Source organism: Mycoplasma sp. 246B (assembly GCF_054353935.1).
On record NZ_JBTHHM010000006.1, the window covers coordinates 1 to 43022 of the forward strand.

Annotated in this window: 37 protein-coding genes; 23 read left to right on the forward strand and 14 right to left on the reverse strand. The window is 26.6% G+C overall.

Annotated elements, in window-relative coordinates; genetic code table 4:
* Positions 1 to 106: 106 nt before the first annotated feature.
* Entirely contained in the window at positions 107 to 595 is a 489-nt protein-coding gene (locus ACXYRR_RS02870; protein WP_458597758.1) for a hypothetical protein, read from the forward strand.
* Between the two features lie 247 nt (positions 596 to 842).
* On the opposite strand, the gene ACXYRR_RS02875 is transcribed toward ACXYRR_RS02870, so the two are convergent.
* Positions 843 to 1277, reverse strand: a complete 435-nt coding sequence (locus ACXYRR_RS02875) for a hypothetical protein (RefSeq protein WP_458597760.1) — start codon at positions 1275 to 1277, stop codon at positions 843 to 845.
* On the reverse strand, positions 1253 to 1930 hold the full coding sequence (locus ACXYRR_RS02880) for a Fic family protein (RefSeq protein WP_458597762.1): 678 nt from the start codon (positions 1928 to 1930) through the stop codon (positions 1253 to 1255). Before ACXYRR_RS02880 ends, ACXYRR_RS02875 begins: the two co-directional genes overlap by 25 nt.
* 143 nt (positions 1931 to 2073) lie before the next feature.
* Between ACXYRR_RS02880 and ACXYRR_RS02885 the strand changes: the two genes are divergently transcribed.
* Positions 2074 to 2436, forward strand: coding sequence for a hypothetical protein (locus ACXYRR_RS02885; protein WP_458597764.1), 363 nt, complete (start codon positions 2074 to 2076; stop codon positions 2434 to 2436).
* Between the two features lie 151 nt (positions 2437 to 2587).
* On the opposite strand, the gene ACXYRR_RS02890 is transcribed toward ACXYRR_RS02885, so the two are convergent.
* Positions 2588 to 3322, reverse strand: a complete 735-nt coding sequence (locus tag ACXYRR_RS02890) for an MAG0110 family membrane protein (RefSeq protein WP_458597766.1) — start codon at positions 3320 to 3322, stop codon at positions 2588 to 2590.
* 7 nt (positions 3323 to 3329) lie between these two features.
* Positions 3330 to 3863 (reverse strand): hypothetical protein, encoded by a 534-nt coding sequence (locus ACXYRR_RS02895; protein WP_458597768.1) that lies wholly within the window; start codon positions 3861 to 3863, stop codon positions 3330 to 3332.
* Positions 3864 to 3907: 44 nt separating this feature from the next.
* Between ACXYRR_RS02895 and ACXYRR_RS02900 the strand changes: the two genes are divergently transcribed.
* Positions 3908 to 4513 carry a ribonuclease HII gene (locus ACXYRR_RS02900; protein WP_458597769.1) on the forward strand — a complete coding sequence of 202 codons (606 nt, stop codon included), beginning with the start codon at positions 3908 to 3910 and terminating at the stop codon, positions 4511 to 4513.
* Here the strand turns inward: ACXYRR_RS02900 and ftsH are convergent.
* From ftsH to ACXYRR_RS02920, 4 genes are read right to left on the reverse strand one after another with little or no spacing between them, the layout of a single operon-like run.
* Positions 4510 to 6498 carry an ATP-dependent zinc metalloprotease FtsH gene (gene ftsH / locus ACXYRR_RS02905; RefSeq protein ID WP_458597771.1) on the reverse strand — a complete coding sequence of 663 codons (1989 nt, stop codon included), beginning with the start codon at positions 6496 to 6498 and terminating at the stop codon, positions 4510 to 4512. The two genes, ACXYRR_RS02900 and ftsH, sit on opposite strands and share 4 nt — an antisense overlap.
* Positions 6499 to 6534: 36 nt before the next feature.
* The gene (gene tilS, locus ACXYRR_RS02910; RefSeq protein ID WP_458597773.1) at positions 6535 to 7389 is read right to left on the reverse strand and encodes a tRNA lysidine(34) synthetase TilS; all 855 of its coding nucleotides are present in this window, start codon (positions 7387 to 7389) and stop codon (positions 6535 to 6537) included.
* Between the two features lie 7 nt (positions 7390 to 7396).
* On the reverse strand, positions 7397 to 7957 hold the full coding sequence (gene pth / locus ACXYRR_RS02915) for an aminoacyl-tRNA hydrolase (protein ID WP_458597775.1): 561 nt from the start codon (positions 7955 to 7957) through the stop codon (positions 7397 to 7399).
* 1 nt (position 7958) lies between these two features.
* Positions 7959 to 10355 carry an ATP-dependent DNA helicase gene (locus ACXYRR_RS02920; protein ID WP_458597777.1) on the reverse strand — a complete coding sequence of 799 codons (2397 nt, stop codon included), beginning with the start codon at positions 10353 to 10355 and terminating at the stop codon, positions 7959 to 7961.
* Positions 10356 to 10606: 251 nt separating this feature from the next.
* Here ACXYRR_RS02920 and ACXYRR_RS02925 point away from each other — a divergent pair, with 251 nt between their 5' ends.
* The 12 genes from ACXYRR_RS02925 (at position 10607) to ACXYRR_RS02980 (ending at position 21192) form a co-directional block, all read left to right on the forward strand.
* Positions 10607 to 12022, forward strand: coding sequence for a helix-turn-helix domain-containing protein (locus ACXYRR_RS02925; RefSeq protein ID WP_458597779.1), 1416 nt, complete (start codon positions 10607 to 10609; stop codon positions 12020 to 12022).
* Positions 12023 to 12157: 135 nt separating this feature from the next.
* Entirely contained in the window at positions 12158 to 13276 is a 1119-nt protein-coding gene (locus ACXYRR_RS02930) for a DNA polymerase III subunit beta (RefSeq protein WP_458597781.1), read from the forward strand.
* A 1-nt stretch (position 13277) separates the two neighbouring features.
* Positions 13278 to 13499, forward strand: coding sequence for an RNA-binding S4 domain-containing protein (locus tag ACXYRR_RS02935; protein ID WP_458597783.1), 222 nt, complete (start codon positions 13278 to 13280; stop codon positions 13497 to 13499).
* A 154-nt stretch (positions 13500 to 13653) separates the two neighbouring features.
* Positions 13654 to 14802, forward strand: coding sequence for a type 2 glycerol-3-phosphate oxidase (gene glpO / locus ACXYRR_RS02940; RefSeq protein ID WP_458597785.1), 1149 nt, complete (start codon positions 13654 to 13656; stop codon positions 14800 to 14802).
* A gap of 9 nt (positions 14803 to 14811) precedes the next feature.
* A complete protein-coding gene (locus ACXYRR_RS02945; RefSeq protein WP_458597787.1) occupies positions 14812 to 15063 on the forward strand; it encodes a hypothetical protein in 252 nt (83 codons plus the stop codon).
* Positions 15054 to 16202: an MFS transporter gene (locus ACXYRR_RS02950; protein WP_458597789.1), complete on the forward strand. Its 1149-nt coding sequence runs from the start codon at positions 15054 to 15056 to the stop codon at positions 16200 to 16202. Before ACXYRR_RS02945 ends, ACXYRR_RS02950 begins: the two co-directional genes overlap by 10 nt.
* Positions 16195 to 16923, forward strand: a complete 729-nt coding sequence (locus tag ACXYRR_RS02955) for a glycerophosphodiester phosphodiesterase family protein (RefSeq protein ID WP_458597791.1) — start codon at positions 16195 to 16197, stop codon at positions 16921 to 16923. Before ACXYRR_RS02950 ends, ACXYRR_RS02955 begins: the two co-directional genes overlap by 8 nt.
* A gap of 10 nt (positions 16924 to 16933) precedes the next feature.
* A complete protein-coding gene (gene glpK / locus ACXYRR_RS02960; protein WP_458597793.1) occupies positions 16934 to 18451 on the forward strand; it encodes a glycerol kinase GlpK in 1518 nt (505 codons plus the stop codon).
* 7 nt (positions 18452 to 18458) lie between these two features.
* On the forward strand, positions 18459 to 19217 hold the full coding sequence (locus ACXYRR_RS02965; protein ID WP_458597795.1) for an MIP/aquaporin family protein: 759 nt from the start codon (positions 18459 to 18461) through the stop codon (positions 19215 to 19217).
* Positions 19218 to 19226: 9 nt separating this feature from the next.
* A complete protein-coding gene (dhaK, locus tag ACXYRR_RS02970; protein ID WP_458597797.1) occupies positions 19227 to 20210 on the forward strand; it encodes a dihydroxyacetone kinase subunit DhaK in 984 nt (327 codons plus the stop codon).
* Positions 20201 to 20812 carry a dihydroxyacetone kinase subunit DhaL gene (dhaL, locus tag ACXYRR_RS02975; RefSeq protein ID WP_458597799.1) on the forward strand — a complete coding sequence of 204 codons (612 nt, stop codon included), beginning with the start codon at positions 20201 to 20203 and terminating at the stop codon, positions 20810 to 20812. The genes dhaK and dhaL overlap by 10 nt, the downstream gene beginning before the upstream one ends.
* Positions 20812 to 21192 (forward strand): PTS-dependent dihydroxyacetone kinase phosphotransferase subunit DhaM, encoded by a 381-nt coding sequence (locus tag ACXYRR_RS02980; RefSeq protein ID WP_458597801.1) that lies wholly within the window; start codon positions 20812 to 20814, stop codon positions 21190 to 21192. The genes dhaL and ACXYRR_RS02980 overlap by 1 nt, the downstream gene beginning before the upstream one ends.
* A gap of 26 nt (positions 21193 to 21218) precedes the next feature.
* Here ACXYRR_RS02980 and ACXYRR_RS02985 read toward each other — a convergent pair whose 3' ends face one another.
* A complete protein-coding gene (locus tag ACXYRR_RS02985; RefSeq protein WP_458597802.1) occupies positions 21219 to 26987 on the reverse strand; it encodes an MGA_1079 family surface serine endopeptidase in 5769 nt (1922 codons plus the stop codon).
* 203 nt (positions 26988 to 27190) lie between these two features.
* Here ACXYRR_RS02985 and upp point away from each other — a divergent pair, with 203 nt between their 5' ends.
* The 8 genes from upp to der all read left to right on the forward strand — a co-directional run bounded on the left by upp (position 27191) and on the right by der (position 37184).
* Complete coding sequence (gene upp, locus ACXYRR_RS02990; protein ID WP_458597804.1) at positions 27191 to 27817, forward strand: uracil phosphoribosyltransferase; 627 nt, start codon at positions 27191 to 27193, stop codon at positions 27815 to 27817.
* Positions 27818 to 27824: 7 nt separating this feature from the next.
* Positions 27825 to 30140 (forward strand): class I tRNA ligase family protein, encoded by a 2316-nt coding sequence (locus ACXYRR_RS02995; protein ID WP_458597806.1) that lies wholly within the window; start codon positions 27825 to 27827, stop codon positions 30138 to 30140.
* Positions 30141 to 30148: 8 nt separating this feature from the next.
* The gene (gene lon / locus ACXYRR_RS03000) at positions 30149 to 32839 is read left to right on the forward strand and encodes an endopeptidase La (RefSeq protein WP_458597808.1); all 2691 of its coding nucleotides are present in this window, start codon (positions 30149 to 30151) and stop codon (positions 32837 to 32839) included.
* On the forward strand, positions 32839 to 34329 hold the full coding sequence (locus ACXYRR_RS03005; RefSeq protein ID WP_458597810.1) for an APC family permease: 1491 nt from the start codon (positions 32839 to 32841) through the stop codon (positions 34327 to 34329). Before lon ends, ACXYRR_RS03005 begins: the two co-directional genes overlap by 1 nt.
* On the forward strand, positions 34299 to 34739 hold the full coding sequence (msrB, locus tag ACXYRR_RS03010; protein ID WP_458597812.1) for a peptide-methionine (R)-S-oxide reductase MsrB: 441 nt from the start codon (positions 34299 to 34301) through the stop codon (positions 34737 to 34739). Before ACXYRR_RS03005 ends, msrB begins: the two co-directional genes overlap by 31 nt.
* Before the next feature lie 64 nt (positions 34740 to 34803).
* The gene (locus tag ACXYRR_RS03015) at positions 34804 to 35226 is read left to right on the forward strand and encodes a hypothetical protein (RefSeq protein ID WP_435129568.1); all 423 of its coding nucleotides are present in this window, start codon (positions 34804 to 34806) and stop codon (positions 35224 to 35226) included.
* Positions 35216 to 35884 carry a (d)CMP kinase gene (cmk, locus tag ACXYRR_RS03020; protein WP_458597815.1) on the forward strand — a complete coding sequence of 223 codons (669 nt, stop codon included), beginning with the start codon at positions 35216 to 35218 and terminating at the stop codon, positions 35882 to 35884. The genes ACXYRR_RS03015 and cmk overlap by 11 nt, the downstream gene beginning before the upstream one ends.
* Entirely contained in the window at positions 35877 to 37184 is a 1308-nt protein-coding gene (gene der, locus ACXYRR_RS03025; protein WP_458597817.1) for a ribosome biogenesis GTPase Der, read from the forward strand. Before cmk ends, der begins: the two co-directional genes overlap by 8 nt.
* Positions 37185 to 37430: 246 nt before the next feature.
* Here der and ACXYRR_RS03030 read toward each other — a convergent pair whose 3' ends face one another.
* The 5 genes from ACXYRR_RS03030 to ACXYRR_RS03050 all read right to left on the reverse strand — a co-directional run bounded on the left by ACXYRR_RS03030 (position 37431) and on the right by ACXYRR_RS03050 (position 42591).
* Complete coding sequence (locus ACXYRR_RS03030) at positions 37431 to 39296, reverse strand: GmrSD restriction endonuclease domain-containing protein (protein ID WP_458597819.1); 1866 nt, start codon at positions 39294 to 39296, stop codon at positions 37431 to 37433.
* Positions 39297 to 39384: 88 nt separating this feature from the next.
* A complete protein-coding gene (gene frr, locus ACXYRR_RS03035; protein ID WP_458597820.1) occupies positions 39385 to 39936 on the reverse strand; it encodes a ribosome recycling factor in 552 nt (183 codons plus the stop codon).
* Complete coding sequence (gene pyrH, locus ACXYRR_RS03040) at positions 39936 to 40655, reverse strand: UMP kinase (RefSeq protein WP_458597822.1); 720 nt, start codon at positions 40653 to 40655, stop codon at positions 39936 to 39938. The genes frr and pyrH overlap by 1 nt, the downstream gene beginning before the upstream one ends.
* A gap of 211 nt (positions 40656 to 40866) precedes the next feature.
* Positions 40867 to 41622: a hypothetical protein gene (locus tag ACXYRR_RS03045; protein WP_458597824.1), complete on the reverse strand. Its 756-nt coding sequence runs from the start codon at positions 41620 to 41622 to the stop codon at positions 40867 to 40869.
* Between the two features lie 177 nt (positions 41623 to 41799).
* A complete protein-coding gene (locus ACXYRR_RS03050; RefSeq protein WP_458597826.1) occupies positions 41800 to 42591 on the reverse strand; it encodes a hypothetical protein in 792 nt (263 codons plus the stop codon).
* Between the last annotated feature and the right edge of the window lie 431 nt (positions 42592 to 43022).

Sequence of the window (43022 nt, forward strand, 5' to 3'; positions counted from 1 at the left end):
TAATAAAACAAAAAGATTAACAGAATTAATTGTTAATCTTTTTGTCCTACTTTAAATTTCTTTGTTTTTTTTTTTTTTTTGTATTCTAAATAAAGAAAGGATTATAATGCTTAAAGCTTTGCAAAAACTCAATTTATCTGCTGCTATTTTGTCAGTTATTACTATAACTTTATGAATATTAACAACTATTTTATATCCTATCAAACAAGTTATTGATAGTAGAACATACAATGCATTATTCATAAATATGTTTAATGTTATTCCCACTTATGCTTCTATAACTGTAATAAATGTAGTTATTTATTTAGTAATATTCATCTTAATTATAATAATTTTTATATTATCATTTAGTCAGGAAGCTTCTGAAATCGGAAATATAAAAGTTATGATATTTGTTAACCTTGGATTAATAATTTTTTCACAATTTTTTGCTTGAATCCCAATGATTTCTTTATCAGCTATGTTTATTCATATTGCTATTACAGTAATGTTATTTATATCATCAATAGAATTAGAAGATATAATTAAGCAACAGACATTCAAAAAGACAACAACAAAGATGCATTTCAAAAAGTTTTGGCATAGTAGAAATTAATTTTGCTCAATTTTAGTATTTATGCATTTTTGCTTTAATATAATCAAAACAAAGTATTTCTTGATAAATTGCTTTGTTTTGATTATATTTAATATTTATACACAAGATATTAGATATTTGGTTTAGTTATAATATAAATGACTATCCTAGAATAATATTAAGTTTGAAAAAATACATATAATACAAACAATTAAAGTCTATATAGAATAGTAAAAGACCAAATAAAACAACACAAAATTGTGTTGTTTTATTTGGTTAAAAAATTAAAGTCATAATACTCATACTTATAAAAAGAATCAAATTCTTTTTTGTTAGAGAAATTCTTATTAAAATTAAGTTGGTATAATGGTGATTTATAGTTATTTAAACATATTTGATTATATAAAATAAAACTCTTATAATTACTCAATTTATAATTTTGGACTTTTTTATATAAATCAAAATGATTTTTATAAATTATTCTAATGTTATTTATATTTAAAAGTTTTACTGATTCTTTATACATCTTCACCCATTTTAAAATTAAATTAACATTCATTTTAAAGTCGGGTTTAGTATATATCATTTCTTCCTTTAAAAGTTCAGAAACAAACCGATAATTATAATTATTTTTATCTTTTACTTCATAAAAATATATATATTTAACTACTAAATCTTCTATAATATCTTGTCTTTTAAACATATATTACCTTTAGTTTTTAAAACAAGTCGTTTTAGCGGTTTAATATCACCTCTAATATCATACTCACTTAATGCTTGATAATATTCTTGTTTATAATCTGGATCTATATATAAAATATCCAAATTATGTTGAAGTTGCATCAAGAATAATATTGCTCTTCCTGTCCTTCCGTTTCCATCACTAAAAGGATGTATTTTTTCAAAATTACAATGATATTCTAAAATATTTTCTAATTTTTCGGTTGTTGTTTTTATTATATTTTCAAATTTAGCATTTAAGTTTTGTAATTTATATTCTACAACCGAATAATCACAAAGTCTAACATACGAACCACTAATTGCAACATTATGTCTTCTAAATAATCCTTTATTTTCTATAATATTATTCATTATAATACTATGAATTAGTTTTATTGTTTCATTATCTATTTTTAAATTATTATAATTATCCAAAATATATAAAATTACTTCTTTAAAATTTAGTAACTCATACACTTCTCTTAGTTTTTTAGTACTGTATTCATTAAAATTTATTTGTTTTTGTGATAATAATTCCTTTGTTTGTTGATATGTAAATGTATTATTCTCTATCACGCAAGAACTATGAGTTAATTTTAAAGCGAGTATTTCAATTTCTTTTTTGTTTTTTTTCATCTTTATTTAATTATATATAAAAATATTTAATAATAAAGCAGTAAAGTAGGACGTCGGGGTGGTGCTCCCGAGCGTCATTCTTTAATATTTTGCTTCAGTTTTTTTTTTTTTTTTTGTATTATTAAGTTATAAAGAAAGGAAAAATGAAAAAAATATCTAAAACTTATAATTTATCATTAACATCTACGATATTAAGTTATGTTATCATCTTATTTATAACACTTGTTTTTGTCTTTTACTTAGCAATGATATTTGGCGGTTTTCCATATGTATATATTGTGTTTTTGGTTTTTGTTATTCTATCTATATTAACTTATATACCAGTGCTTGTTTTAAATACAATAATATTTGGTTACCAAATTAATAACAAAGAAAAACAAGATATAACTTATTATTCTATATCTATATTTGTTCTTACTTTACTTGTTCCGGTTTTATTTGGTTTATTTATTATCCCTGTAGCAATATTAAATACTATGTTATCTACTAAGATTAATAAAAACTAACAATTTAAGTGAGAAATCAAAACCATTTGAACAAAAAGCAATATAAAACATCACAATGTGATGAACCAAAATGCAATCTAAAAAGCTACACTATAAAAATTAAGTTATTGTGTAGCTTTTTAGATTGCATTTTGGAAATAAGTATAACCACTTATTTTTTACTTGCTCCCATTATTAACATTAATAATTGTAATAATATCGATGCTGCATTAACAAATAATCTTATACCAACACTTAATGCATATTTAAATTGAAAATTAGAATCTGTATAGACCACATAATTTAATTCTTTACGTACTTGATATATATCAGCTGCTGTCATCGCTGCAATCAATACAATAGCAACTGCTGAATAATATCAAGTAATACCAAAAACAAATATTGATATAAAAAACATTACAATTAAAGCAATTGATAATACACCTATGAAAGCATATAAGAATTTTATTTTAATTACTTCAAAATAACCTATTAATCCAAAAACTCCAATAATTAAAATTGGTAATAAACTTATTCCTAGAAATCTAACTGTATCTAATTTATAAACTTGTAAAAAGAAAAATAAAATTCCCGTAAATATTAGTATCCAAGTCCCTAACTGAAACAAATAATAAAAATAAATAAATTTACTTTTAATTTTATATAAAAAACCTGATACAAGCGATAAAACAAACAATGCTGCTAAACCTACTCATAACATTATAAGTGCTATTTGGGGGTTATTATTTCTTCTTAAAAAATATTGAATCACTAACGAAATTGTTATAACAAAAGCAAAAGAAAAACCTAATACTGCTAATGAAATTCCTCATAATTTTGCCTTCTTTTTTCTTTCAATATTTATATCTATTTCGATTCCTGATGCATTTAAATTTATATCGTTCATATTACCTTTACCTTTCCTCTTCATTAATATTTTCAGCTGTTAATTTTAATTCATATGGACATGTTAATAATTTTTGATCTTCGCTAAATTGCACATATTGTGATTGTTGTGAGTTGTATCTACGATTATATTCACTTCCGTCTAAAAATTTCACTTTTAACAGCGGAACATTTAGAATATCACGTTCTTCAGCAGGTTTGGATAGAATAACCACAGGATATAGTTCTAACTCATAACCTGTTAATATATTTTTCTTTATCATCTTTATTTCTTCTTCTCAAAAGAAATTAAGAATATTTTGATAATTATGTTTTAATATATCATTCTTTTCTTGATCAGTTAATTTTTGATATTCTACAATATCTTTATTAAATAAATCATTAAAGTATTTATAAAACTCTTCTTCTTTAAACAAGTCCTTTTGTACTTTTTTATACTCACTTAAAAATAAATCGAATAATCTTAAGTCTTCAGAAAAACCAAAAATATAATGAGATGTTCGACCACATTTGTTACATTTTGCAGTTACATATGATGCCATTTTTTCTCCTTTTGTAATTATATAATAAATTATAAAATATTGTTATGTTAAACTTTGAAATAGAACATCTTGGTGAATATGATTATATTGCTGGTTGCGATGAAGTCGGTCGAGGTTGTATCGCCGGACCTTTAGTTGTTGCTTGTGTGATGCTTCCAAAAAATTATCTTAATAAAGATATAAAAGATTCTAAACAAATTGCACCAAACAAAAGAATTCAACTATCTAATCTTATTAAAGATATTGCTATAGAATATAAAATAAAATTTTATGATGTTTTTGATATAAATAACTCAAATCCAAAAGCAATATCAAAACTCGGAATGAAACAATGTATTGAATCATTTAAAAAAACACCCCAGATAACGATTACAGATTATGAAAAAATTGATCTTGATATTAGACAAATAAACTTGGTTAAAGGTGATAATAAAGCTCTCTGTGTCGCTGCTGCATCCATACTAGCAAAAGTTGCAAGAGATGAATATATGATGAATTTACATAAAATACATCCTGAGTATTATTTTGATAAAAACAAAGGATATCCTACTAAAGAACATTTGCAAGCCTTGAAATTATTTGGTATATTAAAAGATTATCACCGAATTAAATATAAACCTGTTTTAAATTTAATACAAAAAAAGAACTAATCTTGTTCTTTTTCTTGCTCTGTTGAGAAGATTAAATCATCAACACTTTGATCACTTGAATCACTTTCTGATGAATTATTATGTTCAGGTGGTAATTCAAGATGTTCAGCTATATAAGATATTTCTTCAGCAATAATTGTTTCCTTTTGAAGCAATAATGTTTTGATTAATTCTAATAATTTTGTATTTTCTGAAATTGTTTGATATGCACGACGTTGTGCTTCTAAAATAATCTTTCTTATTTCTAAATCAATTTCATGACTTACTTGGTTAGATAAAGATGAATTTGTAGCAAGGGTTTTTCCTAAAAACGGACTTCCTTTTTCTTCATGATATTTTATCGGACCTAAATCACTCATTCCAAATTCTGTTACCATACGACGAGCAATGTTTGTCGCTTTATCTATATCATCAGAAGCACCTGTTGAAATATTATTTTTTCCATAAATAAATTCTTCTGCTGCTCTACCACCCATAAATGAAGCAATAGATGCTAAAAGTTCTTCTTTAGTATAATTATATTTTTCATTTTCAGGCATCATTAAATTATAACCACCTGCTTGCCCACGTGGGATAATGGTAATTTTTTGAACTTTATTACCTCCTGGAATTCTTATCCCTACAACAGCATGCCCTGCTTCGTGATAAGCAACTGCTGTAAGTTCTTCTTTAGTAATTGTTCTTGATTTTTTAGCAGGTCCAGCCATAACACGATCAATTGCTTCATCTATAATTTCTAAAGTTATTAAATCTGATTTTTCTCTTATAGATAATAAGACTGCCTCATTAACAACATTTTCCAATTGAGCACCCGAAAATCCCGGAGTTCTTCTTGCGATGTTTGAAAACAATACATTTGATGCAAATCTCTTTCCTTTTGCATGAAGTTTTAGAATTTCTTCTCTTTCTTTTATATCAGGTAATCCAACTGTTATAACACGGTCAAAACGACCAGGTCTAGTTAAAGCAGGATCTAGAACATCAGTCCTATTTGTTGCAGCAACAAATAAAAGTCCTGAGTTTTCTTTTATCCCATCCATTTCAACAAGTAATTGGTTTAATGTTTGCTCTCTTTCATCGTGTCCACCACCTATACCTGATCCACGTGTTCTACCGATTGCATCTAATTCATCTATAAATATAATTGCTGGTGCGTTTTTTCTTGCTTCTGCTATAACTTGTCTTACCCTTTTTGCACCCATACCAACAAATAACTCAACAAAATTAGAAGCAGAAACAAAGAAGAACGGAACATTTGCCTCACCTGCCGTAGCTTTTGCTAATAAAGTTTTTCCGGTTCCGGGAGGTCCACCTAATAATATGCCATGTGGCATTCTCGCACCAGAATCTTGATATTTTTTGGGATTTTTTAGATAATCAACTATTTCAGAAATTTCTTCTATTGGTTCTTTGTTTCCTGCTATATCACTAAATTTTTTATCAGATTTGATTATTTGAGCCGGATTTTTTTCTCCAAATGCTCCACCTTGACCTGACATCATTTTTGCTTGAGCTCGATATACAAAATATATTATTCCAATCAATAACAATGTTGGAATCAAACTAATAAATAAATTTAAAGCAACATTTGGTTTTGGTGCCTGCACTCCCACTATCCCTTGTGATGTGTCACCAAAAAATGCATCTGATAATTTAATATTAGAGTTTATATCTTTTAAAATTGATTCAAATAAGTTATAACTTCCATAGATAACAAAATTACTTTGTATAATAGAACCATCAACCACTTTTTGATTAAAAGTTGCAGATATTGTATTAGAAAAACTATCAACTCTCATTTGTGTAAAATAAGTTGAGTGGTTTTTATCAGAAGCAGCTGCAACTACTTTTTGAGCTAATTGAGTTAAACTAATTGTTTTTTCTTTAGAACCTAAAAAACTTGTTATTAGAAAATAAAGAATGATTGCGATTATTATAATACTTATAATCGTTCAAAATACTGATTTTCTGTTTTTTGAAAACATTTTTCTCCTTTATATTAAATTATAAATTGTTTTTCTTTATTCTTTTGCAATTATTTTTCCTTTTTTCTTCCGTAGTTTGTTTTTATCATTTAATTTAAATTCACTTGTTCTATTTTTTGAGAGTATAAATTTTTCAATCGCTTGTATCTTTTTGGATGATAATTCAATATTATCAAAATTTGAATGTATAAATTTATATATTAATTCTTGTTTGTTTAAAAAAAAACGAAATATTTCCTGAGCAAAATTTGATTCTAATCATATTTTATATTCTTTTTCAGTTATTTGATTATTTTTGTGTATTTTTCTGTTTTTTAAATAAATATTAATTAATATTAGTATTTTTTGAAATTTGGACAATAATTTATTTTTATTTCTTTGAATATTTCTTAAATATTTATTCTGATTATTTGTATAATCAATATGAAAAGGTATATTATATTTTTTACATTTTTTTAGTATAGTTTCCTTAAAATAACGAAACAGAAATGGTCTATATATATTCATATTAAATAAATAACTTTTTTTTCTTATCCCTAATAAAGAAAATGTTCTGTTACTTGCTAATTGCATTTGTGCTGTTTCTAAATAATCATCTAAATTATGTGCAATATAAAGTATATTACGATTATATTTATAATAAATTTCTTTAAAAAAGAAATATCTTTTTTCTCTTGCTCAATCTTGAAAATTCCCTGAGATATAATCACTTTTATTTAAAACTAGTTTTTCTAATTTAATTTTGTTTTTATTACAAAAATCTGTAACTATTTGCTCATCTAAATAACTATCTTCCCTTTGATTATAATTAATATACGCAACAACAACATCTAAATGTTTATACTTATTTAACATATACATACTATCAGGTCCGCCACTAACGGCTAACAAAATTTTTTTATATTCCATTGTTCTTTTGGTTAAACTTATTCATTACTGTTTTTATATCATTAAACGCATATGAGATTGCTGCTTGTGCTGAAATATTTAAAATAGGTTTTAATATTTCAAATTCTTCTTTTGTAAATTTTCCTAGTACAAAATCCTTTAATTCTCCTTGAAAAGGGGTTTTTATTCCTATACGAAGTCTTTTAAATTCCTGAGTCCCTAATTGGTCAATTATATTTTTAACACCATTATGACTTCCGCCAGAACCACCTATTTTAATAGTTGCTCTTCCTAGTTCATAATCTTTTTCATCGTGAATTACCATTACGTCCTCTGGTGATATTTTAAAAAAACTACACATTGAAGAAACAAAGCTACCTGATAAATTCATAAAGGTTTTTGGTTTTGCAATAATTAAATCATCGATTTTTACAAAATCACCATTAAATTTTGTTTTATTTAATGATATATTCAATTTATTACAAATTTCATCTATTACTAAAAAACCTGCATTATGTCTTGTATATTTATATTCAATCCCTGGGTTTCCTAAACCTACTATTAATTTCATATTAATCCTTCAATAAAATCTGCATATTTGTATATATTTCTTTTTCTTTTGTAAATTGCGGAACTAAAAGTTGTGAATATAAAAATTCAGTTGGAGAAAATATTCATATTTCATTTATTGCACGTGAAACCGCTGTATAAACAAGTTTTCTGTTTAACATATGTTTAAAATTATTATTTATTATAAACATTACTGCTTTTGTTTCACTTCCTTGAAATTTATGAACTGTTATAGCATAAGCTAAATTAATTTCAGCATTAAATTCTTCTTTATTATAAATAATTTTTATATTTTTATTTCCTTGTTTAAAAGTCACTGTTATTTGACTCTTACCATCAATTATCTTTTCATCAGTTATATATCCTATATCACCATTTGAAATATTTTTATCATACTTATTAACTAATTGAATTACTTTATCACCTATTTTATAAATAACTTTATTATCATTAAAATTAGTTCAATGAATAATTCTTCCTTTTGGATTATAAAGTTTTTGTATCAAATTATTTATTTTGTTTATCCCATATAAGCCTTTATACATAGGACACAATATTATAGAATCATTAATACCATATTTATTTAGAATTCCTTTATATATATTAACTATATCTTTTTCGAAGTTTTTATAAATAACAAAATTAACTTTTTCTTTCTTTATCGAATATCCCATTCAATCATTTCAGTTATTTTCAAATGTTAGAATCTTATTAAATATATTTGTTTCAGAAGGTAAATAATCTGTTGATACAACCTTTTCATAGAGTTGTTCATTTATATAATTTCTTTTAAATAACTCTTTAATATATTCTTTTATATTTTTTATATACCTGATATCTTTATAATTACCAAGAAAATTTATAAAATCGACATATGATTTAATTTCTAACGAATCACTTCTATAAAATTTTTCTAATACTGTTGTTTTTATTTTTTTACTATTTATTAAATCATTTAATATATAACCAGGCCCTATTGCAGGAAGTTGATCCTTATCGCCTAACAATACTATTTTTTCCAAATTTGGACAATTATTAAGTAGTTTATAAAACAAATTTATATTAACCATACTAAACTCATCAATTATTATAACTTTTGCTTTTTCTGCATCTTCGTTTTCTAAAACTTCTTCTTTATCATCTTTTATTTTTAAAAAACTATGAATAGTTCTTGCATAAAAATGTCCTTTAGATGATAAATTTGAAGCCGCTCTACCTGTTGGTGCTAAAATAAAAAAATTAGATTCAATTTTATAATCGTTTTGTTTTAAGGTATTATAAAAATGTTTTATCAAACTACTTTTACCTGTTCCGGGGTTTCCCGAAATAATTGAAACATTATGATTTATAAAAGCAAAGTATGCGTCTCTTTGTTCGTTTGATAAATAATTTAATTTATCTTCAGATTCTTTTTTTAGTATCAAAGGTTCTTTTTTATCTATTTTAACTAATTTATCAACTATAAATTCTTCTTTTTTTTGCATTTCGACACGACAATACATAAAATGATCATTAATTAAATATTTTAATTTTGTAAGTTCTTTTAACCTGTTTTTTACCTTTTCTTGGTAATCTGGTAATTTTTCTAAGGACATCATAGTCAGTGTTTTATCAACAATTTCTTTTGAATTTATATAAGTCGAATTATTGTCTTCTAAATCTATAAATGCTGTATGAATAAAAGCATCTAATCTTTCTTCGCACAACTGATTTCAACCAAGCAAAATCGCAAAACGATCTATGTCATATAAATTGTACGAATCTTCAAGGTAAAGTTTATACGGATTAAGTAATTTATATTTTTTTATAAAATCCTCTAAATCTGTTTGATATTTAATTTTTAGAAAAGTATATAAATTTACTAAATCATTACCATAAAAAAATTCAATATTTTTTCTATATTCTTCTGAATCGACAGATGCGGCATTTAACACTTTTTTTACTGAATCACTATTATGTTTATAATATTTAACAGAATTTTCTATTTGAACATCTGAAAGAACACTTTTTAAAATTTTGCTATTCTTTTCTGGATCTTCTAAATAGTCAAAAAACTTCCTTCCAAATTGTTCAAATATTTTTTTTGCTGTTATTTTTCCTACTTTAGGTATCTTTTCTATATGTTGTTTTAATTCAACATCTATATCAACATACTCAATAACAGGTATATATGATGTAAGTTTTATTCCTTGTCTATTATCTTTGTAATTTGATATTTCATAAGTTATTTCATATTTTTTATATAACTCAGGAACATTTTTTCTTGCATAAATTGCTTTTTTTTGTTTTTTTTCTGTTGATTCAAAAATCATAAAAGCTCATCCTTGACTAAAACCACCAGAAATTATTTTTACAAACTTCCCTGTTTCTTTATAAATTGAATCATTTTTTTCTTTCATATATTATTAAATTATACTTTTTTATTTTATATTTAAATGGTTTTAAAGATTAATTATTAATAGACTTATCAACATAATATATTCGATTTTTTATTAAGTTATTAACAATTTAAAAAAATGTTGTTAATAAGTATTAATATATCTATATTTTAACAGTAAAAGTTGTGAATAACTTTTATATTTGCTTGGTATTTTATCATTATTTTTAATTATTCTTGTAAGTGTATATTATTTACTTTATAATTTAAATTATGAATGATGAAGTTGTTAAAAACATAAACAATTATGAAGATGTTAAACTCGATTCATTGACTGAACAACTTAAAAGTTATTTAAGGAACGAAATAACAGACAATGTTATTTGAAAGTCTTTCTTTTTTAAGATGAAAATCATTGATTTTAGTAGAAACATATTAGTTATATATATACCACTAGAACAAGAGCAATCACTTTTAGGATTAAATGGTTTTTATAAAGAAATTTTTGATAAAGCAATAAAGGAAATATTTGGAACACAAGTTTTTTATAAATTAACAATAAAAAACAAAACAGAATATCAAAAAGAAACAGAAGAAGAACAAAGAAAAATCAATTCTAAAGTTATCACAAAAGAAGAAAAGAAAAAATTATCAAACAACTTTGTTCGAAATCAAACATTTGATAATTATTTAAAAGATGGTTTTAATGAAGAAGTTGTTGAAATTTGTCAAAATTTAATTAACAATCCTTTTGGTTTGAATACTTTATATATTTTTGGTAGTTCTGGTATAGGAAAAACCCACCTTTTACATGCGATAGGAAACGAATTTGTTAAAGCAAGTAAAAAAGGTTATTATATTTCTCCAAACTCTTTCACAAGACAAATTTCTTCTTTATTAATGTCAAATGAATCTTTAAAGATTTCTAACTTAATTAAGTTTTTTACAGAATTAGATTTAGTTGTTTTTGATGATTTTCAACTTTTTGGTGATGGACAAAAAAAACAAACTAAAAATTTCATATACGAAATTATAGATGGAAGAATCCAAAGCAATAAACTTACAGTAGTTGCTGCTGAACTTAATATACATGACTTAGAAAATAAATTTGATGACAGACTTATAACAAGATTGGAATCTGGTTTAATTACTAAAATTAAAAATCCAAACGAAAAAGAAATGTATAACTTATTGGGTTTTGTTCTTAATTTAGAAGGTTTTGATTTTCATATATTAGATGAAAATTCAAAACAATTTATAGTTAAAAATCACTTTAGTTCAATTCGTGCTTTATTGGGTGCAGCTAAACGTGTTTCTTTTTCTCGAAACAAACTTATTAATACAAATTATGTTTATGATGTTATTCAAAAAATTTTCGCTGATGTTGTTAGACAACAAGTAGAAATTAATTCAGAAAGTATTATTAAGGCTGTTGCTAAATATTATCGAATATCTGAAAAAGATATATATGGTTCATCTAGAAAAAAAGAAATAGTTGTTGCAAGACATATAGCTATCATATTAGTGAATAGTTTTCTTTCTCTTTCATCCACAGAAATAGGAAAGATATTCAACAAAGATCACACAACCATATTAAATGCTATTAAAAAAATTAACAATGACGGATATGACAAATCAATTCAAAAAACTATCGAACAACTTTCTCGGGAAATCCGTGGTTTAAAATAAACATTTATACATAAATAAATAAGTTGTTAATAGTTCAAAAAGTTAAATTTTTAAGGTTTTTATAGCTTATTTTATGCTTTTTAGTTTTTAAAGCACTTATTCACAAGAAATTATATAAATAATAAGAGGGAATTTATGAAATTTACAATATCAAAAAATGTTATTGATAATAATATAGATTTTTTATGTTCTTATAACGATAATAATGATGCTTTTGTTCCGTATCGTGGTATTTATTTTAAAATAGATGCAGATAAACTTGTTTTGATTTCAGCAAAAAATAACTTAGCAGCTAGAATTATAATTAATGTAGATGAAAAAGATTTATCAGTAGATGAAGCAGGAATATTTTTAATTAGTTCAAACATATTAAGAACCATAATTAAAAAAATGGATAATAGAATAACATTTGAAAGTTATGGACAAAATATAAAAATTTATGACAAAACAACTAAATATACATTAACACAATTAAATTCTGATTCATATCCTTTTATCAATTTCGATTTAAAGAAAAATCAATTTACTATAAAATCAAAAATTTTAGAAGAAGCAATTAATAATGTTTCAATATCTACTTCACAAGGAACAAACGAAAGATTAACTGCTCTTTTATATAAATGTATAAATATAAAAAATACTGATATAAATAAACTACGTTTGACAGCTACAGATAGTTTTAGATTATCAAGTTTATTAATAAATATAAACAAAGAAATAAATATAAATGTTATTATTGAGGCAAAAAATTTAAAAAAACTTATTTTCAAAGATATGCCAGAGGAAATTGTAGTGTTTTTTGATGAAGAAAAAATTGGTATATCTGCTGATAACTTAGTTATTTTTACTAATTTAACAAAACTAAATTATCTTGATATAAATAATTTTATAACACCTGTTTTTTCTAAAACATTAAGTATAGAAAAAGAAGAATTTTTAAAATTAATAAATAAGGTTGTTTTTTATAACTCTGATAAAGTACGTAGATTATCATTTTTTATAAATCAAGAAGAATTAAAACTAAGTTTTGAAGTCCCTGAACTTGGTATATCTCAAGCATCAACAAAAAATATTACTTATAATGGAAAACCTTTAGAAATGGATATAGATTTTCAATTTATTAAAGATGCTGTTTCTGTATTACCAAACGGAAAAATATACTTAAAAATAAACGAGACAAATGATCGTATTTTTGTTCTTTCAGATGAAAACAAAAATCATATACAACTAATTACTCCTATAAGAAGGTATTAATATGAATATAAAAATAAAAGGTGAGTTTATCAAACTGGGACAATTTCTAAAAAAAATAGAAGAAATAGACTCGGGTGGACAAGCAAAATTATATTTACAAGAAAATAACATAAAAATAAACGGAAAAACCCCAGAAGGAAGAAGTTCAAAAATATATATAAATGATATTGTTTGAGTAAATAATGATGTATACAAAATAACAAGTATTGATTCAGAAATATAAAATCTAAGATAATTCTTAGATTTTATTTAAAAAGTCATATTTATGGCAAAAATACGGAAATAATTTCTTTTAAAAACAAAATAATTCAGTTTTTATTATTAATTAATAAAGATAATAAATAATTTTTCTATAATTAATATTATAGGAGGATATTATGAAATATGACGTTGTTATTATTGGTGGTGGTATTATCGGTGCTTCGATAGCATATGAACTATCACAATATAAATTAAAAATTTTGCTTTTAGAAAAAAATCCAGTTTTTGCTGATGAAACATCTAGAGGTAATTCAGGAGCAATCCACGGAGGTTTTGATCCAGAACCAGGTAAAGTAGAAGCAAAATTAAATGTTTTAGGTAATCAATTATGAAGAGAAAAAATATTTAAATATTTAGATTTTCCTAGAGCACAAGTTGATTCGTTAATTTTAGCCTTTAATGAAGAAGAAATGGAACATGTACATATGCTTTATGAACGTGGAATTATAAATAAAGTTCCAGCAGAATTCCTGAAAGTTCTTACAAAAGAAGAAGTTCTTAAAAAAGAACCTAATGTAAACCCAGAAGTTCGTGGAGCTCTTTTATGTACAAGTTCATGAGCAATAGATCCTGTTCGAGCAACATATGCGTTTTTAGGTGCAGCAGAAAACAACGGTGTTGAATTAAGAAATAATGCAGCAGTTAAGGACATCAAGTTTGATGAAACAGATTTTAAAATTCATATAAATAAAAAAGAAGTAATAACTGCTTCTGTTGTAATTAATGCTGCTGGACACTATGCAGACATTTTAGCCGAAAAAGCAGGTTATGGTGATTTTAAACAAACAACCAGACGTGGTGAGTATAGAATTCTTGCACGTTCTGAAGGTGGTGTGGTTAATTCTATATGCTTTAAAGTTCCTACAATTCACGGAAAAGGCGTTATCGTTGCACCTATGCTAGATGGGCATGTAATGGTTGGACCTACAGCAGAAGAGGGTGTTCCAAAAGATCAAACTCGGGTTGTGACAAAAGAAAAATTTGATTATATCGGTCAAATAGGAACACAAATTATTCCTTCACTTCGTTTAGATCGTACTATTATGACACTTGCCGGATCGCGTCCAATTGACATAGAAACAAATGATTTTGTTATAAGACCAGCAAAGAAAAATGCAAGATTTATAAATGCAGCAGGAATGCAATCACCAGCTATTGCTTCTGCTCCAGCTATTGCACAAGAAATAGCAAAATTAGTAGAAAAAGCAGGATTGGAATTAGAAAAAAAAGAACATTTCAATCCTAAATACAAAGTTAGATTTTAAAAGGAAGATATGATTAGTAAATTTAAAGGACTTACATACAAACAAATCATTGCTTTAGTTATTTTAGCAGCTTGTGATGTGTTTGTAATTGCAGCTCCATATTATATTAAAAATATAATACCTAATTTACACACATATTTGAATATACGTGAAGATCAAGTTGCTTCCCTTACATCGATAATAGGATGAGTTACCTTAGTTACTCAATTACCGGGGGGGTCCTTGCCAACAAATTTAGTTCAAGATGATTGTTGTTTATAGCAGTATTTTCAACAGGAATAATAACTTTTTGGTTTGGTGGGGTGATTTGAAACTCAAGTACATATTCAAAAGAAAGTGTGTTTATTCAATATTCAATTATATTTGGATTATGAGGTGTTTCATCAACATTAGTATTCTGAACACCCTTATGAAAACTTGTTTCCCAACAAACAACTAAGGAAAATCAAGGTTTAGCATACGGGATACAAGGAACAGCAAACGGTTTAATCGGATTATTATTTGTGTTCTTTATTGGAATTATGATTACTACATACTGAGCACCAAAGGATGTTAGTTCACATATACCATTTTCAACTTATGCATTCTTAATAGCATCATTTTTAGTGGTTACATCAGTGCTTGTATTAGTTTTAGTTCCTGAAAAACCAATGCAAAAGAATAATGATAAACTTTCTTGAGCAAAGGTTAAAAAGAACATTTTAGAGGTTTATAAAGCCTTAAAAAACTGAAAATTATGAGCTTTATCATTATTTGTAATGGGTATGTATACTTTCCAAAGTGTCTTTGCTTACTATTTGTTACAATTGATTCAAAATTCATATTCAGCACCCGTAATACTTGTAACTGTTTTGGGTGGATTAAGAACATATGGACTTAGAACGATTGTATCAACATTTATAGGTCGTTGAGCAGACAAATTCAGAAGTTATATATTATTCTTATTAATTACAACAGGAATAGGTATTATTGTTTTAGGAATTATTATTCTACTGGGATTTGCACCTAAATCAGCCTCTGTTGCTGTGATAGTGATAAGTAGTATTTTATACTTATTAGCAGGAATTTTATCTTGAGCTATGGTTACATTAAGATATACACAAGTTGGTGAAATACATATTGAAAAGAATTCTTATGCTTCATCGATTGGGATTTTATCATTCATTGGATTTTCAACAGATGCTTGATTATATAATGTAACAGCTGCAGTGGGTAAAAGATATACAGAAAATAATTCGACAAATACATCTCAAACAGGATATCAAATTATTCTTGTGATTACACTTGCAATAGCGATTATCGGACTAATTGCAGGTGTTATAGTTCATATCGCTAACAGTAAAGAACTAAAGAAACTCGGAAAAACAAATTATAGATGGAGAACATTAGAAAATGCTTAGTAAACAATTAATTTTAGGACACAGAGGTTATTCGGGTATTGCACCTGAAAACACAAAGTTGTCATTTGAAATGGCATATCAATTTAATTTTGATGGAGTTGAACTTGATGTTCATTTAACAAAAGATAAAGAACTTGTTATCATCCATGATGAAACAACAAATCGAACATCATTGACATCGAAAGAAATTGAATTTACAACATTAGCAGATCTTCGTAAAGATGATCATTCAAAATTCTTTAAATTTAAAACTCAACCACAAACAATTTTAACCTTAGAAGAATTTTTAGATGCATATATAGACAAATTTAAAGTAATTAATGTGGAAATTAAAACCGATCAAAAAGAGTATAAAGGGATTGAAGAAAAATTACATAAATTATCCGAAAAATATGGTGATAAATACTTTGAAAAAATAGTATTTTCATCATTTAATTTCCAAACCTTAAGAAATATGCACAAAATTTCTTCAAAATACCGTTTAGGATTTCTTTTTTGAACACAAACACAATTTAATTCTATTTCTGTTACAGAGATTAAAGAAATTTGCGAATTCTTAAATCCTTGATGGGTTTTATATGATAAAGATAAAGAAAAATATAAAAAAATCAACTTACCTTTGATGTTATGAACATTAAAAGACAAGAAGAAATTTGATGAATATGCTAATGATTCATTGGTTTATGTTCAAATAAGTAACTATAAATTCGAAAAGAAATAATAGAGGTTATATGACAGATAAATATATTATTACACTTGATTCGGGTACCACATCATGTCGCACATTAGTAGTCGACCATGATGGGAATATAAAAGCAAGTGCTCAAAGTGAATTTACTCAATATTTTCCTAAATCAGGTTGAGTAGAACACGATCCACTTGAAATATGAAATACACAACTTTCAACTATGCAAAGTGCTAAACATGCAGCAAAAATTAAATCTCATGATATTGCAGCATTAGGAATTACAAACCAACGTGAAACAGTGGTTTTATGAGATAAAGAAACAGGATTACCTGTATATAACGCGATTGTTTGACAAGATCGTAGAACAGCTGAATTTTGTGACACCTTAATAAAAGATGGTAAAGAAGAAATGTTTCGTTCTAAAACAGGATTAATTATTAATCCATATTTTTCAGGAACAAAAATTCGTTGAATCTTAAAAAATATTAAAGAAGCTCAAGAAAAACTTGCACAAGGAAAATTGCTTGCAGGAACAATTGATACATGACTAATATGAAAATTAACAAACGGAAAAGTACATGCAACTGATGTATCTAACGCTTCTAGAACATTGTTATTTAATATTCATACACTTGATTGAGATCAAGAAATTTTAGATTTATTAGAAATACCAAAATCAATTCTTCCTAAAGTGAAATCATCATCAGGACACTTTGGAGTGGTAAGTCCATACCATTGATCAAATAAAGCGTTAGGACAAGTTCCTATTACAGGTGTTGCTGGAGATCAACAATCAGCATTATTTGGACAATTATGTACTGAAGTTGGTATGGTTAAAAATACTTATGGTACAGGATGTTTTACACTTGTAAATACCGGTAATGAGGCAGTTGATTCAAAAAACAAACTTCTTACTACTATTGCTTGAAAACTAGGTGATCAAAAAGTTGTTTATGCCCTTGAAGGTTCGGTTTTTGTTGCCGGTGCAGCGATTCAATGGCTTCGTGATTCGGTTGGATTGTTATATAACGCAGCAGAATCAGACTTTTTTGCTTCATTAGTAAACGATGATCAAAGAGTTTATGTGGTTCCATCATTTACTGGTTTAGGAGCACCATATTGAGATTCATATTCTCGTGGAGCAATTTTTGGTTTAGAACGTGGAAGCAAACGTGAACATATTATTAAGGCAACCTTAGATTCTATTGCTTATCAATCAAATGATTTGATTTCGGCGATGCAAAAAGATTTAGGTAAACCAATTGTGGTTTTAAAAGTTGATGGAGGTGCATCTAATTCTAACTACTTGATGCAGTTTCAAGCTTCAATTTCAAATTTAAAAGTTGAAAGACCTAAAAATATTGAAACAACTGCCTTAGGTGCTTCATATTTAGCTGGTTTAGCGGTAGGTTACTGAAAAGATTTAGAAGAAATTAAACAAATAAATCAAATTGACCGTGTATTTACACCATTATTTAGTCAAGAAAAGATTAATCACTTGCTTAAAGGCTGACAAACAGCGGTTAAAAAGACATTAAATTGAACTAAAGATATAGAATAGGAGAAATATGGATTATCATTTTTGATTAACGGTATTATCAGAATTTTTAGGTACAATGGTGCTTATTATTTTAGGTAATGGTGTTAATTACTCTGTGTCTGCAAGAAAAATGTTTGCAAATCAACCAGGAAAATGAACAGTAATTATTTTCGGTTGAGGTATAGCGGTTATGGCAGGTGTTTTAGTCTCAAGATCTCTTGGTGGTTTCGGACATTTAAATCCTGCTGTAAGTATTTATGGTGCGATAAGCAATAAAGATGCAACCTTATTGATATATATACCGTTTCAATTATTAGGTGCGATGGTAGGGCAAATAGTTTTAGATTTTATAAATTGAAAACACATTCAAGAAACAGAATTATCTGCTATACGAAGTTCACATTGCACCGGACCAGCATATGATAACAAAAAAGACAAAGCATTAATTTTTAACTTTTCTTATGAATTAGTAGGAACATTAATGTTGGTTGGAGTTATTTTAGCATTTAATCGTGGTGCAGCAGCAAAAGATGTTGCTAGTTTAGGTCCTTTACCTGTAACTTGATTAGTTGTAGGTATCGGTGCTTCTATCGGTGCCTCAACAGGATATGCTATTAATCCGGCACGTGATTTTGGACCAAGAATAATTTATTGATTCTTAGAATCGATAATGCTTAAAAAACGTAAAAGTGAACATATAGGAGCAAACTGAAAATATTCATGATTACCTGTAGTAGCACCATCATTAGCAGGAGCAATAATTGGACTGTTTGCGTTAATTCATTAGAAAGTTATTATGAAGAAAATATTAAATAACCCACAAAACATAGTTGATGAAATGTTAGAGGGTTTTGTAAAAGTTAACAAAAATGTTAAAAGAGTTACTGGATTTAATGTTATTTATAATCCAAACTTTGATAAAAACAAAGTTGCTTTAATTTCTGGGGGTGGTTCAGGACACGAACCAGCACATGCCGGATATGTAGGACAAGGAATGCTTGCAGCAGCGGTTGCTGGTGAAGTATTTACATCACCTACACCTGATCAAGTTGAATCAGCAATCAACCAAATAGACTCACAAGTAGGAACATTACTGATTATCAAAAACTACACAGGTGATAAATTAAACTTTGAAATAACTAAACAACTTGCACAAGCAAATGGAAAAAATGTTGAAAGTGTTTTAGTTGACGATGATGTTGCTGTTGAAAATTCAACTTGAACTATTGGTCGTCGCGGAATTGCTGGAACAGTTTTTGTACATAAAATAGCAGGTGCAGCAGCAGAAAAAGGATTAAATTTATCAGAAGTAAAAAGAATTGCAGAAAAAGTAATTAAAAATGTAAGAACATTTGGAATTTCACTAAATTCAATTTTTATCCCCACCACAGGTAAAGAATCGTTTTCTTTAAAAGAAGACGAAATAGAATTTGGATTAGGGATTCATGGAGAACCTGGAGTAAAAAGAGAAAGAATTAAATCATCAAAAGAAATAGTTAAAGAAATGTTAGATTTAATATTAAATGATTTAGATTATAGCAATTCTGATGTAGCTTTAATGGTAAATGGACTTGGTGGAACACCAGAAATGGAATTATATATTGCTGCTAATGATATTCATAATTATCTACAAACAAAGAATATAAATATTTATAGCAGTCATTTAGGTAATTTTATGACTTCCTTAGAGATGCAAGGATTTTCTATTTCACTACTTAAATTAGATTCTGAACTAAAAGAAATGCTTGATGCACCAACCGAGGTAAGAAATTGGAAGTAAAATATCAGAACTTAGTTGATGCGATGCATCAGATAAATATAGATTTGCAAGATAATCAAGATTATTTATCTTCGCTAGATCAAGCGATAGGTGATGGTGATCATGGATTTAATATGGTGCGGGGTTTTGTTAAAGTTGCTGAAATTAGACCTAATAACCTTGATTTAAGTGGTTATTTAAATCAAGTTGGTAGAACTTTGATGTCAGTTGTTGGAGGTGCTTCTGGACCTTTGTATGGTATGGCATTTTTACAAAGTGGAAATACACTTAGAGGAAGTGAGAAGTTTGACTTTGTTGAATTTAAAACCTTAATTAAAACCTTTGCAGCTTCACTTGAAAAACTTGGACGAGTTATACTAAATGAAAAAACAATGTATGATGTCTGAAAACCACTTGCAAGTTATTTAGAAAATAAAAATAACTTGCAGCAAGAAGAAAAAGATAACTTAACAGAGTTTGTCAAATCGCTTTCAGATAAAACTAAACAAATGCAAGCAAACAAAGGAAGAGCATCATATTTAAAAGAAAGATCGATTGGAACTGTTGATCCAGGATCTTATTCAAGTTATTTAATACTTAAAAACCTAATTAAGGTGCTTTAATGAAATTGTTTATTATTGTTAGTCATTATTTAAAACTTGCACAGACTATTAAAGAATACTTGTTAAAAATGTTGCCTATAAAAAAAGAAAATGTTAAAATAGAAGCAATAGGTGGGATAAATGAAGAATTAGGTACAGATCCTTTTAAAATTTTAGAAGTAATCAAATCTAATCCTGATATAAGTGAAATATTTATCTTCCCTGATTTAGGTTCTGCTGTATTATCAGCTGAATCAATGATACCTATGATAGAGGATAAAAAAGTATTTATCAGTAAGGGAGCAATTGTTGAAAACACATTTGCTGCATATGTTTTAGCCAATGCAGGTGCAGACTTTGAATCTGTTTGTCAAGCAAGTTTAGCACCTTTACAAAAATAAAACCAAGTTTATAAAACTTGGTTTTATTAATTATCAAATGGTTTAAAAAACCAAGGAAGTGGGTACATATTTGGATTTATTGCATTTATTTTCATCATATATGAAGCAAGAGATCTAGTGTTGTTTAATATTAATGGATTTTGTCCATCTCAGTTGATCCCAAAATAATTATAAAAGTTTTTACTATAGGTTCAACTTTGTAAAAATCTTAAAGGAGCACCAGAATTTATAGTAGAAATATAATTATTATCAGCACCCATAACACCTGTACCAGAATTACCGGCATTAAAATATGCAGGTGTATATCCATCTTGTCGGTTAAATCCGACATTTTGATCACTAAAGATAGCACGATTTAATAAATATCCATTTTCTTTTGCATATGGATAACCATTCATAACAAACTGAGCACGGACGGAGGTGAAGAATTCTAAATTTTGTCCGTTGGTATTAAGTTTTAATGGAGGTAATTTATATCAGTTTTCAAACCAAGCTGCTCGAACGTATAGTCCACTGTTATAGGCTTGTTCGATTACAGGTTTAATATCAACGATAGCAACTGTCATATCAGCAAATGCAGGATTTTGTCCATTTAAATCAAGTTGTTTTAAGCCTGTTCAAACTATAGCAGCTTTAATGTTTTTTGGTGTATAAACATCGTTTTGACCAGCATCAACATTGTTTGAATAGTTATCTAAAGCGATATTCATATATCTAGCTGCTTCAAAACGATTAGGTAAATTGTTTCCTTGCAGCGAATCTATATCGAATTTATTACCACCTTCAACATGGTTGTTAGTAATAATGTAGAATAAACCACTGTTTGGATCATCATTTACTTTTGCTAGCATTGTAGCAGTTCCACGAGAATAACCAAACGTTCTAGATTTTGCATTATTAACTAAATCTATATTGACATCATTTTCTTTTCAACTACGATGTAAGAATTCGTTATCTTGCAAATACCCATCATGTAGTTTAAAATCAACATTTTGGTTTGGATTATATCAACTTAAATCGTATGCTTTCGGATCACTTATGAATGTTATCGGTTCGTTTTCTTGGTTGTAATCTAATTTTGTATAATCAAAAATATTTGTTTTTACACCAAAATTTTCTTCAACATTGTTTTCATATTCAATATGTATTGCAGCAGCATTTGATGCAAGCAGAAATGCCTTGTTTGGATCAAATTCATCAAATTTATCACTGTTATAAAATTTTGCATCACCGATTCCGTATAAGTATCTTAATAAGTTACCTACAACTAATTTGTACTTTGCATCAGTTAACTTGAAAACAAAATTAATATCACCTGAGTCATTTAATGTAGCAGTCAATGAAAAAGGTATGTGAGGAAGTTCTTTTGAAACTTTTTCATAAAAAACATTAGATGTATGTGAATTTATAGTGATAGTTTTTTGAGTTTTTAATTTATCGTAATCTATTTCAAAATCATATCCACCTTTATTTAAGTGATCTCTATCAGAAATTCTTGATTTTCTTTTTGCGTTTTGAACTAAAACATTTCCAAAAAGATGTAAATATATTTTTCGATGGTTTGAATTATTGGATTCAAAAGTTTTAGCAAGATATTTAGATTTTAAAGTTCAATGAGCAGCATTATTTTCCTTGTCAAAAGTTCATAATGCATCTTTATAATATAATTCAATTTCCCTACTTCTAAAAATTGAATTTTTCTTGTATACAGTTGTTAAAGGTTTTTCTTTTGAAATATCTAAATCAACTTTAACTTCATTATTAGAGTTTCCTAATAAATATCATGTTCTACCGAAAATAGTTCTTCCTGGTTTCTTGTATTTTAAGGTTATATAGATATTATCGCCCGCATGAACAAGTTTATCAAGTTTAATATAATCTTTTGCAACCGTATAATCATTGTATGTTAGTGCTCTTGGATTTATGGTAATAAATTGATTAAAATTGCTTGCAGAAAGATTTTTAGCAACAAAGTTGCTTGATAAAGTTAAATCGGATTTTTTAATATTATTTAATATAACTTCAGGATATAATTTATCTTTATAATCGTTTTTTAAATTAACCAATGTGATAGAGTGATTAATATGATATCTTTTGTTTGTGTTTGTTTTATCTATAAATCCTAATTTAAATATCATCTTTCCGTATTCAGGATTTTGAACATCGTAGAAATAAATAAAATATTTTTTATTTATTTCATTCAAATTTAAATTATTTGAAACATCTGTTGATAAAGATATATCATCGTGATTGTATTCGTTTTTGTTGACATTTTCTTTTTTGAAATTATCACTTTCATCTTTAAATTCTTCGTTTTTTTCAACAGATACAGCCGTAGTGTTTTTAAAAGTAAGTAAGTAATTAAGCATTATCTGTGCATTTTGTCTCACTATATCAGTTGGATCTAAAACACTGTATTTAACTTCGCTGTGTCCTGTAAATTCAGCAAGGACTTTGCGATATTCAAAGTTTTTACTATTAATTTTATTAATGGTATCTTTATCTTTTTGATCAATTTCGTTATTTTCTCTTCGTGAAGGTGTTGGTTTAAAGTCATCATCAGTAAATTTGTTATTATTTTTAGGTTTAATATCGCGATATTGAATAGGTTTTCAATATTTGATATCTAGCGTTAAATTATCATAATCACTTTGATTTAATTTGATTTCATTACCATTTCCATCTTTAATTGAAAAAGTAATTAAAGCATTATTGGTAAAATGCTTACCTGCCGATTCGATAGTGGATGATTTAGCATATATCTGATATTCACCTATTTTAGGAAGTATATAGACATCATTAAATGTATCTTCAGGGTTCCTTTGGATAATTGAATAATTATTATGTGTGTTATTTAGGTTTTTGATTTTTATAAGGTTAAAGAGTTTTGAACCAGATTTATCCTTAAAAATTTCAAAAATCTTATCAAGTGCTTTTTGCTGTTTTTGTGTTAAATTATTAATTCTATCAAAATTTTGTGTTGTAAAACGAAGCGAGATTTCTTTTTTTAATTGTCCTTTTGTAACAATGAAATTAAATATAGCAGATGATTTAGTTGGATCTCCTGGATCGATTTCAAAAAGATGATTATTGGTGGTTTTTAAATCAACAGTAGTATCAGAAGATATATTATAATTAACTCAAGGATTGTTTTCTTTAAACCACATTAAAACAATGTTTTTTATTTGCATTGCTGAAAGTTTATTTGAATGATCTGCTGCATCATCAAGTAAAGGAAAATTTTTCTCGTTGTTTTTTGCTGTTGGTTCAACAAAAAAATCTTTATTATTAAATTGACTCTTTATTTTTTCATAAAAAGGTTCAATGTTATGTTTTCAAAATCATCATCTAAATAAACCTGCTTTTGTAAAAGCATTGTGGTATTCTTTGTATTGTCCATTGCTTCCTGTTTCGTTGTAATATTTTGTGTTACCTAAATAAATAGGGTTAACATAAAGATTTACAGGTTTATAATAATCGCTTTGTTTGAAAGCATTATTTAAGAAAATAGAAGCATCAAAAGTTTGATTATCTTCAGGTAAAAAATCTATTGAGTTTAAACTTGATACATTTAATGTTTTAATTATATGATTATTAAATAGTAGTTCTATATTCAAATTTAATTTATTATTTAAATCAAAGAAAGTAGTTGAATTTTCTTTGATTTTAAATTTAAAGTAGTTGTTAATATATGTTTGTTTGATAGATAAGTTATCTTTAAGAATTTGTAATGTAATAGCACTTTTTTTATAAAGACCTAAATTAAAATAATTAATATTATAGATTTCATCGAGATTTTTAATCGACGACTCATTAATAATGTTATTTACATCTTTTTCAGAATTATTAATTCTTAATTCGCTTGTTATATTACCATTTCAGTCATTATTTTTAGCAGATGTATGATAAGTTAAAATCAGTGTATTTTTATTATCATCTTTTAAATTTATATCAGTTAATTTATAATTAAATTGATTACTTTTTGGTTCTTGCAACCATAATTTTGCATTATTAAGATTAAAGGAAAGTGAAGTTAAATAACGATTTAAATCATATTTTGAGAGTCGATCATCAAGTTTTACATTAAGTTGTTTTTGTGCTTGTTTCTGATAATCATTGTTATTTTGATTATCTTTTTTATCTAATAATGAATCGAGTTTTTGCTTTCATAGAGCTAGGTTATTAATAAGTGTTTCCCTTAGATTCAAGATATGATTTAGATCGAATGTTTTAAGTTTTAAATCAGAAGTAAAAAACCTTAAAACAGCAGCAGAAAGTGAATTTAATTGATTTAAATCATCTTGACTGATATTGGATTTATCTAACTGTGATTGAGTGCTATAAGTTATGTTCAACTTGTTAAAAATATCTATAAACGAACTTAATTGATTGGTCTTTTGATTAATATCAGCAGCTATTTTTTGTGTTGATATATATTCATCAAGTTGCTTTTTTAAATCATCTGAAAAATTATTATTATCTTTGATTTTGTTAAACTCAGATAAAGCATTTTGGTAAACTTGATTACCATTTATATTATTTAAAAAAGAAGAAATTAAACTTATATATGTATTTAGTTTTTCTAGATAATTGTTATCTGTGGCTATATTTTCAATGTTTTTTAATAATTTTGAATTAGAAGCATCATCAAATGAATTTTTTGAAATTTGTTCATCTAATTTAGTTTTATTATCGCTGTTTATATAGTTAATATCATTATCTGTTTTTAATTGATTATATTTATCTAAAAGTATATTTAATTTTTCTTTTTCTTTGTTTAATTTATTTGCTCTACTTAAAAGTGTATTAATTTCATTGGAAATTAATACATTATCAATAGCATTAATAAATTGTGATTTAGTATCGTTTGTTAAAAGATTGAATGAAGTTATTTGATTTTTTGCTTGATTTTTAAGATTGTTTAGTTGAGTATTTGATTTATTTTTGTTTTTTAAACTATCAATTTCAGCATTTATTTGCTCTAAAATACTTTGGTATTGTATAGTCAATTTGTTAATATCATCAAACTTTTTTGTTGATATATTTAATGTGTTAAATTGTTCAAAATATTGCTTGAGTTCCGAAACATTTTGATGAGAATTTTTGATATTGGAAATTTCATCAAAAACAAATTTATTTGACTGTAAAATAGTCAAAAAAGAATTAAAACCGTTAATTCCATCTTGTTTTAGTAAAATTTGCAAAAATTTATCATTTGATAAATCATAATATGAAGAAAATTTACTTATTTCTTGTAAAAAAGTGTCATATTTTGCTTTAAATTTTACATAATTATCAATGGTAGAACTAATTTGAGCATCTTCATTAATAATTTTGTCCTTATATTCATCTATGTTTTTTGAATTCACACTTTTCAATTGATTAAGCAACTGGTTAATTGATTCATCTACATTTATATTTGAATTGATTAACGTAAAATATTTGGAACTATTTGCATCTGATAAATATGTTTTTAACTGTAAAACCTTTAAAAAAGTATTTTTTCAGTCCGCTAAATAATTTTTAAAAGATGTTAAAAACTTATTGAAATCTTTTTCTTTTACATCCTTTATAATCTTTCTTAAATCAGGCTTATATGCGTTTGTTAGTGTTGGTAAACCTTTTCATTCAATAGTTTGTTCTATTTTAATAACAGACTGATTTTGATATTTCTTTTGTGATTCTAATGTTAAATTATTATGAGTTAAACCCACTCCTAAACCTACTGCTGTTGCTAAAACAGCAGAAGATGCTAATGTAGCAGCAGTTATAATTATTTTTTTTTTCTTTTTCATAATTACCTATATTTATATATTTATATTTTAGATTATTTAAAAATATAATGAAATTTCTTATAAAGTTCGCATTTAGTCCTTTTTTTGGTTCTCTTTCGATAAAAATAAATAATAAAAATGCAACTGCATTTATAAATAATTAGAAAAATATAAAAAAGTATATAATATAAAAATATTTATATAATGTGAAATTAGGAGAAATGATGCTTAAAATTTTAGAACACCCACTTATTAAAATAAAACTTACTAAATTACGTGATAAAAATACATCACACAAAGAATTTAGAAGTAATTTAAATGAAATAGGTTCGCTAATGGTTTATGAAATTATGCGAAATTATAAAACAAAACCTAAACAAATTACAACTGCTTTAGGACAGGACTTTGTTGGTGATACATTTTCAAATGAAATAGTTTTGGTACCCATTTTACGTGCTGGATTAGGTATGACAGAAGGTTTACTTGATTTAATTCCACAAGCAAGAGTAGGACACATTGGAATGTATCGAGATGAAGAAACCTTACAACCAAACGAATACTTTTTTAAGATGCCTAATGTTCCAAAAGATAGTTTAATTATAGTAGTTGATCCGATGCTTGCTACAGGAAATTCAGCAGTCGATGCGATTAGACGGATTTATCAAGAGGGTTATACAAATGTACAGTTAGTGTGTCTAGTTGGAGTTAAAGAGGGTGTTAATAATGTTTTAAGTCATTTTGGAGATGACTTTCATATATATTTATCTGCACTTGATGCTAGGTTGAATAATAAAGGTTATATCGAACCTGGTTTAGGTGATGCAGGGGATAGAATTTTTGGAACAAAATAGGAGCAGAATGTCTTATAAATTTGAAGAAATAGAAAAAAAATGACAAAAATATTGACTTGATTCTAAAAATTTTGAACCTTCAAATAATTTTACATTACAAAAGAAATACATAGTTAGTATGTTTCCGTATCCTAGTGGGAAAATCCATATGGGACATGTTAAAAATTATGCTATAAGTGACGCGATGGCACGTTTTTATCGTCGTCAAGGGTTCAATGTATTTCATCCATTTGGGTGAGATGCGTTTGGTTTACCTGCTGAAAATGCAGCAATAAAAAATAATATTCATCCTAAAAAATGAACTTATGAAAATATTAAAAATATGGATGCTGAGTTAAAAAGACTTGGTTTATCTTTTGCTTGAGATCAAGAATGTATTACAGCAGATGCAACATATACAAAATGGGAACAATTTTTATTTATTCAACTTTGAAATAAAGGTTTGATTTATAAAAAGAAGAGTTTGCTTAATTGATGCGAAAATGATAATACAGTTTTAGCAAATGAACAAGTAGTTGATAATAAATGTTGACGTTGCAATGAAAATGTTGTGCAAAAAGAAATGGATACATATTATTTAAAAATAACTGAGTATGCTGATGAACTTTTAAATGATTTGAAAACATTAGAAAATCATTGACCACAACAAGTTTTGACAATGCAAAAAAATTGAATTGGTAGAGAAGAAGTATATAAAATTATCTTAGAATCTGCAAATAAAGATTTTGAAATAGTTGTTTTTGAAAAAGATTATCAAAATATTGTAAATGCAGACTTTTTGGCTATAAATTTTAAACACCCACTTGTGAAAAAACTAAAAAATCAAGGATTTTTGAACGAAAAAAAACAAAAAATACTTGATGAAATAAATAATTGTGTGATTAACAAAATTTTTGGTAAGAAATTGTCAATAAAAACACCATTTCAAGTTATTAATCCAGTTACTCATGATTTTTTAGATGTTTATATAACAGATTTCGCAAGTTTTTCTGCAAAAGAAGCACAATTTGCTTCAAGTAAGAATGAAAGTCATTTATCATTTATGAATGCAAATAGCATAAGTGTAAAAAACAAAATTAAAAATTATGTTGTTTTAGAAAAAGAACTAAAAAAGGTAGTTCAATATAATCTTAGAGATTGAGGAATTTCGAGGCAAAGATATTGAGGAACACCAATTCCTTTAATTCATTGTCAAATGTGTGGAACTATACCGGTTCCTGAATTAGATTTACCTATATTATTACCCGAAAAAGTTGAATTCACCGGAAAAGGAAATCCTATTTTAACAAACAATGAATGAGTAAAGACTAAATGCTATCGTTGTGGTATGGGTGCAAAACGAGAAACAGATACACTTGATACATTTTTTGAATCAAGTTGATATTGAATGAGATATACAACACCGCAAAAACAAAGAAATAACAACTTATTTATCAAAGAAAATCTAAATTACTGAAATCAAGTAGATGAATATATTGGTGGTATAGAACACGCGATTTTACACCTTTTATATGCTAGATTTTTTTCTAAAGCACTCGCTGACCTTGGTTTAATAAATTATCGCGAACCATTTTTAAATCTTTTAACACAAGGAATGGTGTTAAAAGATGGTGCAAAAATGTCAAAATCAAAAGGTAATGTAGTGGAACCAAAAGAAATGATAGAAAAATATGGTGCTGATGCAACCAGATTGTTTGTTTTTTTTGCTGCTCCACCAGCAAAAGAATTAGATTGAAGTGATGCAGGACTAAATGGATGTTTTAAGTTTTTGAATCGACTAAGTGATAGGATTAATGAATTGCCTGAAAATACAACCTTAGATGAAATAAATATAGAAAAGTTATCTTCACAAGAAAAGAATGCAAGAAGAAAACTTTATCAAGGAATGCAAAAATATTTAGATGTCTTTAACAAAAGAGAAAATGAATATGCATTTAATACTGTTATTGCATGAGTAATGGAAACATTTAATGAGTACGATACGATTAAAGATGTTGCTTTATTAAAAGAGATGTATTATGTCGTTTTGAATATTTTAGAACCTTTTGCTCCACACCTTGCTTGAGAATATTCAGAAAAATATTTTAATTTAAAAAACTTAAAAGATTTTAGTATAGATGAATCAGCATTAATTGTGAACGAATTAAGTTATGGTATAACCGTAAATGGTAAAGTCCGTGGGGAAATATTGGTTGATATAAATTCAAACGAATCAGAAGTTTTAGAGAAAGCACAAAAAGAAGTTACAAAATGATTAGAAGGAAAACAAATTATTAAAAAAATATTTATACCTAAGAAATTAATTAATTTTGTCATAAAATAAGGAGAATAATGAAAAATAAAAACATATACCCATTATTAGTTGTTGATACAAACTGAATGTCTTTTCCAAAAGGTATTCATCAAATAGAAACAGATGCATTTAATTTGTATTCATCTGGTGCTTTAGTTATTCCTAAAACAAATATAGAACATAAATTTGTTGTTTCGTTTACAAATAATGAGCATGAATTAGAAAGTAAAGCAGTATTTGTTAAATTCTTAAAGGCAGAACCACTTGAACCTCCTGTAAAAGATTCAGAACGAGATCAAAAATGTATGTTGACATATGAAGTTTTAGGTTTTTTTAACATAAAAGAATATGGTTTCGCTGAAACAGATGAAGATGGTTATGTTTTGTTAGAAACTTATCAACCTGTTAAAGAAGGAGATGGAGATAAACTATATGAAGAACAATTAGTCAGAGTTTGTTCGGGTGAAGTAAAGTTTGTTCCTGAAGAACCTAATTCTGATGAAACAAATGAAGTTTATAAATTTGACTTATTACCACAAAATCATGATTTAGATGCAATGCTTTCTGCTTTAAAAGGGATAAGGGATACTGAAAAAATCCCTGGTATAAAAGAAACACAATCAGTTAATATTATTTTTCAATATAATCCGATAACAAAAAAACCATATACAACCGATGACCTTTCTGCACTTATTAATTCATATTATCCGAACTTTGAATTAAAAACAAGAGAAGAAAAAATTAAGTTTTTATTTACTTTTTTATCATTTTTATCACCCGAAATAAATGAAAAGTTTGCTGCATTTTATAAATTTAACATTATTTCTTTAATGAAATTAATTGCATCCGCAACAGGTATGATGAGTCAAAATGTTGATATAGAATCACAAATGACTCAAAAGATGACAGATAAAATGGCAAGTCAACATAAAGAATATGTACTTCGTGAAAAATTAAAATATATACAAGATGAATTAGAAGGAATGAATGTTGATCCAAGCGATGATGATGATTATGCAAAAGAGTTAAAAGATAAAAATAAATCTTTCCGTTACCCTGAATCAGTAAAGAAAATTATTGCTGAAGAAACAAAGAGAGCGAACGAAATGATGGCTACATCACCAGAAGCAAATATTTCAAAAACTTATGTCAATCATCTCAAAAAACTACCATGAAGACTTACACAAAAAGAGTTATTAGATTTAGATCATGCTAAAAAAACCCTTTCTAAGTATCATTATGGACTTGAAGAAGTTAAGCAACGTGTTTTAGAATATATCGCTGTTATTATTAATACAGAAAGAAACAAAAAGAAAAAAGAAAATAAATTACCTTATGATGAAAATTATGAGATTGATATGAATTTGTTTAAGGATTCTAATAAACAAAATGATAAAACATTTAATAATGTCCCTATTATTTGTTTAGTCGGGCCACCTGGGACAGGAAAAACTTCGCTTTCTAAAGCAATTGCAGAATCATTATCCAGAAAGTTTGTAAAAATTTCTCTTGGAGGAGTGCATGATGAAAGCGAAATCCGTGGACACAGAAGAACCTATGTAGGAGCAATGCCGGGAAAGATTATCAAAGCTATTTCACAATGTTCTGTTTCTAATCCAGTTATCTTATTAGATGAAATTGATAAAATGGCTTCAACAAATAAAGGGGATCCGGCATCTGCGATGTTAGAAGTTTTAGATCCAGAACAAAATACAAAGTTTCAAGATCACTACTTAGAACATGAATACGATTTATCTAAAGCAATTTTTATTGCGACTGCTAATTATTATGAAAACATTCCTCATGCTTTAATAGACCGTGTTGAAGTTATCGAATTATCTGCTTACACATTAACTGAAAAATTAAAAATTGCACAGCAACACTTGATGCCAAAAGTAACAGAACAAGTTGGGGCAAGTAGCGACTTTATGCAGATTTCTGAAGACACAATGAAATACATTATTCAAAACTATACCAAAGAAGCCGGAGTTCGTGGATTAAAACGTGTCTTAGATAAATTAGCACGCAAATTCGTGCTTAAAAAACTCGAATTACCAAAACTAAAAAATAAACAATTCGAGGTAAAAATAAATGATTTAAAAGAACTTTTAGGACCCGAAAAATTTAAAGATAATGAAAATGATGGATACAAAACCCCTGGTGTAGTTAATGGTTTAGCATATACATCAGTTGGTGGATCAACCTTGCAAATTGAAGTTAATACTTATCCAGGAAAAGGAGAAATTAAATTAACAGGTTCATTAAAAGATGTTATGAAAGAATCTGCTAATATATCACTTTCATATGTGCGTGCAAATGCTGCTAGATATGGTATTACAGACTTTAATTTTGATGAAACAACAATTCATATTCATGTGCCTGAAGGAGCAGTACCAAAAGATGGCCCAAGTGCAGGAGTGACATTTACCACTGCATTAATATCAGCATTATCACAACGAATTGTATCATCTGAAATAGGTATGACAGGTGAAATAACTCTTAGAGGTAATGTTTTAGATATCGGTGGCCTAAAAGAGAAATCATTTGCTGCCGCTTCTAAAAACTTAAAATATGTTTTTATACCTACAGGAAATGTAAAAAACTTAATTGATGTTCCTATGGAAATTAAAGAAAAGTTAACTTATATTCCTGTATCTAATTATGAAGAAATATATGAAGTAGTTTTTGAGAAGAAGAAACCCAAAAAACAATTAGAGTTTAAGCAATAGTGAAAAAACATTTTAGTGAAAAATCATTTACTTTTTTCACTATTAACTTTATTGTTGGTTTAGGTTTCCTTACAACTTTTTCAGAAATACTAAATATAGGATTTTACGGATATTTAGTTATTGCTCTTTGCTTGCTTACAATGACAGGAACAGCATTAGTATTTGCTCGTTTGGGGAATGCTTTTAAAGAACATTATGGTGGTTCATATGCTTATGCAAGACACCTTGATTCAACCTTGTTTGAAGAACAGTCAAATGTTGAAAACAAATGATATAAATTTAAAAAAGGTTTTGTAAAGAATTTTTGTTATTTCATTGGTTGAAATCAATTCTTACAATCACCTGTTTTATCATCTGTGTCACCTTTGTTTTTAGCGCAAACTTTTGAATTAGTAATACCTAAAACTATTTCAAATTATATAACTATAATATGGATTATAAGAGTCATTGCATTTATCTTCTTTGGTGCATTGATATTGATATCAACCAAAGGATTATCACTTAATACAAAAGTTGTATTTTTAACATCTGCTGTAAAATGAGCATTTTTGTTGATAGGTTTTGTAAACTTAGTATATCTTTCGGTTATAAAACCTGGTGGATATACAGTTGTTTATGAAACAACAAAAAAAGCAACATCTACAATGATTTTTGGAAGTATTTTAGTTTTTATTTTTGCTTTTGCAGGAATTGAAGATATGGCTTCTATGGCAAAGGACGCAGAATTTAAAAATTTTAAAAGAATTTTATTTGTTTCCCTAGGAATTGTAGCAGTTGTTTACCTAGCATTTTATAGTGTTTATTTAGCAATAAAGTTTGATTCAAATAACAATGAATTTTCACAAATTTATTATCTTGTAATGAATATTACAGGAACGATTGTGTTTATTATTGGATTTATATTTAATGATATAGGGTATAAAATTACACAAACGGTATCTACAGCAAGAAAGTTAATTCCGCTTGCATTAGATAATCATATTAATCCAAAATATGCAGATCATAATAAACACGGTGAATACCGTAATGCAATCATTTTAACAGCAGTTATTACATTTATAGCAATGCTTGTTTTATGATTAGTACCAACCCTTTTAAGCAAAACAAAAGATAATGATAACCCGTTCTTTACAGCTGTTATAAAAGTAAATAGTTTAGCACTGTTAATTGAAGATACTTTAACAGCTGTTGTAGCATTAATTTTAGAAAAAAAGAAACAAATATCTAAAATCCCATGATGAGAAAAAACAATATATATAGTTAATATTTTATGAATTTCAACTTTAATTTTATTTTTCTTAGTACCAAACATATTAGGTAACAACTGAGATGAGACCAACACCTTTGTTGTAGTTGTATATCTATCATTTGTTTTGATAGGATTTATAATAAAATGAATGTGAATTTATAAACAAAAGAAACCGAACAATTTAAAAAAGATAATTTTTTGAAAGGAAATATGGAACAAAAGAAAAAAGAACAACGTTTAAAAGAACTTACAGAATTACAATATAAAGTAACTCAAGAAGGATATACAGAACATCCATATTCAAATGAATATGATGAACATTTTGAAGAAGGAATTTATGTGGATATCGTTGATGGAACACCACTTTTTAAATCACAAGATAAATTTAATTCAGGATGTGGGTGACCAGCATTTAGTAAACCGATAGATGAAGATGTTGTAACAGAACATAGCGATTATTCACATAATATGATTCGAACTGAGGTAAAAAGTAAAAATGCCGATTCACACTTAGGACATGTATTCAAAGATGGTCCAAGAAAATTAGGTGGACTTCGGTACTGCATTAATTCTGCATCATTGCGTTTTATTCCCGTAGATAAATTAAAAGATGAAGGTTATGAAGAATACCTTGAATTATTTAAAAAATAACTGTAAAGCACTATAATGTGCTTTTTGTTATTTCAAAATATAAAAAATAAAGTAAAATAACTATATGAATTTTAATGGTTCAAAAGTAGATGATTCAAACGAAGATAAGGATGTTTTAGATAACCTAATTCTGCTATCTCAATCAGGAAATGATGAACTAAAAAAAGAGCAAAAATGATTCAAAAAGAACATTAATTCAGCTTATAAATATCAGCAAAATGTTAGTATCGAATCCAAATTAATAGAAAAACAAGAAGTTTTTGATTTCGATTTTAATTATTTGTATAAAGAATTATTACAAGGTTATATAGACTTAAAAATTAAATTCGATAAACAAAACGACTCATATGTAGATGATATAGAATTTATTGAAAAAGATAAAGCACAATATTTAATTGATACATTAGCTTCAGAAGAACACAATATATCAAATACTACAAAAGTAAGAATAAAGAAAAAGAAACTTGGAGGTAGTGATGAAAGTTAATATTGCAATAGATGGGCCATCTGGAGTAGGTAAATCCACAGTAAGTAAGCAAATAGCAAGCAGATATGGTTTCACTTTTATAAATAGTGGTAGTGTATATCGGGCAATCGCAAAAAACACCATTGATAATGGTGTTGATTCTCGTGATCAAGAAAATGTTATTAAGACATTACAAAAAGGTATGATTAAACTGCTAGAAAATGACAGAATTGAATTAAAAGGAATTGATGTATCAAAAGCTATAAGGGCCGATTATATCTCACAAATAACTCCGTCTGTGGCTAAAATTCCTGCAGTGCGAGAGTTCGTGGTTGATTATATTCAACAACTTACTAAAAAACGTAAAGGATATATTATCGATGGGAGGGATACAACTTTTAAAATTATGCCCTATGCTGAAGTAAAAATCTTTTTATGAGCAGAAGAAGAAGAAAGAGCAAAGCGTAGAATGAAGCAAAATCAGGAATTAGGTTATAATACAGGTTTTGCAGAAGTGCTTTATGAAGTAAAAAAACGAGACGAACAAGATATGAATCGTGAAGTTGATCCGTTACATAAAACTGAAGATGCAGTATTTATTGATTGTACTAATTTAGAGATAGAAGAAGTGATAGCAAAGATTATGGATTTGGTTAAAGAAAGGTCAAAAGATGCATAATACAGTTGCAATTATTGGAAAACCTAATGTAGGAAAAAGCACCTTATTTAATCGTATTATAGGTAAAAAGATATCAATTGTTTATGACCAACCAGGTGTTACAAGAGATAGATTGTATGAAAAAATTACTTGATCAGGTCATGAAATCAAATTAATTGATACTGGCGGAATTGAAATTGAAAATAAACCTTTTCAAGAACAAATCCAGATTCAAGCAAAAATAGCGATTGAAGAAGCAGATGTTATTGTTTTTATTTTTGATGGAACAAACGAAATAAGTAATGATGATTTATTCATAATGAATATTTTAAGAAAAAGTAATAAACCTATTATTGCTGTAGCAAACAAACTAGAAAACAACCAGCAATTCGATTATGGTTGATATGCTTTGGGAGTTGAACATATTTATCCTGTTTCTGCATTACATGGTGAAGGTGTTGGTGAAGTTTTAGATAAGTGTTTAGAATATCTTGATTTCAGCGATGAAGACCAAAATGATTATTTTAATTTAGCGATTATCGGAAAACCTAATGCTGGTAAAAGTTCGCTACTTAATAATTTAACTAAAGAGTATCGTTCAATTGTTTCAGAAATTGCAGGAACCACACGAGATAGTGTTAAATCAACTGTTGAAATAGACCATAAACTATATAATGTGATTGATACAGCAGGAATAACAAAAAAATCAAAATTAATTGAAAGTGTTGATCATTATGCTTTAATGCGAGCAATGAATTCGCTATCAGAAGCTGATTTGTCTTTGATAGTAATCGATGCGACACAACAAGAAGTATCACATTTTGATTCTAGAATTATAGGATATGCATTAGAGAATGAAAAACCAATAATTGTGGTAATAAATAAATGAGATTTAGTTGAAAAACAAACAAATACAATGGCTGATTATGAAAAGAAAATGAGAAATAAATTTCATTTTGTTCCATGAGTTCCTTTTGTATTTATTTCAGCAAAATTTAATCAAAGAATTAATAAGTTGATAGTAACTTTATCAGAAGTTCGTGAAAATATGGAAAGAGATATAAAACCGTCGTTGCTTTCTAATTTAGTGCTTGAAACACAACTTATTCAACCAGCACAACCGTTTAATGGTGGAAGATTAAATATTTATTATGTTCGTAAAGAATTATCAAAAATACCTACTTTTACATTCTTTGTAAATAATAAAAAATTCTTACACTTTTCATATCAAAGGTTTTTAGAAAATCAATTGAGAGCTACCTTTAATTTCAAAGGTTGTCCAATTAAGATGTATTTTAAGAATAAGAATGGGTTGGAGTAAAATTGGTTGATAAAAACTAGAGTTAGTTAACATTTTCTTTAAGAAAAATAATTAAAATAAAGTAGAAGGTTATAGTGGCATTGATTAGAACCTAAATTTTTGCTGTTTTTAACCTAGCAAAAAAAACGGCATATTTTTAAAATAAGACGCCGAGTGGTCCCTTAGGCGTCCTACTTATGAATAGTATAAGGATTTTATTTATTAATGTGGTATTAAAGAAAGAAAATTTACATAATACTTTAAAATCTAAATATTCTCATATCATTTTTTAATTTTTTTCGCCATTAATTTTCTTCTTTCAGGCAAAAATTTATCTTTATAATCTTTATATGTTCAGTTTATTATATCTTTTGGAATACAGTTTTCATCGAGATTTTCATCCAATTCTTCTAAGGAAATCTTTCTACCAAGGAAAAGAGAATTATTTGTTTTTATATCTTGAATTATTTCTTTAAAATATACATTAGGTGCTTTGTCTTTGATCTTAATATTTATATTCTTTTCTAAATATACTAAGTTAGCAGAATGGTTGTATCATTTTTTCTCAGATAAAAATGAATATTCATTAAATTCATTAGAAGAATTAATTAAATATTGTTTGGGAAAAATATGGTGTTTGTCACTGATTAAATTTTTTAACATATCCTCTTGTGTTAATCAAGGAGTAAGAAATCCTTTATTGCCGTTAGCAACTGAGGCGGCATAATAACATTTTAGAAAAGGATTTTCTTGTATACTTGTATCTAAGAGTTCAGGAAGTCTTAGTTCTCAAAAATCAGTTGTCAATTCTGTTTGATCTATTTTTCTTAATATCACTTCGATTCCTAATTCTTTTATATTTCTTAAATCATTAATAACTTGATCAACATAACTATCTTTATATCTTTTTGTTAATAAAGACATTATATACCATTTAACAGTGTATTTTTTAACTTCTTCCATACCAAGACGAGAAAGTTTTCTAAGCTTTAAAAAGACTATATAAGCAATATTTATTACAACAGAATTTTTATTGATTTTTATATTTTTAAATCCTATATTTTTGATTGCTTGTGTAAAAGTATTGAAATTATATTTGTCTATAAAACTCGAAATTCCATTAATAATTTTTTCAAAATTACTTTGTATATTTTCTGGAATATATTCTCTTTTTTCGAAATCCCTACCAGATAATAATTCAACAAGATCGCTCATTTTTGCTCTATCAAAAATATGAGAAAATGAAACAAATAATATATCATTCACTGATGGTTTATAAATATAATCATTATTATTTATATTACTAAGTCAAGTAATTTTCTGACCCATTTCAGTTTTAAAAAAATCTGGATCAATTTTTTCAATCTCTCTGTAAATATTATTATCGGTTTTTAGGATTTCAGAAAAATAATTCATAACTCTAATTATATTTGTTCCGTAATTTTTATTTGCAGAAATTTTACTTATTGAATAATCCAAAAGCTTTAAAGGTGTCCCTTTGGAATTTATCCTTATAAAAATTTCTGTAAGCGTTTCCAGATCAACATATTCTTTTATTTCAATTACCCCAATATTAGTTGATCATATTTTATGTTTTAAATTATCTATTTTGCTATCGATATCTTCCATAGTTATTTCTGGATTATCATTAATATATTTTTGACAAACTTTATAATGAGAATGACCTTTAAATATATCTGAAATATCAGATATTCATTTTTTACTATTTTTTGTATATGCATTTTGTATTTTAAAAATCTCTTCATTTTTCTTAGGGAAGGGGTTAAAAGAAACAATTATTCTTCTTTTTTTATAATTTTCATCCAAGACTTCTAAACCATTAATTATTGCATTTAGAGCAGTTAACCTTTGTTGACCATCAATCAAAACAGTTTCAAAATCATCATTTGAAACATAACTCTTCCGTTTTATATCATTATTACGAGGTCTGTTTGTTATTATATAACCTATTGGGAAACCATGATATAAGGAATCGAACAAATCACTTACTTGTTTGTCTTTTCAAACATAAGGTCTTTGCATTTCGGGAATTATAAGTTTATCCTGAGAAAGTTCATAAATAATATCTTTAATTGTTCTTTGTTTTAGTTCATATTTAGTATTATTTTCCATAATCTTCCTTGTATAAATGTGAATATTTCCTTTATTATATACAAAAAAAAAAAAAAAAACAAACCACAAATTTTTGCACCGGAGCTTGTTATTTGTTTAGTAGTTCGTTTTCTTTTTCTTTGGTTAATTGAACGACTTTTTCAATTAATAAATCTACTTCTTTTTGAACAGCATCTAAGTATTTCTTTTCTTCATCCTCAGAAAGTTCTTCATTTGCTTTAATCATCTTATTTATTTCTTGACGAGCATTACGGATTCCTATTTTAGTTGCTTCAGTTAGTTTTGCTAAGTTCTTGATCATCTCTTTACGACGTTGAGTTGTTAAAGATGGAAATGTAAGTCTAATTTGATTACCTTCATCAACGGGGGGAATCCCAAGATTTGCTTTATCTAAAGCTTTAGCAATTTCTTTTACTGATACCATATCATAAGGCTTAACTAAAAGTTGTTGTGGTTCAGGAACTGAGATGTTTGCTAATTCATCAAGTGGAGTGGGAACATCATAATAGTTTACCCGAATCCCTTTAATAAGTTGTGGATTGGCTCTACCAGTAGAAATTTTTGACATCTCAAATTTAAAATGACTAATTGCTTTTTCAGATTTTTCTTGTAGTTCTAATAAATAAGTTTCTATATCCATTATTTAATTACCTCTGTGTGTGTTATTTGTCCTTTTAAAACTTTTAATATTGAATCTTCTTCGAGTAAGTTAAATATAATTAAATTAATATTGTTATCACGAGCCATACTAGTGGCAGTTAAATCCATAACTTGTAATTTTTTTTCAAGTATTTCATTATATGTAATTTTATCATATCTTTTTGCATTCGGATTTGTTTTAGGATCACTATCATAAATCCCATCGGTTCCATTTTTACCCATTAAAATAACTTCTGCACCAATTTCAGATGCATATAATGTAGATGCAGTATCAGTGGTGAAATAAGGGCGACCAGTTCCACCGACAAAGATTACAACCTCTCCATCTTCAAGGTATTTCATTGTTTTTTCATTTACATAGTTTTCCGCAACACGAGCATCAATGTTCAATGAACTTTGCACCCTTGCTTTAAGTCCCACAAGCTCAAAACCACTACGAAGCGCTAAACCATTCATTATGGTAGCGAGCATCCCGATGTAATCGGCACGATTACGAGGAATACCATTTTTTTCAGCAGATGCACCTCTTCAGAAATTACCACCACCAATAACAATAGACACTTGTACACCTTGCTTTACAATTTCTTTTAATTGTATGGCAATTTTCTTAACAAGTTCGTTATCAATTGCTAGGTGTTTTTCTTTGTTAGCAAAACCTTCACCAGAAAGTTTTATTAAGATTCGTTTATATTTAATCATTTTTCCTCTAATATAATTTATTTATCATATTATAAACAAATTTTATGAATTGTTATATTTAAATATAAAAGGACATTTAAAAATGTCCTTTTATTAATTCTTGTTATCATTTTTTATTAAAATTTTAAGGTATTTATAAAAGTTATTTGTATTTTTATGACAAGTGAATTCAACTTTTTATATTACGACTTTATGTGTTTATATAATAAACTTATACATCAGCTTTATCAGTTGTTATAATTGAAGGTAAATATTTATAAAGATTCAAAATTTCTTGTTTTGTAGCTTTTTTAATCGTTACTGATTTGCTTTTGTCAATATATTTTATGTTCATTAACAATTTTGGGTCTCTATTTTTATAATCCAAAGGAAGGTTTTCACCTAATAAATAAAAATCAACAACAAAAAATGTCAAATTATTTTCACCTTTACTTTTATAGTCAGGAACTAATACCAAATTTGGAATTTTATCATCGTTTACTCAAACCTCATACATTAATAAATTTTTCGTTTTAAAGAATTCAACAATATCTTGGTTATTTAAATAAATTTCTTTAAACTTTTCTAGATTAATTTCCTTTAATTTTTCTTCTGTTAAATTATTTATATCAAAAACTACCTTGTCTTTGAACAAATTATAGTATTTCTTGACAAAAGACAAATTAAACTTATCTAAAAACCGTTTATTTAATTCTTCAACTGAATTAATATATGAATATTTATTTTTTAATAAATATTCAAATTTACCAGCATCTTCTTTATTGTTTTTCCACATATAATAAAAATAATTATCGTTAATATCTTTAATCATATTGTCTTTTTTATAAGACAGTATATATGAATAAAAATTGCCTATATCATCTTTATTATATTTATTAGAGTCTTTTTGTGAATATGAGCAAGAAGTAACAAGTAAAGAGAAAGAAGCAGAAGAAATAGATAATATTTTTTTAATCTTATTTTTCAATATAATATCTCCTTATCATAAAATTTTGTAAGAAATTAATTACCTATATGATTTCTTACATTTTTATTTTATAAGAAAAGAAGAAAGTAATCTAGAAAAAGATATAAAAAGTCATTTAAACTTTTTATATCTGCAATTTTATGGAAAAGAAATATGCACTTATACTTACTATACAAATTACACCAGCACCTTATCAATAATTTCTTTAGCCTTTATTTTATTATTTTTAGCTAGTTCTTTTTTATAATCGCTATAATTAATTCTATTTATCTTATCTAAATTATTTTGCGCATAAATAGTATTTAAATAAGTAAATAAATAGTTATATGATGCAACATTAAATGCTATATTAGCATCTACATCATACCCCGGCAAGAATCCATCAAGTAATGTATCTTTTGCTTCACCATTACTTAACATAGTATACCACCCCAGCACTTCGTTATTAAGTTTTTCATTCGCATCCTTATACATAAACTCGAAATTACTATTTTTACCATAAGGTAGAATATCCACTAATATTTGATTCAATTTTTTTGTTTGTGGGAACACACTTTCAGTCCCAATAAAGTTATTAATATCTAAAATCGCTATTAGAGCACTAGTATATGTATTTAACTTTGTTTTAAAATCATTAAATATATTTTTTTGATTATTATATCTAGCATCATTATTTTTATTAAGTTCTTCAATTTTTTCGATCAATGATGCTTGTTGATCACCATTTTTCTTATAATCCATAACTTTAAGAGCATCATTTAATTTTTTTAATGCTTGCTTATATTCTATTAAACTAATAAAATATTTTCTTTGATTCTCATCGACGGCCATAAATTTACCACCCGAATCCGTTGCTTCATCCACTAATGATATCGGAGCATATAAAAATAAGTTCTTAGTTTGTAATTTCTTAATATCTTCACTTGGATCTTTAAGACCATAAAGAGCATCATTTTTTAAAATCTTCATTCCCTTATCATAACTAAACACATCCATTTTTGGATCATACACCCCATTTAAATTAAAAGTATATGGTAAAAAACTATATTTAAAACGACATTATAAAAATTCTTGTGTATTTTAATAAAATCTAAGTTATATCCTTAAAAAGGTAAGCAGTATATATAATAGCATCTTATCAGAAAAATTTAAAAATTTTTTTTGAAAAACCCGCAAAATAAAGCGAACAAAAGTAATCTTTTGTTCTTTTGCTTTATATTTTGCAGGTTTTTCAATACCAAATCGAAGTTTAACCAATATTTCTAAATCCGTTTGTTGCTCTAAAACTTCTGTCAATATTTCAGTTATCAAAAATATGTGCTAAAAGCAGTGATAAACTTTCCGAACTAGGAAATGAAACCTTTCTTTTTAAAATCAATTTCATATTCGAGTTTAAGGAT